At 53.1% G+C, this 57,671-nt stretch carries 53 protein-coding genes and 1 other annotated feature (2 of these 54 running past the window's edge); of the genes, 47 read left to right on the forward strand and 6 right to left on the reverse strand.

Going from position 1 to position 57,671, the window contains the following annotated elements; all coding sequences use genetic code 11:
• Both M2298_RS03085 and M2298_RS03090 read right to left on the reverse strand, forming a co-directional pair.
• Positions 1-820, reverse strand: partial view of a hypothetical protein gene (locus M2298_RS03085; RefSeq protein ID WP_173598632.1) — the 5' portion only. The gene continues 251 nt to the left of window position 1, outside the view; only the first 820 of its 1,071 coding nucleotides appear in the window; the start codon lies at positions 818-820; its stop codon lies off the left edge, out of view.
• The gene (locus M2298_RS03090; protein WP_122964273.1) at positions 804-1,337 is read right to left on the reverse strand and encodes an RNA polymerase sigma factor; all 534 of its coding nucleotides are present in this window, start codon (positions 1,335-1,337) and stop codon (positions 804-806) included. The genes M2298_RS03085 and M2298_RS03090 overlap by 17 nt, the downstream gene beginning before the upstream one ends.
• Before the next feature lie 249 nt (positions 1,338-1,586).
• Between M2298_RS03090 and M2298_RS03095 the strand changes: the two genes are divergently transcribed.
• Entirely contained in the window at positions 1,587-2,696 is a 1,110-nt protein-coding gene (locus M2298_RS03095) for a peptidylprolyl isomerase (protein WP_173597491.1), read from the forward strand.
• Between the two features lie 88 nt (positions 2,697-2,784).
• On the opposite strand, the gene M2298_RS03100 is transcribed toward M2298_RS03095, so the two are convergent.
• Positions 2,785-3,831 carry a superoxide dismutase gene (locus tag M2298_RS03100; RefSeq protein WP_280648214.1) on the reverse strand — a complete coding sequence of 349 codons (1,047 nt, stop codon included), beginning with the start codon at positions 3,829-3,831 and terminating at the stop codon, positions 2,785-2,787.
• 169 nt (positions 3,832-4,000) lie between these two features.
• On the opposite strand from M2298_RS03100, the gene racE reads away from it, so the two are divergent.
• On the forward strand, positions 4,001-4,813 hold the full coding sequence (gene racE / locus M2298_RS03105) for a glutamate racemase (protein WP_063231179.1): 813 nt from the start codon (positions 4,001-4,003) through the stop codon (positions 4,811-4,813).
• 103 nt (positions 4,814-4,916) lie between these two features.
• Positions 4,917-5,969 (forward strand): GerMN domain-containing protein, encoded by a 1,053-nt coding sequence (locus tag M2298_RS03110; protein ID WP_173598630.1) that lies wholly within the window; start codon positions 4,917-4,919, stop codon positions 5,967-5,969.
• Positions 5,970-6,038: 69 nt separating this feature from the next.
• Here the strand turns inward: M2298_RS03110 and M2298_RS03115 are convergent, their stop codons facing one another.
• A complete protein-coding gene (locus M2298_RS03115; protein ID WP_217022409.1) occupies positions 6,039-7,310 on the reverse strand; it encodes an MFS transporter in 1,272 nt (423 codons plus the stop codon).
• Positions 7,311-7,547: 237 nt separating this feature from the next.
• On the opposite strand from M2298_RS03115, the gene rph reads away from it, so the two are divergent.
• From rph to M2298_RS03165, 10 genes are all read left to right on the forward strand, one after another.
• Complete coding sequence (gene rph / locus M2298_RS03120; protein WP_063231181.1) at positions 7,548-8,309, forward strand: ribonuclease PH; 762 nt, start codon at positions 7,548-7,550, stop codon at positions 8,307-8,309.
• 1 nt (position 8,310) lies between these two features.
• Positions 8,311-8,895: an XTP/dITP diphosphatase gene (locus M2298_RS03125; RefSeq protein WP_173597505.1), complete on the forward strand. Its 585-nt coding sequence runs from the start codon at positions 8,311-8,313 to the stop codon at positions 8,893-8,895.
• Between the two features lie 46 nt (positions 8,896-8,941).
• A complete protein-coding gene (locus M2298_RS03130; RefSeq protein ID WP_122964267.1) occupies positions 8,942-9,466 on the forward strand; it encodes a metallophosphoesterase family protein in 525 nt (174 codons plus the stop codon).
• A gap of 142 nt (positions 9,467-9,608) precedes the next feature.
• Positions 9,609-10,901: a trigger factor gene (gene tig, locus M2298_RS03135; RefSeq protein ID WP_063231184.1), complete on the forward strand. Its 1,293-nt coding sequence runs from the start codon at positions 9,609-9,611 to the stop codon at positions 10,899-10,901.
• 168 nt (positions 10,902-11,069) lie between these two features.
• Entirely contained in the window at positions 11,070-11,651 is a 582-nt protein-coding gene (clpP, locus tag M2298_RS03140) for an ATP-dependent Clp endopeptidase proteolytic subunit ClpP (protein WP_122964266.1), read from the forward strand.
• 20 nt (positions 11,652-11,671) lie between these two features.
• Positions 11,672-12,937 (forward strand): ATP-dependent protease ATP-binding subunit ClpX, encoded by a 1,266-nt coding sequence (clpX, locus tag M2298_RS03145; protein WP_063231186.1) that lies wholly within the window; start codon positions 11,672-11,674, stop codon positions 12,935-12,937.
• Between the two features lie 175 nt (positions 12,938-13,112).
• Entirely contained in the window at positions 13,113-14,810 is a 1,698-nt protein-coding gene (gene lonB / locus M2298_RS03150) for an ATP-dependent protease LonB (RefSeq protein WP_122964265.1), read from the forward strand.
• A gap of 257 nt (positions 14,811-15,067) precedes the next feature.
• A complete protein-coding gene (gene lon, locus M2298_RS03155) occupies positions 15,068-17,410 on the forward strand; it encodes an endopeptidase La (protein ID WP_122964264.1) in 2,343 nt (780 codons plus the stop codon).
• Positions 17,407-18,063, forward strand: a complete 657-nt coding sequence (gene yihA, locus M2298_RS03160; protein WP_122964263.1) for a ribosome biogenesis GTP-binding protein YihA/YsxC — start codon at positions 17,407-17,409, stop codon at positions 18,061-18,063. The genes lon and yihA overlap by 4 nt, the downstream gene beginning before the upstream one ends.
• Before the next feature lie 54 nt (positions 18,064-18,117).
• Complete coding sequence (locus tag M2298_RS03165) at positions 18,118-19,470, forward strand: protein O-GlcNAcase (protein ID WP_173597486.1); 1,353 nt, start codon at positions 18,118-18,120, stop codon at positions 19,468-19,470.
• Between the two features lie 119 nt (positions 19,471-19,589).
• Here the strand turns inward: M2298_RS03165 and M2298_RS03170 are convergent, their stop codons facing one another.
• Positions 19,590-20,531, reverse strand: a complete 942-nt coding sequence (locus tag M2298_RS03170) for a DMT family transporter (protein ID WP_328139424.1) — start codon at positions 20,529-20,531, stop codon at positions 19,590-19,592.
• Between the two features lie 281 nt (positions 20,532-20,812).
• Here M2298_RS03170 and hemA point away from each other — a divergent pair, with 281 nt between their 5' ends.
• The 19 genes from hemA to M2298_RS03265 all read left to right on the forward strand — a co-directional run bounded on the left by hemA (position 20,813) and on the right by M2298_RS03265 (position 40,521).
• Positions 20,813-22,174: a glutamyl-tRNA reductase gene (hemA, locus tag M2298_RS03175; RefSeq protein ID WP_122964260.1), complete on the forward strand. Its 1,362-nt coding sequence runs from the start codon at positions 20,813-20,815 to the stop codon at positions 22,172-22,174.
• A 66-nt stretch (positions 22,175-22,240) separates the two neighbouring features.
• Positions 22,241-23,059 carry a cytochrome C assembly family protein gene (locus tag M2298_RS03180; protein WP_063230139.1) on the forward strand — a complete coding sequence of 273 codons (819 nt, stop codon included), beginning with the start codon at positions 22,241-22,243 and terminating at the stop codon, positions 23,057-23,059.
• A gap of 24 nt (positions 23,060-23,083) precedes the next feature.
• Positions 23,084-24,013: a hydroxymethylbilane synthase gene (hemC, locus tag M2298_RS03185; protein ID WP_122964259.1), complete on the forward strand. Its 930-nt coding sequence runs from the start codon at positions 23,084-23,086 to the stop codon at positions 24,011-24,013.
• Entirely contained in the window at positions 24,010-24,804 is a 795-nt protein-coding gene (locus M2298_RS03190) for a uroporphyrinogen-III synthase (RefSeq protein ID WP_122964258.1), read from the forward strand. The genes hemC and M2298_RS03190 overlap by 4 nt, the downstream gene beginning before the upstream one ends.
• A gap of 1 nt (position 24,805) precedes the next feature.
• The gene (gene hemB / locus M2298_RS03195) at positions 24,806-25,780 is read left to right on the forward strand and encodes a porphobilinogen synthase (RefSeq protein WP_063230142.1); all 975 of its coding nucleotides are present in this window, start codon (positions 24,806-24,808) and stop codon (positions 25,778-25,780) included.
• A 7-nt stretch (positions 25,781-25,787) separates the two neighbouring features.
• Entirely contained in the window at positions 25,788-27,083 is a 1,296-nt protein-coding gene (gene hemL / locus M2298_RS03200; protein WP_280648215.1) for a glutamate-1-semialdehyde 2,1-aminomutase, read from the forward strand.
• A 133-nt stretch (positions 27,084-27,216) separates the two neighbouring features.
• A complete protein-coding gene (locus M2298_RS03205; protein WP_173597482.1) occupies positions 27,217-27,693 on the forward strand; it encodes a GyrI-like domain-containing protein in 477 nt (158 codons plus the stop codon).
• Positions 27,694-27,809: 116 nt separating this feature from the next.
• Positions 27,810-28,619: a HipA family kinase gene (locus M2298_RS03210; RefSeq protein WP_280648216.1), complete on the forward strand. Its 810-nt coding sequence runs from the start codon at positions 27,810-27,812 to the stop codon at positions 28,617-28,619.
• A gap of 134 nt (positions 28,620-28,753) precedes the next feature.
• A complete protein-coding gene (locus M2298_RS03215) occupies positions 28,754-29,566 on the forward strand; it encodes an alpha/beta fold hydrolase (RefSeq protein WP_274875143.1) in 813 nt (270 codons plus the stop codon).
• 66 nt (positions 29,567-29,632) lie between these two features.
• Positions 29,633-31,507 carry a bifunctional metallophosphatase/5'-nucleotidase gene (locus tag M2298_RS03220; protein WP_122964253.1) on the forward strand — a complete coding sequence of 625 codons (1,875 nt, stop codon included), beginning with the start codon at positions 29,633-29,635 and terminating at the stop codon, positions 31,505-31,507.
• Positions 31,508-31,618: 111 nt separating this feature from the next.
• Entirely contained in the window at positions 31,619-31,948 is a 330-nt protein-coding gene (locus M2298_RS03225) for a PadR family transcriptional regulator (protein ID WP_122964252.1), read from the forward strand.
• Positions 31,935-32,486, forward strand: a complete 552-nt coding sequence (locus M2298_RS03230) for an HAAS signaling domain-containing protein (RefSeq protein ID WP_122964251.1) — start codon at positions 31,935-31,937, stop codon at positions 32,484-32,486. Before M2298_RS03225 ends, M2298_RS03230 begins: the two co-directional genes overlap by 14 nt.
• A gap of 1 nt (position 32,487) precedes the next feature.
• Positions 32,488-33,336 (forward strand): DUF4097 family beta strand repeat-containing protein, encoded by an 849-nt coding sequence (locus M2298_RS03235; RefSeq protein ID WP_122964250.1) that lies wholly within the window; start codon positions 32,488-32,490, stop codon positions 33,334-33,336.
• A gap of 138 nt (positions 33,337-33,474) precedes the next feature.
• A complete protein-coding gene (hemE, locus tag M2298_RS03240; RefSeq protein WP_122964249.1) occupies positions 33,475-34,512 on the forward strand; it encodes a uroporphyrinogen decarboxylase in 1,038 nt (345 codons plus the stop codon).
• Positions 34,513-34,528: 16 nt separating this feature from the next.
• Complete coding sequence (gene hemH, locus M2298_RS03245) at positions 34,529-35,461, forward strand: ferrochelatase (RefSeq protein WP_122964248.1); 933 nt, start codon at positions 34,529-34,531, stop codon at positions 35,459-35,461.
• Positions 35,462-35,473: 12 nt separating this feature from the next.
• Entirely contained in the window at positions 35,474-36,883 is a 1,410-nt protein-coding gene (hemY, locus tag M2298_RS03250; protein WP_280648217.1) for a protoporphyrinogen oxidase, read from the forward strand.
• A 176-nt stretch (positions 36,884-37,059) separates the two neighbouring features.
• The gene (locus M2298_RS03255) at positions 37,060-38,526 is read left to right on the forward strand and encodes a LysM peptidoglycan-binding domain-containing protein (RefSeq protein WP_280648218.1); all 1,467 of its coding nucleotides are present in this window, start codon (positions 37,060-37,062) and stop codon (positions 38,524-38,526) included.
• A 14-nt stretch (positions 38,527-38,540) separates the two neighbouring features.
• Entirely contained in the window at positions 38,541-39,539 is a 999-nt protein-coding gene (locus M2298_RS03260) for a phosphotransferase (protein ID WP_122964245.1), read from the forward strand.
• Positions 39,526-40,521: a protein kinase family protein gene (locus tag M2298_RS03265; protein WP_122964244.1), complete on the forward strand. Its 996-nt coding sequence runs from the start codon at positions 39,526-39,528 to the stop codon at positions 40,519-40,521. The genes M2298_RS03260 and M2298_RS03265 overlap by 14 nt, the downstream gene beginning before the upstream one ends.
• Positions 40,522-40,561: 40 nt before the next feature.
• Here the strand turns inward: M2298_RS03265 and M2298_RS03270 are convergent, their stop codons facing one another.
• Positions 40,562-40,747: a hypothetical protein gene (locus M2298_RS03270; RefSeq protein ID WP_063230156.1), complete on the reverse strand. Its 186-nt coding sequence runs from the start codon at positions 40,745-40,747 to the stop codon at positions 40,562-40,564.
• Between the two features lie 176 nt (positions 40,748-40,923).
• On the opposite strand from M2298_RS03270, the gene M2298_RS03275 reads away from it, so the two are divergent.
• The 15 genes from M2298_RS03275 to M2298_RS03345 all read left to right on the forward strand — a co-directional run.
• Entirely contained in the window at positions 40,924-42,738 is a 1,815-nt protein-coding gene (locus M2298_RS03275) for a PP2C family protein-serine/threonine phosphatase (RefSeq protein WP_280648219.1), read from the forward strand.
• Positions 42,739-42,753: 15 nt separating this feature from the next.
• Positions 42,754-43,998, forward strand: coding sequence for an ATP-binding protein (locus M2298_RS03280; protein WP_122964243.1), 1,245 nt, complete (start codon positions 42,754-42,756; stop codon positions 43,996-43,998).
• A 105-nt stretch (positions 43,999-44,103) separates the two neighbouring features.
• Entirely contained in the window at positions 44,104-44,454 is a 351-nt protein-coding gene (locus M2298_RS03285) for an STAS domain-containing protein (protein WP_063230159.1), read from the forward strand.
• Between the two features lie 33 nt (positions 44,455-44,487).
• Positions 44,488-44,734 (forward strand) — a binding site (T-box leader).
• 40 nt (positions 44,735-44,774) lie between these two features.
• Positions 44,775-47,447 (forward strand): valine--tRNA ligase, encoded by a 2,673-nt coding sequence (locus tag M2298_RS03290; protein ID WP_122964242.1) that lies wholly within the window; start codon positions 44,775-44,777, stop codon positions 47,445-47,447.
• A gap of 43 nt (positions 47,448-47,490) precedes the next feature.
• Positions 47,491-48,864 (forward strand): bifunctional folylpolyglutamate synthase/dihydrofolate synthase, encoded by a 1,374-nt coding sequence (locus tag M2298_RS03295; RefSeq protein ID WP_122964241.1) that lies wholly within the window; start codon positions 47,491-47,493, stop codon positions 48,862-48,864.
• Between the two features lies 1 nt (position 48,865).
• Positions 48,866-50,248 (forward strand): UDP-N-acetylmuramate--L-alanine ligase, encoded by a 1,383-nt coding sequence (murC, locus tag M2298_RS03300; protein WP_122964240.1) that lies wholly within the window; start codon positions 48,866-48,868, stop codon positions 50,246-50,248.
• Between the two features lie 135 nt (positions 50,249-50,383).
• Positions 50,384-51,385: a ketoacyl-ACP synthase III gene (locus tag M2298_RS03305; protein ID WP_122964239.1), complete on the forward strand. Its 1,002-nt coding sequence runs from the start codon at positions 50,384-50,386 to the stop codon at positions 51,383-51,385.
• 144 nt (positions 51,386-51,529) lie between these two features.
• Positions 51,530-52,828 (forward strand): hypothetical protein, encoded by a 1,299-nt coding sequence (locus tag M2298_RS03310; RefSeq protein ID WP_481752847.1) that lies wholly within the window; start codon positions 51,530-51,532, stop codon positions 52,826-52,828.
• Between the two features lie 281 nt (positions 52,829-53,109).
• The gene (locus M2298_RS03315; RefSeq protein WP_229049943.1) at positions 53,110-53,238 is read left to right on the forward strand and encodes a DUF4321 domain-containing protein; all 129 of its coding nucleotides are present in this window, start codon (positions 53,110-53,112) and stop codon (positions 53,236-53,238) included.
• Positions 53,239-53,246: 8 nt separating this feature from the next.
• Positions 53,247-53,837: a Maf family protein gene (locus M2298_RS03320; RefSeq protein ID WP_122964236.1), complete on the forward strand. Its 591-nt coding sequence runs from the start codon at positions 53,247-53,249 to the stop codon at positions 53,835-53,837.
• Between the two features lie 101 nt (positions 53,838-53,938).
• Complete coding sequence (gene radC / locus M2298_RS03325) at positions 53,939-54,637, forward strand: RadC family protein (RefSeq protein ID WP_122964235.1); 699 nt, start codon at positions 53,939-53,941, stop codon at positions 54,635-54,637.
• A gap of 47 nt (positions 54,638-54,684) precedes the next feature.
• On the forward strand, positions 54,685-55,728 hold the full coding sequence (locus tag M2298_RS03330) for a rod shape-determining protein (protein WP_063230168.1): 1,044 nt from the start codon (positions 54,685-54,687) through the stop codon (positions 55,726-55,728).
• A gap of 15 nt (positions 55,729-55,743) precedes the next feature.
• Positions 55,744-56,730, forward strand: coding sequence for a rod shape-determining protein MreC (gene mreC, locus M2298_RS03335; RefSeq protein ID WP_122964234.1), 987 nt, complete (start codon positions 55,744-55,746; stop codon positions 56,728-56,730).
• Positions 56,731-57,255, forward strand: a complete 525-nt coding sequence (gene mreD, locus M2298_RS03340) for a rod shape-determining protein MreD (protein WP_122964233.1) — start codon at positions 56,731-56,733, stop codon at positions 57,253-57,255.
• Between the two features lie 40 nt (positions 57,256-57,295).
• A protein-coding gene (locus M2298_RS03345) for a peptidoglycan D,D-transpeptidase FtsI family protein (protein WP_280648221.1) crosses the window boundary here: on the forward strand, positions 57,296-57,671 show its beginning. It continues 2,066 nt past the right edge of the window; only the first 376 of its 2,442 coding nucleotides appear in the window; it begins with the start codon at positions 57,296-57,298; its stop codon lies beyond the right edge, outside the window.

A 57,671-nucleotide genomic window follows, 5' to 3' on the forward strand; every position in this document is an offset into this window, starting at 1 on the left:
CTCCGACTGTCACCGCATAGTTCGCTTGTTTGTTGTCGAGCTGCCAAGTAGCTTCGCCCGTCTCTTTCCTTTTTTTGGCTTCGGTAAAGGCAAACTGTTTTTCGTGGGAGAGGCGCGTCAAGGCTGTTTGCGCGATGGAGATTGCCTTTTGATCCACGTCTTTTGGGTTGTAATTCAATGCGAAACCAGCGACTTTGTTTGTGGCAAAATCGACTTGGACGTGCTGATTGCCCGCAAGCTCGAAGGAAAAATAGTGTTCGCCCATGCCTTTAAAAAACCAGCTTTTCTGGAAGGCAACCTGCTGGGAAGCCTCCTTGAAGGCGTTCTGCGCCGTTTCTACATATTTTTGATAGGGCAGGATCAGTTCGTTTGTGGCAAATTCAGCGGCAACACTGCGAACTTCTGTCGTGCCAGGCTGGAACGTTACGATGGCTTGGTAATCTTTTGCCCGGACAATCGTGTATTCCGCGTCTTTTTCGATCTCGTCAAAAGGAAAGGTTTTCTGAATGCCGCTCGCTGCTTGTACGGCTTTTTGGGCAGCGGCAAAATACGTTTGCTCCTCAGGAGTCAAAGCTGCCTGACTCGTTGTTTCTGCCGGAACAGCAAATGGTTTCAGCCAGAAAAAGCCGAGCAACAAGCCGCAGGTGATCAGTCCATTGGCCATCCAGCCGTAATACGCTTTTCGTTTGTTCACTTTTTGCAGTTTGCCTCCTTCTTTTCGTACACCTTCCAAGATCGCCTGGCTGCGTTCCCGGGAAAGGCTTTGCTTCGGGAATTGGTTCAATTCCTCCAGGATGATCTGCTCATCTTGTGATGGCATCGTGCATCACCTCCGCAATCGAAACATGCATTTTGTTTTGAATCGCCTTCATCGCTCTGTGTAACGTGAGATTGACCTTGGCTTCCGTCCAGCCCAAAACCTCCGCCGTCTCCTTGCTCGATAATCCCTTGATTCCGCGCAGGATCAAAACGTCCCGATACGAACGCTTCAACTGATTGATCAGCTCGTACAGCATGCGCTTGTTTTCGCTTAACTCCAGTGACTCCTCGGGTGTTTTATCGCGCGAAACGAGATGCTGCAAAAACACATCCGGCAGCCAGTTGATCAGCTTGGCTCGGCGCTTTTCATCAATGGCTACGTTTCGCGCAATGGCAAACAGCCACGTTTTTGGATTCTCGATCTCTGTTTGCTGTGCTGCTCTCAGGGCACGAATAAAGGTCTCTTGAACCAGATCGTCGATATCTTTTCGCCCGGTGTAATAGACGAGAAACCGATAGACATCTTGGCTGTATAAATGAAACCATTGCTCGATTCGCGAGCCAGTATCTTGATTCAAAAGGGTTTCACCTCCTTGTCCCTGTAAAGACGAATAAAGGCTTGGCAATCTTTCACTTGTCCGAATAAAAATATGAACCTTTCAAAAGGAGCAGTCAAATGCTTCAGCCAGAAAAACTTGCTCCCGGCGAGAGCAAGAGTGGCGGATGAAAAGTGGAAATATTCCAAAAACAACTACCTTCCAGACAAGCTTTACGCTATACTACCTTCATGGAAATATTTTCAAAAGCACATTTAGGGGGCGAATCTATTGAAAAAGCTTGTTTCCTTCCTGGTAGTCGCAAGTATGGCTATCCCACTGTTCAGTCCGGTTGCTGTCCAACAAGCAGCTGCGAGCACCACTCATAATTATCGAACAGAAGTCCAGACACACCAATTTCGCCCGCATGGTGGAGACAAGCAGGAAGTGGCGGATTTCGCCCAGGCTTTGGTGAAGCATCGCACCAATCCGGCCGAGCTGGACAAGCTGTTGGCAAAAGACTCCCTGTATTACTATGCGATGCAGGAGTATGTAAAAACGTTGGCCCAGTTCCAGAAGATTGAAGTGGTGGAAGCGGTGCCGCAAAAGCTGTACACCGTGGAAAAAGAGGACGCTTACAACAGCTATCGTTCCATTGTGAAATTTAAATATATCGGGTACACAGCGGACAATAAGGCAATCGAAAAAACAGATTTGATCGGCCTCGTCAAACGCGGCAACAAAGACGGGGCCGTCTGGCAGGCGTGGGGCATGGTGTGGCAGGATACAGGCATCGACGTCTCCAACGTGAAGCTGTTTCAGCTTGAAAAGCCGCGCAAAGGGGAAGAAATCGTCGTCATGACTACCGATGCGGGAGTGATCAAGCTGAGGCTGTTCCCGGACAAAGCTCCGAAAGCGGTCGAGAACTTCAAGGGGCTTGCCAAAAAAGGCGTCTACAACAACATGATTTTCCACCGCGTCATAAACGACTTCATGATTCAGGCGGGAGAGCTTACTGGCCCGGATGGCAAGGAGCTGCCGAGCATTTACGGCAAAGATTTTGCAGATGAGTTCAACCGCGACTTGTTCAACTTCCGCGGGGCGCTGTCCATGGGCAACGCAGGACCGAACACGAACAGCACGCATTTTTATATCGTCCAAAGTCCGAATGTAGATCAGGAGTACCTCGATCTGTCCGCGCTCCCGCTGAATGCAGAAGCCAAGTACAAGGAAATTGGCGGGCGGGCGTACCTGGACAACCGCCATACCGTTTTTGGTCAAGTGTTTGAGGGGATGGAAGTCGTAGACAAGATTGCCGCCCAAAAAACCGATGAAAACGCCAAGCCGCTCACAAATCCGGTCAAGGTGAAAAAGATCGAGTTCGTCATTTACAATCCGTAACGAACAGGAAACAGGACCCAGAAGCCTTATACCCCCTTTCATCCCGACGTCTTGGGAGAACAGGGGGTTTTTTTGCGGGGAAAATGGCTCAAAACGGCTCCCAGCGCAGCTTGCGCGCTTGCTGAAAACGCTCCTGGACATAGGGCCAATGGACGATGTTCCACCAGTTTTCCACGTATTTGTCGCGCTGGTTTTGATAAGACAGGAAGTACGCGTGTTCCCAGACGTCCAGAACGAGGAGCGGAATCGCATCCCATTGGGCGAGATTTTGGTGTTTTTCCGCCGTCAGTATTTCCAGGTGGTGCGCCCGGGGAGACCAGACGAGGATCGCCCAGCCAGGGCCTTCCACTTTGACAGCGGCCTGGGAAAATTGCTGCTGGAATGCGCCAAAAGACCCGAAATACCGCTGGATCGCTTCGGCCAGCTCTCCCGTAGGAGCACCACCGCCCTCTGGACTCATGGACGGCCAGAAAATGGTATGCAAATAATGGCCAGCCCCATTGAAGGCAAGCTCGCGTTCCCAGTGGCGAACCAGATCGTAGTTGCCGCTTTGCCGGGCTTCGACCAGTTTTTTCTCCGCCGTGTTCAGGTCGTCGACATATTTTTGATGCAGCTTTTCGTGGTGAATGCGCATCGTATGTTCGTCAATGTATGGCTCAAGAGCGTTGTGCGCGTATGGCAGCGGGGGCAGAGTGTGGCGTCCGGCAGCGACAGGGCGGGTTGCGCGAACAGGTTCCCGGGCTGTTGGATACGACACGGGCGTGGGGGCGCCGACAGGATCGACCTCTGCGAGAGTTGCTGTGTGGACCAACTGAGTTTCGGGGAAATCTTCTTGAACGGGAACGACGGCGGTGGCGTCGTCTTGCTGCTCCTCTTCGGTCAGTTGCGCCAGTCGCAAAAAGTGGTGGAATTGCTCCTGAACTTGTTCGGCCCGCGCAATTAACGTCGGCAATGTCTCCTCGGCAGCCAACTTATCCAGGCGCGAAGCCTGTCTTCCTATTTTCGTAAAAGACTCTTCGAATTTGTGCAGATGCCGTTCCAGCTCGCGGTTTATTGGTTTTTGTTTTCGCAGATGGTCGATCCACTGACGGCCCCACTGACTCCAATCCAGCAGTTGCTTGGCTTGCTCCTCCACAAACATTCCTCCTCACATGGGCGCATCTCTCCCACAGATTATGAACGCAGCCCAGAGAAGGTGCGACATTCGCGGAGTACAAGAAAATTAAACTCAGCATATGGTAGTAGCACAAATGTTTGAGTGGTATGCTGTACTATATTCATTTCAACAGGGGAGACACATTTGCATGAGTAGAGATGGAGCGATTGCTGTCATTGATTCAGGAGTGGGAGGGTTGACTGTAGCCAAAGAGATCATGCGTCAACTGCCCGAAGAAAGGATCATATACGTAGGAGACAACGCGCGGTGCCCGTACGGCTCCAAGTCCCCGGAAGAGATTCGGACATACAGTTTTCAAATGATTGATTATGTAATGACCACACCGCTTAAAGCGCTGGTGATTGCTTGCAATACAGCAACTGCTGTCGTTTTGGAAGAAGCGATCTCTTATTTGCCGCTGCCGGTAATCGGGGTGATTGAGCCGGGAGCGCGTGCTGCCGTTTCAGTGACGAAAAATGGACGGGTCGGAGTGATCGGTACGGAGACGACGATTCGCACGAAGGCGTATGAGCGCGCTCTGCTGCGGGCGGAGCCGGATTTATACGTGGTGGGAAAGGCTTGTCCTGCGTTTGTGCCATTGGTGGAAAGCCATCAGGCAAGCTCGGAAGAAGCACGCCAAGTCGTCAAAGAATCACTGGCGTCGTTGCAGGGCGAGAATCTGGATACGTTGATTCTCGGCTGTACGCACTATCCGTTGCTTGCGCCCGTGATCCAGGAAGTCATGGGAGATGGCGTCCGGCTGATCAACTCAGCGGAGGAAACCGCCCGTGAGCTGTCGCTGCAAATCGTCTCCACGGAAGCTGGCAAGAAGCTGGAACAAGTACAGCATCTGTTTGTCACAAGCGGCGAGACAGAGCGTTTCCGGCTGATTGCGGAGGAATGGCTGGGCAGCAAGGTGGACGTCATTCACCACACGCTGGAAAAATCCGTGCAGCCTTAAAACGGCGGAAGGCCGTCCATTTTGCCAGACAAACTTTCAACGCATAAACCCAAGCCCTGCTCGTATACATGGTAGTACAAAGTGTCTGGAGGAGGCTGGGGAAATGAAGATGCGACACATAGGCAAAATGACGGCTGTCCTGGGGGTAAGCGCCGTGCTTTTGTCGGGCTGCGGTCTTTTTGGCCCGGAACAGGAAACGAGCAGTATCGACGCACCGCCACAGTCACAGGTGTCGGCCAATCAGCCAAATGGCACCGTGTCACCGGATGTCGCGGTGCAAGGAAACGAGCAGGCGGTTCAAGAGACAAACGAGAAGACCGTTTATTTGCTCGATGCAAACGGTTATGTCGTGCCCGTGTCCTTGACGATTCCCAAATCGGAGGGACCTGCCAAGCAAGTCTTGAACTACATGGTCAAAGGCGGCCCTGTGGAAAGCTTGCTGCAAGGAGGGTTCACGGCTGTGCTGCCAACCGGGACAGAAGTGAAAGGACTCGTAATCAAAGACGGCGTGGCGACGGTGGACTTTTCCAAAGAGTTCAAAGCGTATGAGGAAAAGGACGAGAAAAAAATTCTCGACGCTGTGACGCGGGCGCTGACGGAATTTCCCAATGTCAAAACGGTGCAAATCTGGGTGAACGGAACACCGTTGACCGAGATGCCGACAGCAAGTACGCCGATTACGCAGCTGGACCGCAATCATGGGGTGAATCTGGAGCTGGCAGACGGAGCCGTGCCGGGCAACACGTCAGCGGTCACCGTGTACTTCCAGGGACAACTGAATGACACCCGTACGTATTACGTTCCGGTCACGCGACTCGTTCCAGAGACAGCCGACATCGCCAAGGCGACAGTGGAAGAGCTGATCAAAGGGCCGAAGCAAGGCTCGCAGCTATTCAGCTCGCTGCTCAGAACGACCCGCGTACTGGACGTGAAGCAGGAAAAAGACTTGGTCACCGTCAATTTGAGCAGCGATATTCTCAAATACGACGATGGCAAGGAAGCCAGTCCCGAGGCGCTGCAATCCCTTGTGCTTTCCTTGACCGATTCGACCGGAGCCAAGCAGGTGCAGCTTCTCGTCGAGGGCAAACCGCTTGCCAGCGGAGATTTCACCAAGCCGGTATCCCGGCCGTTGCAGCTCAACCCGCTCGCTTTTTAAATCAACCAACGCAATGCCACGCCCGCCAGTTTTCGAGCGTGGTTTTTTCTTTTGCACGACAGTTCACGGCTATATGCTGCGGGATGGCGCTGGCTGGTCGTCAGCCGTTTCAGCCATCTCGGCCGTTCGTGCCGCTCGCCAGATCAGAAGGCCGAGACAAATCGAGCAAGTGGTGACGAACGCCCCAGCGGCAAAACCGACAATCCGCGGATCGGCAAAAGTCAAAATCCAGCCGCCAGCGAGCATGGACAGGCCGAGCAGGACGTTTGAGAGCGTGGCTTCCAGAGCGAAGACCCGGCCCAAATAATCAGGTTTGACGTACTTCATCAGCAAGGTGTTCAGGCTGGCATTCCCCATTCCGCCTGCTACAGTCGAGCAAGCGTAGCAGGCGGCTGTGACAAAAATCGACGGCGACACGCTCGTCAGCAGGACGAAAAATCCTTCGAAAGCGAAGCTGACCGAAGCGATCGCCCGCGTATGCCGCTGGAACTGCTGGGCTACGATCCCGCCAGCGATGAAACCTACCCCGATTGCCCCGTACAAAAGCCCGATGCCCCATTGCCCCGCAGCGAATACTTGATAGGCGTAGACGGAAATCAGCACATTGATCAAGCCGCCGCCAATCGGCCACAGCGCTGTCAGCAACAAAATCACGAGCACAACTGGAGTTGCTTTGATCTGTTGCCAAGCTTTTTTGTAGGAAGCGCTGTCTGTTGCCTGCGATTCCACTTGTCGCTGCTTGGCGGGTGCAGTCGTGCCGTCGGTCGTAGTAGCGACAGTCAACCGCTGCAAAAGGAGAGCGGAGACGAAAAACGACAGCGAATTGAACCAAAAAGCCACTTCGCTCCCCCAGAGCGCGACGAAAAATCCGCCGACAAGCGAGCCGATCGCCATCACAACTCCGAAGACGCTCTGATCGAGGGCGTTGGCGGAAGCAAGCCCGCTTTTGTCCACGATGTCGGGGAGAATAGCCAGGCGGGACGGATTGTAGAGCGAAGAAAACGCGACGAGCAAAAAAGTGCCCGCATACACGAGCCATACGTCGGCATCACTTGCTACGAGCAAAAAACAGAGCGCGATGAGTCCGCGAGCGAGATCGCAAACGATCATCACTGATTTGCGGGAAAAACGATCCGCCAAGTATCCGCCCAGCGGCCCGAACAGCAAGTGCGGCAACGTCCGCAGGGCAAGCGTAATTCCGACTGCCAGCGCTTCGCCTGTTATTTGCAAAAGCAGGCTGAGAACCGCGACGCTGTTGAACCAGTCGCCGATTCCGCTGAGCAGATTGGCCGAGACGAGTCGCCGCATGTTCGGATTTTTCAACAAGAAAAGAAAGTTCATTTTTCATCATCCTCTAATTAATTAAATGTCTAATTAGATGTCATTCTAATTTAAGGCATCTGTTTTTCGCAAGCGCTTTTTCTTGCTTCGCGGGGGAAGAAAGCATCCCGTCGCGCAAGTCATTGGAAAATTGCCAATTGAGGCAAATAGCCCAGAGCGGTTTGGGCAGTGGCAGATCGTTTCGTGCCTCTGGTATAATGAGCGGAGTGTAACAAAGCGATTTAGGAGGAACTTGGAATGAGAGTGGATGGCCGTGCCCATGACCAGTTGCGCCCAGTAACGATTACGCGCAATTACATTAAACACGCAGAAGGATCATGCCTGATCGAAGTCGGAGATACGAAGGTGATTTGTACGGCGACTCTGGAGGATCGGGTACCGCCTTTCATGCGTGGCGGCGGGAAGGGCTGGATCACAGCCGAGTATTCCATGCTTCCCCGAGCGACAGCGACCCGCAACGCGCGTGAGTCTTCCAAAGGAAAAGTCGGAGGACGGACGATGGAAATCCAGCGGCTGATCGGCCGTGCGCTTCGTTCGGTGGTGCATCTCGAAGCGATGGGAGAACGTACAATCTGGCTGGATTGCGACGTGATTCAGGCGGACGGAGGGACGCGCACAGCTTCCATTACGGGAGCGTACGTGGCGATGGTCGATGCCATGCATAAGCTGGTGGAGAACGGCGTATGGAAGCAACTGCCGCTCAACGATTTTCTGGCGGCGACATCCGTTGGCGTGATCGGCGAGGAGACCGTGCTCGATTTGAACTACAAGGAAGACTCGACTGCAACGGTTGACATGAACGTTGTCATGACAGGCAAAGGCAAATTCGTCGAGCTGCAAGGCACAGGCGAGGACGCACCGTTTTCCCCTGAGCAACTGCAAGAGATGATCGCCTTGGCGAAAATCGGGATCGGCAATCTGATTCAAAACCAGAAGCAGGCGCTCTCAGATGTTCCCCTGACATTTGCAGAATCGGTAGCGGAGGAAAGTCATGTCTGATCTGAAAAAAGTCGTGCTTGCGACGCGCAACCAAGGGAAAGTAAAAGAATTTAACCGACTGTTTGCCGAGTACGGCTGGGAAGGAATCAGCCTGGCCGAGTATGAAGGCGTTCCGGAAGTGGTGGAGGACGGAGAGACGTTTGAAGCCAATGCCCTGAAAAAGGCAATCGAAATTTCTACATACTTGAATCTGCCGGCTCTCGGTGACGATTCCGGACTGGAAGTAGACGCGCTGGATGGCCGTCCAGGCGTCTACTCCGCCAGATACGCCGGAGAGGAAGCGACTGACGAACAAAACTGGCGCAAGCTTTTGACCGAGCTTGACAGTGTGCCGATGGAGCAGCGCACGGCGCGTTTTCGCTGCACGCTGGCGCTGGTGATTCCAGGCGAAGAGCCGATCATCGCGACAGGCGCCTGCGAAGGCATGATCGCGCGCGAGCCAAAAGGCGCAAACGGTTTTGGCTACGATCCGGTCTTCTACATCCCTGAGCTGAACAAACAGATGGCAGAGCTTTTGCCGGAAGAAAAAAATCAGATCAGCCACCGGGCGAAAGCGATGCAGAAGCTTTTGGAGCTGCTGAAATAACGGGCCGTACAGCCTGACAGAAAGACAACACGGGAGAGTGAGTGCGATGGGAATCCTCGTCGTAAGTGACAGCCACGGCTTGGTCAGAGAAGTCGCTCAAGTGGTCAAGAGACACCCTGTCGACAAAATTTTGCACTGCGGCGATTTTTGTGTCGATCACAAACGTGAGCCGTTCGCCGGGATGACTTTGGTGAGAGGAAACTGCGATGCGACATCAGAGGTTCCGACCGAGCAACAGACCAAATGGCGCGATCTCCACATCCTGCAAACCCACGGACACCTGTTCGGAGTAAAAAGCTCGCTGCTTCGCCTGCACTACCGGGCAGAGGAAGTCGGTGCGAATGTAGTCGTTTTCGGTCATTCGCACGTCCCGGCCTGTGGCGTGGAACGGGATATTTTGTTTGTAAATCCTGGCAGCCTTCAGATGCCCCGCGGCTTCGCTGTGCCGACCTATGCGATCATCGAGGAGACAGGAGTCACCCCGCAAACGGTCCAGGTGGCAGTTGCGTTTTACGACTATCAGGGCAATCCGGTAAGGGAGCTGGGAGGAAGCTATTCGATTCGGCGCTGAAGCGAGTGGCTTCTTGTAAAATAAAAGATTTATGCTATACTAGAATGGTTATAATGGCTAGAATATTATCATCCGAGCCTGCGAAGATACCATGGCGCGGCTGGCGATGTTCTGTTGATTCGATTTAGGAGGGGAAGTTTACGTGGCAGCAAATTGGGAAAAGGTAGAGAATAACCAGGGAGTCCTGACGGTTGAAGTAGATGCTTCGCAAGTAGACGCAGCATTGGATCAAGCGTTTAAAAAAGTTGTGCAAAAGGTTCAAGTTCCAGGATTCCGCAAAGGAAAAGTACCTCGCAAAATGTTCGAATCCCGTTTTGGTGTAGAATCTCTGTACCAAGACGCACTCGATATTCTGCTTCCAACCGCTTACGGACAGGCTGTTCGTGAAGCTGGCATCGAGCCGGTAGATCGTCCAGAAGTAGACGTTGAGCAAATGGAAAAAGGGAAAAACCTGATCTTCAAAGCTACGGTAACTGTTAAGCCTGAAGTGAAACTCGGCGACTACAAAGGTCTGGCTATCGAAGAAAAAGACTTCGCAGTGACTGACGAGAGCGTGGATGCTGAACTGAAGCGCATGCAAGAGCGTCACGCTGAGCTGGTATCCGTAGAAGAAGGCGCTGCACAAGAAGGCGACATCGCGGTTATCGATTTCGAAGGCTTCCAAGACGGTGTTGCATTCGAAGGCGGAAAAGCAGAAGACTACTCTCTGGAACTGGGTTCCGGCACTTTCATCGCTGGTTTCGAAGAGCAACTCGTAGGTCTTGCAATCGGCGAAGAAAAAGAAATCAAGGTTACCTTCCCAGAAGAGTACCACTCTCCTAACCTCGCTGGTAAAGAAGCGGTATTCCAAGTGAAATTGAACAGCCTGAAGCGCAAAAACCTGCCAGTTCTGGACGACGAGTTCGCAAAAGACGTGAGCGAGTTCGACACACTGGAAGAGCTGAAAGCTGACACCAAGAAAAAGCTCGAAGAAAAATCCGCGCAAGAAAAAGAACAGTATGTTCGTGAACAACTGGTTCTGAAAGCTGCGGAAAACGCGGAAATCGATTTGCCAGCAGTAATGGTTGAGCATGAGCTGGACCAAATGGTGAACGAGTTTGGCCAACGCCTCCAATACCAAGGAATGACTCTGGAGCTGTACTACCAGTTCTCCGGTATGGATGAAAGCCAACTGCGCGACCAACTGCGTGCAGACGCTACTTCCCGCGTTCGCACATCCTTGACTTTGGAAGCAATCGGCAAAGCGGAAAAAATCGAAGTGACAGAAGAAGATGTAACAGAAGAGCTGAACAAGCTGGCTGGCGTATACGGCCGTCCTGCTGACGAGCTGCGCAAAATCTTCACTGCTCAAGACAACCTCTTGGCACTGTACCGCGACGTTCAAATTCGCAAAACGGTTGATTTCCTGGTTGCAGAAAGCAAAGTAAGCGCATAAGCTTAGGAAGACGCATGATTGGTTAGTGGTCAGGCTCTCTTGACCACTGGCTGTACCAACCACAAGGCACGATGCACTCGTGCCTTGTTTTTCCACCATCGACTTTTTGGTAAAATCCTTCTCACTTAAAGGGCCATCCCTTTTACCGCAAAGGAGGAAAGATACATAATGCTGATCCCTATGGTCATCGAGCAAACCAGCAGAGGCGAGCGTTCCTACGATATTTACTCGCGCCTCTTGAAAGACCGGATTATTCTGCTCGGCACCGAGATTGACGACGAGGTAGCCAATCTGGTGGTCGCGCAACTGCTCTTTTTGCAGGCAGAAGATCCGGACAAAGACATTTCGCTATACATAAACTCTCCAGGCGGTTCTGTTACAGCAGGTATGGCTATCTATGACACCATGCAGTACATCAAGCCGGATGTGTCCACGATTTGTGTGGGCATGGCTGCCAGCATGGGAGCATTTCTCCTGGCTGCTGGCGCAAAAGGCAAGCGCTTTGCTTTGCCAAACAGCGAAGTGATGATCCATCAGCCGCTCGGCGGCGTGCGCGGACAGGCAGAAGACATTCGCATTCATGCCGAATGGATTTTGAAAACGAAGCGCCAGCTGAACCAGATTTTGTCTGAGCGTACAGGCCAGCCGTACGAACGTGTTGAGCTTGATACGGATCGCGACAACTTCATGAGTGCAGAAGAAGCCAAGGCTTATGGATTGATTGACACGATTATCGAACGCAAAAACTGACCCGTTGTGAGGTGAAGCGCATGTTTAAGTTTAACGACGACAAAGGCCAACTGAAGTGCTCCTTCTGCGGCAAGTCCCAGGAACAGGTGCGCAAGCTGGTAGCCGGTCCTGGCGTTTACATTTGTGACGAGTGTATCGAACTGTGCAACGAAATTGTGCAGGAAGAGCTGGGCACGGAAGAAGAAATTGACATGAAGGAAATTCCAAAGCCTGTGGAAATCCGCAAAATCCTGGACGACTATGTCATCGGTCAGGACCTGGCGAAGAAATCTTTGTCGGTAGCGGTGTACAACCACTACAAGCGGATTAATTCCGGAGCGAAGATCGAAGATGTGGAGCTGCAAAAATCCAACATTTTGCTGATCGGACCTACAGGTAGCGGGAAAACGTTGCTCGCCCAAACGCTGGCGCGTATCTTGAACGTGCCGTTTGCGATCGCAGATGCCACCTCGCTGACTGAGGCTGGTTATGTGGGCGAAGACGTGGAAAACATTTTGCTCAAACTGATCCAGGCTGCTGACTACGATGTGGAAAAAGCCGAAAAAGGCATCATCTACATCGATGAGATCGATAAAGTTGCGCGCAAATCGGAAAACCCTTCGATCACACGCGATGTTTCCGGTGAAGGTGTGCAGCAGGCTCTCCTGAAAATTTTGGAGGGAACTGTTGCCAGCGTGCCACCGCAAGGCGGACGCAAGCATCCTCATCAAGAATTTATCCAGATCGACACGTCGAACATCCTGTTCATCTGTGGCGGTGCTTTCGATGGCGTAGAGCAAATCATCAAGCGCCGTTTGGGTAAAAAAGTGATTGGCTTCGGCGCTGATTTTGGCGATGGAGTCAAAGGCGATCTGAAAGCAGGCGAGTACCTGAAGTACATCCTGCCGGAAGACTTGCTGAAATTCGGTCTGATTCCAGAGTTCGTCGGCCGTTTGCCAGTTCTGGCGACATTGGAGCCATTGGACGAAGAAACATTGGTGCGCATCCTGACAGAACCGAAAAACTCCCTGGTGAAGCAGTATCAAAAACTGCTCAGCCTGGACGGTGTTGAACTGGAGTTCGACGCTGGCGCCCTCTTGCAAATTGCCAAAGAGGCAATCAAGCGCAATACAGGGGCTCGCGGACTGCGTGCGATCATCGAGCAAATCATGCTCGATATGATGTATGAGCTGCCTTCCCGTGAAGACGTGACCAAATGCGTCATCACAGAAGAAACGGTGCGCGATAAAGTGAAGCCGCGTCTCATGACCAAAGAAGGTCAAGAGCTGCACGGCGAAACGGCATAAAGACGCTTCAAGCAAAACCATCCCGTTTTTCGGGGTGGTTTTTTCCGTATTCATCCTGTGCGCTTTGCGGGTTTATGGTTTACGTATACGGATGCGGGGCAATACTACTTGATATCGCTGAAGAGATTTTACATATGCGTAAATAAGCTGCATGGACGCATGGGAGGGACTGCATATGGACTATACCACACTGGTCATTGCTGTCATTGAAGTGGTCGTTGGGATTGTCATCGGCACCTACTTCTGGAATTTGCTGCGAGCGCAGAGAAACACGAAAACTTCCACGGAAAAAGAATCGCGAAAAGATCTGGACTCGATTCGCAAAATGAGAATGATTGCATTGACGGAGCCTTTGTCGGAAAAAACACGTCCGGCTACTTTGGAAGAAATCGTCGGCCAAGAAGACGGACTGCGCGCTTTACGAGCCGCGCTGTGCGGGCCGAATCCGCAGCACGTCATCATTTACGGTCCGCCGGGAGTGGGCAAAACGGCTGCTGCCCGGGTCGTGCTGGAAGAAGCGAAGAAAAACCAACTGTCGCCTTTTAATGCAGACGCCAAGTTTATCGAGATTGACGCCACGATCGCCCGGTTTGACGAGCGCGGCATCGCCGACCCGCTCATCGGCTCTGTTCACGATCCGATTTACCAGGGGGCAGGTTCGCTCGGGCAGGCGGGTATCCCGCAACCGAAGCCGGGTGCTGTCACGAAAGCACATGGCGGGATGCTGTTCCTTGACGAGATCGGGGAGTTGCATCCTGTACAGATGAACAAACTGCTGAAAGTGCTCGAAGATCGCAAAGTCATGCTGGAAAGCGCTTATTACAGCGAGGAAAACAACCAGATTCCTTCGCATATTCATGATGTATTCAAGTATGGACTGCCAGCGGATTTCCGCTTGGTCGGGGCAACGACGCGGCTGCCGGATGAATTGCCAGCGGCTTTGCGCTCCCGTTGCCTGGAAATTTTCTTTCGCCCGTTGAAAGGGGCGGAAATCGGCAGCATCGTGCGCACAGCCGTTCCGAAAATGCATATGAACATTGATGAGGATGCGGTGTCCGTCATCGAGCGGTATGCCACCAACGGCCGCGAAGCAATCAATACATTGCAAATCGCCGCCGGAATTGCCTTGACAGAGGAACGCAAAAACATCATCGCGCAAGATGTGGAGTGGGTCGTGCACAGCAGCCAGAAGTCGCCGCGCCCTGAAAAACAGGTGCATGATACGCCACAAGTCGGTCTGGTGAACGGGCTTGCCGTTTACGGGCCGAACATGGGCAGCGTCATGGAGCTGGAAGTGACCGCTACGCCTGCTGCTGTGCCCGGACAAGGCCGGATGGCCATGACAGGGATGGCAGAGGAAGAGGAGATGGGCAGCCGCAGTCGCACCATCCGCAGGAAGTCGATGGCAAAAGGTTCGATTGAAAACGTCCTGACCGTCCTCAGCCGCATGGGTGTTCGCCCGTACGATTACGATCTGCACATCAATTTTCCGGGCGGTGTCCCGGTCGACGGGCCATCAGCGGGAATTACCATCGCGACCGCCATTTACTCCGCGATCACGGAAGTGCCGGTCGACAATTTGCTCGCCATGACTGGAGAGGTAAGCATTCACGGCAAAGTGAAGCCTGTCGGCGGAGTCGTCGCCAAAGTAGAGGCAGCCAAACAAGCGGGAGCCACACGCGTGTTGATCCCCGAGGAAAATTGGCAGAGCATTTTTGCCGACATGAAAGGCATTGAGGTCATTCCTGTCTCAACGGTGTCGCAAGTCATTGAACTGGCTGTTCCGCAAGTCGCTGTACAGGAGGAAGAAGCGCCCGGCTTTACGCTCCAGCTTCCGGCGGAGGATCTGGCTTCCTCGCCAATGACCCTGTAGCAGTCGCGTGCGCCCGCAGATTAGACATCGGATTGTGTTTGCGCTACAATGGTAAAAAGCTTCTGCTTGCAAAGAGCCCGGGGCCCTACCCGGCCTGTTACGGGCTCCCCAAATGGCGGGAAGATCAGTTTTTCTCGCGCTTGCTTTTGGGGTGATTCGGATATGCCGGGTGGGCAAAAAACGGCTTTGGGAGCCGTTTTTGTCTGTTATCAGGCTCTTGGTAAGAGGGATAGATCAACAAGGAGAGGTGCATCCGCTTGGGCGAACGTTCCGGTAAACGAGAATTACCGCTTCTCCCGTTGCGAGGATTGCTTGTGTATCCGACCATGGTACTCCACCTGGACGTTGGACGGGAAAAGTCCATCCGCGCGCTGGAGCAAGCCATGGTGGACGACAACAAGATTTTGCTTGCAACACAGGAAGAAGTCCACATAGAGGAGCCAGATGCAGAGCAAATCTACAGCATCGGTACCGTTGCGCGTGTCAAACAAATGCTGAAGCTGCCAAACGGCACAATCCGTGTATTGGTGGAAGGGCTGCAACGCGCGAAGATTGAGGAATATCTTCAACAGGAAGATTATTTCGTCGTGTCTATTACATACTTGCAAGAAGAAAAAACGGAGGAAAACGAAGTAGAAGCCTTGATGCGCTCGCTGTTAAACCATTTCGAGCAATACATCAAGCTTTCCAAAAAGGTTTCTCCCGAGACGCTGACATCCGTGACAGACATTGAAGAGCCAGGCCGACTGGCTGACGTGATTGCTTCCCATTTGCCGCTGAAAATGAAGGACAAACAGGAAATTTTGGAGACGGTCAACATCAAGGAGCGGCTCGAAATTTTGCTGGATATCCTGAACAACGAGCGCGAGGTTCTGGAGCTGGAGCGCAAGATCGGCAACCGGGTGAAAAAGCAGATGGAGCGCACGCAAAAGGAATACTACTTGCGTGAGCAAATGAAAGCGATCCAGAAAGAACTGGGCGACAAGGACGGCCGTCAGGGAGAAGTGGATGAGCTGCGCTCGCAGTTGGAGAAGTCCGACGCTCCCGAGCGAATCAAGACGAAAATCGAAAAAGAGCTGGAGCGCTTGGAAAAAATGCCGGCGACTTCCGCAGAAGGCTCTGTCATTCGCACGTATATCGACACCCTTTTGGCGCTGCCATGGACGAAAACGACCGAGGACAATCTGGATATCCATCACGCGCAGGAAGTTCTGGACGAGGATCACTACGGACTGGAAAAGCCGAAAGAACGCGTGCTGGAGTATTTGGCTGTGCAAAAGCTGGTCAATTCCATGCGCGGGCCGATTCTCTGTCTGGTTGGACCTCCGGGGGTAGGGAAAACTTCCCTCGCCCGTTCGATCGCACGCGCACTGGAGCGCAACTTCGTGCGGATTTCGCTCGGAGGCGTGCGCGATGAAGCGGAAATTCGCGGTCATCGCCGCACGTATGTAGGTGCTCTGCCAGGGCGGATCATCCAGGGAATGAAGCAGGCTGGCACGATCAATCCGGTCTTTTTGCTCGATGAGATCGACAAGCTGGCATCCGATTTCCGCGGAGATCCTGCTTCCGCGCTTCTCGAAGTGCTGGACCCGAACCAGAACGACAAGTTCAGCGACCACTATATTGAAGAGACGTACGATCTGACGAATGTCATGTTCATCACGACGGCGAACAGTCTCGATACGATTCCGCGTCCGCTTCTCGACCGGATGGAAGTCATCTCGATCTCCGGCTACACCGAGCTGGAAAAGCTCAACATCATGCGCGGGTACTTGCTGCCCAAACAGATGGAGGAGCACGGCCTTGGCAAGGATAAGCTGCAAGTGCACGAAGATGCCATGCTGAAGCTCATCCGCCTGTATACGCGTGAAGCAGGCGTGCGCAACTTGAACCGGGAATCCGCCAATGTATGCCGCAAAGCAGCGAAGCTGATCGTCAGCGGAGAAAAGAAGCGTGTCGTGGTCACGGCCAAAACATTGGAGACGCTGCTCGGAAAACCGCGCTTCCGCTACGGATTGGCAGAGCAAAAAGACCAGATCGGCTCCGTAACAGGTCTTGCCTGGACACAGGCAGGCGGGGATACGTTGAACGTAGAGGTCAGCATTTTGCCTGGAAAAGGCAAGCTCACCCTGACCGGAAAACTCGGCGATGTGATGAAGGAATCGGCGCAGGCTGCGTTTAGCTACATTCGCTCGCGCGCGGACCAGTGGGGAATTGATCCGGCCTTCCATGAGAAGAACGACATTCACATTCACGTTCCAGAAGGCGCGATTCCGAAAGACGGTCCATCCGCAGGGATTACGATGGCGACCGCGCTTGTCTCGGCTCTGACCCAGGTTCCTGTGAAAAAAGAAGTGGGCATGACCGGGGAAATCACGCTCCGCGGCAAAGTGCTGCCGATTGGCGGCCTGAAAGAAAAGTGCATGTCAGCCCATCGCGCTGGCTTGACGACGATTATTTTGCCAAAAGACAACGAGAAAGACATTGAAGATATTCCGGAGAGCGTGCGAAAAGAACTGACTTTTTATCCGGTCGAGCACCTGGATGAAGTATTGCGCCACGCTCTGACCAAACAGCCGACAGCAGGTGACAAAGCATGAAAGTAACATCATCCGAGTTCGTCATCAGCGCTGTCGGACCGAAACAATACCCGGAGGACGGCCTGCACGAGATTGCGCTGGTAGGCCGCTCCAACGTGGGCAAGTCTTCCTTGCTCAACAAAATGATGAACCGCAAAGGGCTTGCCCGCATCAGCTCGCGGCCCGGCAAGACCCAGACGCTGAACTACTTCCGCGTCAATCAGATGCTCTATTTCGTCGATTTCCCCGGCTACGGCTACGCCAAGGTCGCGAAGACGATCAAGGAACAATGGGGAAAAATGATCGAAGGCTACCTGAAAAACCGCGAGCAGCTGCGGTTTGTCATCCAGCTGGTTGACATTCGCCACGCACCGTCCAAGGACGACGTGGCGATGTACGACTGGTGCAAACAGATCGGCATTCCTACAGTGATCGTGGCGACCAAGGGCGACAAAATTGCCCGTGGACGCTGGCTGCAACATACAAAAATCATTCGTCAGACTTTGAACATGCGTGGCGGCGATACGATCATCGTGTTTTCTTCGGAAACAGGACAAGGCAAAGATGAGCTGTGGGGAGAAATCATGCGCCGTCTGCGCGAAAGCAACGAGTCTGCACAGGAAGCGGGAGCAGCAGCTTCGGTTCCGGCAGCGACCTCAAGCGAGTCAGAGTAAGGGAAGAGAAAAAGTCCAAGACCCAATCCGCAACTGGGAAGGGGAGGCATTCTTGTGAGCAAACTGGCTTGCTTTGCCGTACGCGGTGTGATCGAAGGCTTCTACGGAACGCCCTGGACGCATGCAGAGCGGCTGGACATGATTGATTTTTTGCATCGGCACGATTACAATGCCTATTTCTACTCGCCAAAAGACGATCTGTTTTTGCGGGAGCGCTGGATGGAGTCGCACCCGACAGAAGCGATGCGTCAGCTGGACGAACTGATTGACAGCACAAGGCAGCGCCAGATGCAGTTCGTCTACTGTTTAAGCCCCGGCCTTAGCATGGAATATGCGAATCCGGCCCATATCAAGCAGCTTGTTCAAAAATATCGGACGATGTACGACAGAGGCGTCCGGTATTTTTCCTTGTTGTTTGACGACATTCCCATGCACTTGCTGCATGAGCAAGACATTGCGCAGTTCGCTCACCTGGCAGACGCTCACGTGCAAACGGCCAGCCGGGTATGGGAGATGATGCAAGGATGGGGCGAGCCGGTCAGGCTGTTTGTGTGTCCAACCCAGTACAACGGGATTGGCAAAGAGCCGTATATCCAGCATCTCGGCCAGCATTTGTCCGAAGAGATGGATTTGTTCTGGACGGGACGCTTCGTTTGTTCTCCGTACTTGACAGATGGGGATGCTGTACGCTTTGCCGAGTACACGCGCCACAAGCCGTTTTACTGGGACAACTACCCGGTGAACGATCTGGCTATGGCAAACGAGCTGCACATTGGCCCTTTGCGCCATCGCGACCCCGACTTGTGGCAACACGCCTCGGGTTATGTGGCGAATGCGATGTCGCTGCCGGAGTGTTCCAAGATTCCGTTGATGACGACGGCTGCGTATTTGCGCGATCCGTACGGCTACGATCCGCACATCGCCTGGAAACAGGCGGTGGCAGAAGTAGCGGGTGATGCCGATGCCGATGCTTTTTTCGCGTTTGCCGATAATGTGCAAAGCTCGTTTTTGTGTGAAGTCGAGTCGCCGCGTCTGCTCGAAGCGTTTCTGTCCTTTCGCTTTCAGTTTTTGCAGGGGGATCGGAACAAAGCAGTCTCTGAGCTGAACTTGCTTTTCCGCGAGATGGAGCAGACCGCCCACCAGCTGCTGGGAGGAATGAGCAACTACAAGCTCGCGAAGGAAGCGCGGCCGTGGATTGAAAAATACCGCCATTGGGCAAAAGTGGGGCAATCGGCTGTCGCCTTGATCGACCACGGAACGAGCGGTCGAGTGCCGCATGCGGCTTTCCACCTGATGCGGCTGCGGCAGTGGCTCAAGCGGACGGAGCGATTGCCGCAAAAAGTGTGCGGGCAAGTCATGCAGCTGTTTGTCGATGCCATTTTGCAGGAAGTGAAAAAAAGCTCCTGACGCGCGATCCAGGCGTGTCGGAGCTTGTTGGCCGCAAGCGGTCAGAGCCAATTTCATGGAAAAAGGTTCCTTTTCCAGCGGGGAGAAGGAACCTTTTTTCTGTCATTTTTGCCACTCAGTCAGGCCGATTCGCGGCCTGCTTTTGTTTTGTCTTTTCGCTCGCGAGCTTGCTGGAGCCATTGGGCGATCGGCAGCTCTGCCAGGATCATTCCGGTAAAAATCATCAAGCAGCCAGTCAGCTGGCGTCCGTTCAATACTTCATGAATGAAGATGTACGAAGTAAGGGCGGCAAACACAGGCTCAAGGGCGAAAATGAGTGCCACTCGCGTCGAGCTGGTTTGCTTTTGCAAAGCCGTCTGGGCCAAAAAGGCAAGCGCGGTCGCAAAGATCGACGTGACGATCAGGCCCATTGCCACTTCGGGGATGAACAAGATCGCCGGATCAAACGCACGGCTCCAGTCTTCGAAGAAAAAAGCGTAGAGCCAACTCATGACCGCGACGGTGCCCAACTGAACGATGGCGAGCGGCAAGGCCGAGAAGCGGGGCGCGTACTTTCCGGTAAAAACGATCTGCATGGCGAAGCAAATCGCACAGCCGAACACGAGCGCATCACCCAGGTTGAACGAAAACTCCTGATTTTGGGTCAGCAAATACAAGCCTGCTGCTGCGAGAATCACGCCAATGACGGCGACAACCTTGATTCTGTCGCGCAAAAGCAAAAAAGAGAACAGCGGCACGAGCACGACAGACAAGCCTGTAATAAATCCGGCTTTGGAAGGCGTCGTGTAAAGCAGGCCGACTGTTTGCAGAGCGTAGCCAAGACAGAGCCAGAAGCCGAGAATGATGCCAGCGCGAATGATCGGACCGCGGAACTCGGTAAGCTGGCGACGATTGCGAATCAATAGAATGACGAGCAAAAACAGAGCGGCTACTGTGAAGCGCACAGCATTGAACGTGTTGGGGGGCAGTGAGGCGATCGCCTGCTGTACGATTAAAAATGTGGTTCCCCAGACCAAAGCGATAAGAAGCAGCGTTATGTCTGCCATCCATGGTTTTCTCAATGCTTCTTTTCTCTCCTCCCGGCTTGTTTACGAAATTTTATATTTATAGACGTATAGCCAGCATCATACGGTATCGGCAATGGGATTTCAAGCGGATTTATGCGCCATTTGTCGCTTTTTGCCGCGGTTTGCACCCTAGCGATTCGACTCTATGAGCGCCCAAAAGTGCGTTCAGTTAATAAACTTTTCACAATTACTCATGTCCGTTTACGGGCATAATGTTATAATAATAGTGCATTTTACATATGGCGTATGCAAGTATGTCATTCTGGGAGGACATTATGGATATTCTTTTGCTGGGCTTAAATTATAAAACGGCACCTGTCGAAGTTCGCGAAAAGTTTACATTCAGCGATGATGGGACTGTGCGCGCTCTTCATCTTCTCTCCCAGACGAAGAGTATTGCAGAATGTGTCATCTTGGGGACATGCAACCGTACGGAAATTTACGTCGTTTGCGATCAGGCGAATATCGGCCGGGACTATTCGCGTCGTTTTTTGGCGGAATGGTTCGGTGTGGAAAAAGAACGATTCAAGGATCACCTCTATATAAAAGAGAACGAACAGGCAATCGACCATCTGTTTAGAGTGTCTGCTGGTCTTGATTCGATGGTGATGGGAGAGACGCAAATTCTCGGTCAGGTGCGCGATGCCTTTTTGATGGCGCAAGAGCAGAAAACGACGGGAACCGTGTTCAACACGCTGTTCAAGCAAGCGATTACGTTCGCGAAGCGTGCCCATACGGAGACGGCTATCGGACAAAACGCCGTTTCGGTCAGCTATGCGGCGGTTGAACTGGGCAAAAAAATATTCGGCTCTTTCGCCGGGAAGTCCGTCCTGATTGTCGGAGCGGGCAAAATGAGCGAGCTGACTGCCAAACATTTGCACGCCAACGGTTCCGAACGCGTCACGGTAGCAAACCGCACCCTGGAGAGAGCGCAGCTTTTGGCGGAAAAATTCAAAGGGGATTCCTGTACGATGGAGCAGTTGCCTGAGGCGCTGCTCACCGCAGACATCGTCATCAGCTCGACGGGAGCGACCGGGTACGTCCTCGGCAAGCAAGATTTGGCGCCGATCATGAAGCAGCGGAAGCACCGCCCGCTGTTCATGGTGGATATTGCGGTTCCCCGTGACCTGAACCCTGATCTGCACGATCTGGATAACGTCTTTTTGTACGATATCGACGATCTGGAAGGCATCGTCGCAAGCAACGTCGCAGAGCGCTCGCGGGAAGCGGAGCGACTGGAGGCTATGATCGAAGAGGAAATCATGGCGTTTACCGCCTGGTACCAGACGCTCGGAGTAGCGCCGCTGATCGCTGCCCTGCGTGAAAAAACGCTCACCATTCAAGGCGAAGCGATGCGCAAGATTGAAAACAAGCTGCCAAACTTGACGGAGCGCGAGATGCACATCATCCGCAAGACGACAAAAGGGATCGTCAATCAGCTAATGCATGATCCGGTTGTCCGTCTGAAGGAGATGGCAGCTACCAAATCCGGAGAAGAAGTGCTGGACATTTTCACCAAGATGTTTGCTCTGGAAGAAATCCTGGAACGCAAAGAGCAGGAGGCGATCTGGGCAGACGATAAAACAAAACAACCAGCAGCTCGTGAAAAGGTATTGGCTTCCCGCCTGCCGGACTAACAACCTTCTTTGCAAAAACGATACTGCCATCGATAGAAACCGATAGGGAAAGAGGGGAGAGAGTGCATGGCCGAGGTGAGATGGATCTACGACCTGACGATCTTTCTCTACGCTGCAAGTGTTCTCTTCTATTTTAACGACTTCTTGCAAAGCAACCGGAAAGTCAATCGTTTGGCTTTCGGGTTGCTTATTGTCGTTTGGGCCTTGCAAACCGCTTTTTTTGTGTCGCAAACGGTGATGAAAGCTTATTTTCCTGTCATTACACTGTTTGAGACGCTGTTTTTTTACTCATGGGTGCTGGTAAGTCTGTCGCTTGCCATTCACTATTTTTTTCGCATTGATTTACTGGTTTTTTTTACAAATATCATCGGATTTGTCGTCCTGGTCATGTCGATGTTTTTGCCAGAGACGCCCATCGTCGCTGTATCCAGTGTGCTGACCTCTGAGCTTCTGTTGACACATGTGACGCTGGCGATGTTCAGCTACGGAGCTTTCTCTCTGTCGATGATCTTTTCAGCGATGTACCTGTTGCAGCATAAGATGCTCAAGGAGCGCCGCTGGACTCCGCTTTTGCGCAGATTGCCCAGTCTCGATCAATTGGAGGGCTACGCTTACCGGATGAATATGCTCGGTGTGCCGATGCTGCTGCTCTCGATTGTGCTGGGGATCATTTGGGGAAAAATGGTACTGCCGGAGAAATTTTTGCTGGATTCCAAAGTCGTTCTCTCTTTGCTCGTCTTGGCCAGCTATTCGTTCTGGCTGTACAAGCGATTTCGCGATACGATGCAAATGCGCAGGATGGCGCAATGGAACGTCTTGGCGTTTTTGCTTTTGCTCATCAATTTCTTAGGAATCACGACATCTACATTTCACAGCTGGTGGTAGCGGCTGTTCATCAAGGAGGCTGTCATGGGAAAATGGAAAGTGGGTACGCGGCGCAGCAAGCTGGCGCTCACCCAGACGAAGTGGGTTGTAGCGAAACTGCAGGAAATTGCGCCGGAAGCTGATTTTGAACTGCATGAGATTGTGACAAAAGGCGACCGGATTCTCGATGTTACTCTGTCCAAGGTGGGCGGAAAAGGCTTGTTCGTCAAAGAAATCGAACAGTCTTTGTACGACAAGGAAACGGATTTGGCGGTGCACAGCTTGAAGGACATGCCAGCCGAATTGCCGGAAGGACTCGTGATCGGGGCGATTCCGAAGCGCGTTGACCCGCGGGACGTCCTGCTTTCCCTGGATGGAAAAACGCTTGATGAGCTGCGGGAGGGGGCGCTGGTCGGAACCAGCAGTCTGCGCCGCAGTGCGCAAATTCTCGCGCATCGCCCGGACATTCAGATCGAGTCGCTGCGTGGAAACATTGATACGCGCATCCGCAAGCTGGAAGAAGGCAACTTTGATGCGATCATTTTGGCGGCAGCGGGTCTGGAGCGCGTCCAGTATGCGGGAAACATTTCGCAATATTTGCCCGTGGAAATCAGCCTGCCCGCTGTCGGACAGGGTGCGCTTGCCATCGAATGCCGCGCAGATGATGAAGAGACGCTGGCCCTGTTGAAACAGCTTGATGATGAGCCTACGCGTCTGGCTGTTACAGCCGAGCGCAGCTTCCTGCACAAGCTGCAAGGCGGCTGTCAAGTTCCGATCGGGGCGTATGCGACCGTGGATGAGGCGAAGCAGATCACTTTGACAGGCATGGTTGGCTCGCCGGATGGAAAACAGCTGTTCAAAAACACGGCGACAGGCACGGATGCGCTGGCGCTCGGCGTTCAGGTGGCGGAAGCGCTGCTCGCGCAAGGAGCGGGCGAGGTGCTCGCACAAGTTTTGCGGGAGAACCAGGAATGACAGCCGTCGGATCGCGCGGGCCGCTGACAGGCAAGCAGATCATGGTGACGCGCGCCAAAAGCCAGGTTCAGGAACTGGTGGACAAAATCGAACATTTGGGCGGAGAGGCTTATGCCTTTCCGCTTCTGAAAATGATCCCGCCTGCGGACAATGCGAGGCTGGATGAAGCCATCGCCGAGTTGTCCAGCTATGAGTGGGTCATTTTTACGAGTGTCAATGGCGTGCGTTTTTTTCTGGATCGGATGCAGCAGCTGGAAGTCGGTCTTCAAGCATTCGCAGGGAGGATTGCCGCAGTCGGTCCCAAGACGGCTCAGGCTCTGACCAGCCACGGTCTTGAGGTTGCCGTGATTCCTTCCGACTACGTAGCCGAGGGATTGCTCGCCAGTTTGCACGAACAGCTGCGTCCTGGCCAGCGTGTTTTGCTGCCGCGAGCGGACATTGCCCGCAAAGCGCTGCCAGCCGAATTGCAAGAACGAGGGCTTGCGGTGACAGAGGTGGACGTTTATCATACGGTCATCGACGCATCGCTTGCGCCGGAAGCGGCAAAAGAGTTGCAGCAAGGCCGCATTGATGTCATCTTGTTTACCAGCTCGTCTACCGTGACTCACTTCATCCAGGCGATGTCGCCTTATGCGACCCCAGGCTGGCTCGATCAGGTGCGGATCGCCTGCATCGGTCCGATCACAGCTGATACAGCCAGACAGAACGGGCTTGTTGTCGACGTGGTCGCGAGCGAGTACACGGTGGATGGACTGTTAGAAGCTTTACTAGAGAATCTGGGAGGGAATTGACATGGCACTTACATTTGACCGTCATCGCCGTCTGCGCCAAAGCGCGGCTATGCGCAATCTGGTACGAGAAAATCACATTCACCTGGAAGATCTGATTTATCCTCTGTTTGTCGTGGAAGGAACCGGCATCAAAAATGAAATTGCTTCGATGCCAGGCGTGTACCAGTTCTCTCTGGATGTTTTGGCGGAAGAAATGAAAGAGATTGTGGCGCTGGGAATCCAGTCCGTGCTGATGTTCGGGGTGCCGGAGCACAAAGACGCTTGCGGGACAGAGGCGTACAACGACGATGCGGTTACGCAGCAAGCCATCCGTCAGATCAAGGAAGCCCACCCGGAAATGATCGTGATTGCCGATACGTGCCTGTGTGAGTACACGGACCACGGTCATTGCGGCGTCATTCACAATGGCGAAGTCGTCAACGACGAGACGCTTGAACTTTTGGCAAAAACAGCGGTCTCCCAGGCAAAAGCGGGCGCTGACATCATCGCTCCGTCCAACATGATGGACGGATTTGTCGTTGCGATCCGCGAAGCTTTGGATGAAGCAGGCTTTTCCCATATTCCGATCATGTCCTACGCAGTGAAATACGCTTCCGCCTTCTACGGCCCATTCCGCGATGCCGCTGGTTCGACACCGCAATTCGGCGATCGCAAAAGCTACCAGATGGACGCGGCAAACGCACGGGAAGGACTGCGAGAAGCGGCTTCTGATGTAAAAGAAGGGGCAGACTTTTTGATCGTGAAGCCAGGTCTGGCTTTCATGGACATGGTGCTGCGCCTGCGCGAGAACTTCAACCTGCCGATCGTCGCCTACAACGTGAGTGCCGAATACTCCATGGTCAAAGCGGCAGCCCTCAACGGCTGGATTGATGAAGAGCGCATCGTAATGGAGGCGCTGCTTGGCTTCAAACGGGCTGGCGCAGACTTGATTATTACGTATCATGCCAAAGATGTAGCAAAATGGCTGGCGAGGTGAGCAAAAGATGATGAGAGAAAAATCGACTCAGTTGTTTGCAGAAGCACAGCATTACATACCTGGTGGAGTGAACAGCCCGGTGCGGGCGTTCAAGAGTGTGGGCGGCAATCCTGTCTACATTGAAAAAGGGGAAGGCTCCCGCATTTTTGATGTGGACGGCAACAGCTACATCGACTATATCGGCTCGTGGGGACCGCTGATTCTCGGTCATGCGCATCCGCGCGTGCTGGCGGCGATTACGGAAGTCGCTGCGCTCGGAACCAGCTTCGGTGCTCCGACAGAGCGCGAAACCGAGATGGCGAAGCTCGTATGTGAGCTGGTTCCATCCGTGGAAGTTGTGCGCATGGTCAACTCGGGCACAGAAGCGACGATGAGCGCTCTGCGTCTCGCCCGCGGCTACACGAAGCGCAACAAAATCATGAAGTTCGAAGGCTGTTACCACGGCCATGCCGACAGTCTGCTGATCAAAGCCGGTTCTGGCGTAGCGACGCTCGGTTTGCCGGATAGTCCGGGCGTGCCAGAAGGAACCGCTGTGAATACAATCACAGTGCCATACAACGATTTGGACAGCGTCAAGCTCGCTTTCGAGCATTTTGGCGACGATCTGGCTGCGGTCATTGTCGAGCCAATCGGAGGCAACATGGGCGTAGTGCCGCCACAGCCCGGTTTTTTGGAGGGGCTGCGTGAAATCACCAAGCAATACGGCGCGTTGCTCATTTTCGATGAAGTCATGACAGGCTTCCGTGTAGCGCTTGGCGGCGCTCAACAACTGTACGGCATCACGCCTGACCTGACCACGATGGGCAAAGTCATCGGCGGCGGTCTTCCGGTGGGAGCGTACGGCGGCAAACGGGAAATCATGCAGCAGATTGCCCCGGCAGGACCGATCTATCAGGCGGGAACGCTGTCCGGCAACCCGCTGGCGATGGCGGCAGGCTTGACTACCTTGCAAGAGCTGAGCAAGCCAGGTGCTTACGAGTATTTGGAAAAGCTGTCTGTGCGACTGGGTGAGGGACTGGCAGAAAATGCTCGCAAGCTGGGTATCCCGCACACGCTCAACCGGGTTGGCTCCATGGTATGCCTGTTCTTTACCGATACGCCAGTCATCAACTACGAGACGGCGAAAACAGCTGATTTGGACCGCTTCTCGGCTTACTTCAGCTATTTGCTGGAAGAAGGCGTCATGATCCCGCCGTCCCAGTTTGAAGGGATGTTCGTTTCCTTGGCACATACGGAAGAGGACATTGAACGGACGATTGAAGCGAGCTACCGCGCTATGAAAAAGGCGCTGGAAGCTGAATAAACAAGAGAGCGACACCTTCTGTAACTGCGCAGGAGGTGTTTTTTAGTTTTTTTGTAAAGATCGGCTGGAAGAAGCAGGATATTGCCATAACGGATGAGAATACGAGGGGAGCAAAAAAGAGCGAGGTGGAGTCATGGAAGGAACAATTGTACAGGTGCCAGAAAAACACGTGGTAGGACTCAGCTTTTCCGGCTCGTTTTCCATGTTGATCGAGCACATGCCCAAGCTGTGGGAAACGTTTTTGCAGCGACAAAAGGAGATTCCGCTTATGGTGCAGCCCAACGTGCGCTATGACATCAGTGACGAGAACCAGACGTACCAAATGTATACCGAGTATATCGTGGTAGAGGTAGAAGGCTTTGAAAAAATTCCTCCTGGCATGGTCGGGTTCACGCTGCCAGCCAGAACGTACGCCCGCTTCACCCATGCAGGACCGATGGAGACGGTGCAGGACACGTACCGTCAGTTGTTTGGCTGGCTTGACGCACACGGCCACCAGGTCGATCCGCAAGCTTTGCGCATGGAACGGTACGACCAGCGCTTCATTCCTTCCGTGCATCCCCGGCAAAGAGCGGAGAATACGTACGAAATTTTCATTCCGCTCCGCTAAGCGACAAGGGAACAACACCTCTTTTTGCTTTTTGGCGAGGTGATGTTCCTTTTGATTTCACCATTCTGCACCCAAATTCGTATACTGTTAAAAAACAGGGAAGAGGTGTACAGGTGGTGAGATTGAGATGGCGTTATCGGAAGCGCCTGCGTAAACGGTACGGCCGACTGATCTGGAAGGTCAAAAGCCGCAAAGGACGCAAGGGATACTTCAAATCGACGGTATATCGGCATCATCGCAAAAATTACCGCATTCTCGTAGCAAACGAGTACATCGCCGCGCATTTGGCGAAAAGCCTCGGGGTGCCTGTCGCAAAAGTGATGCAAGCCCATGTGCGCGGGCCAAACGGCCGGATCAAGCGTGGAATTATTTCCATCAAGGGCAAAGGCAGCAAGGTGATCCACTGGAAAAAAGTCAAAAAGCAATGGCTGAAAAAACCGCACAAGCACATCAAAGGGGCCAAAAAGCTGGCGCGGCTCGTCGCTTTTGACGCCTGGATTCTCAACCCGGATCGCTCCAACCGCAACCTGATTCTGCACAAGAAAAAGTCGTGGAAGAAGTACAAATGGTACGGAATCGATCATGGGATTTCCTTGTTTGGTAATCCTACTAAATGGAATCTGCGCCGCGCCAGGAAAAAGTTTTCCTGCAAAAAAGCCTACAAGTTTTGCCTGCATTCCGGCGAAAAGAAAAAACAGCGCATTCCCAAAGGGCTGAAGCGCTTTACCCGCGACAACCGCAAGCAACTGGAAAAAATGGTCAAGAAAATCCAGTCCTTGCCCAAAGGAAAGCTCAAAAAAGCGATTCGCCGAGTACCGAAGGGCTTGTTGACCCGGGCAGAAAAACGGTTTATCGAAAAAGTGCTGCTGTGCCGTCGCAAGCATTTGAAAAAGGCATTGAAGCGGATTTCCAAGCATTTCGGGTAGCGTTGGAGTGCTTGACCCATCTAGTAAATGAAGTTGAACAGATGGCCTGGAGGAGGCTGTTTTTTCAAGCGTTGCAGTCAGCGCTGGCAACTGGCACGCGGGCAGGCTGAACCAATCACCAAGGAGCGATGCACATGCGAAAAGAAATTCAACTGACAAACGGAGTCAAGCTCGCCTATGTAGAGGAGGGCATAGGGGAAGCGGTCGTTCTCTTGCACGGCTTCTGCGGCAGCTCGCGCTACTGGGACAAGCTGATCCCGTTGTTGTCCCGCACTCACCGTGTATTGGCTGTTGATTTGCGGGGACACGGCCACAGCGCTGCTCCGGACGAGCCTTATTCCATGGAACGGTTTGCCGAGGACATCGCGCTTTGGGCGGAAGCAGCAGGGCTTGCGAAATTCCATCTGTTCGGCCATTCGCTCGGCGGCTATGTGACACTCGCTTTTGCTGAAAAGCACGCGGACAAGCTGGCAAGCTTCGGGCTGATTCACTCCACGCCGTTCCCGGATGACGAAGCGGCCAAGGCGAATCGCAACAAAGGAGCCGACAGCATTCGCGAAAACGGGATGGAGCCGTTTATCAAAGCGCTTGTGCCCAAGCTGTTTGCACCTGATCACGTCGCTTCACTCACGCAAGAGGTCCAAACCGCAAAAGACATCGGGTTCGCCACCAGTCCGGTTGGCGCGATTCAAACGCTTTATGCGATGCGAGATCGCCCGGACCGCAATCGCGTTTTGCAAGAGACAGCGCTGCCTGTGCTTTTGGTTGCAGGGGCAAAAGACCAGATCATTCCGGTAGAAAAAACGTTCACTGTGGAACGAAGTCATGTGGTTCATAGGTTGTTGCCTGATGCCGGACACATGGGGATGCTGGAAGCGCCGGAGCAACTGTCAGAAGCCATAGCCGATTTTGTCGGAAAAAACAGCAAATCTGCACCATCAGCCTAGCAAATTTTGCTATAATGGAAGCGTTATCCTATCTTTTTGCATACATAGATGAGAGGGGAATTTCCTATGAAAAAAGCACGTCGCATTACCATGATGGCGTTTGCATCGGTTGTCTTCGCATCGTTGCTGTCGTCCTCCGCACTCGCAGCTCCACTGCATCCTGTCAAACACGTGGACTGGATGGTGAAAAAAGCGATCGTAACAGCAGGGCAAAACGGCGACCTGGCTCTGGATCGTACCGTAACGCTCGCTGAGGCAACCGTTGTATTCTCCAAACTCAAAGGCGCTCAAATCGGTGCGGCAGCAAAAGGCGCGCACTGGGCAACTCCTTACCTGGACTGGGCAAAAGGCCAAGGGGCAGTATCCCAGGACGACTTCAAAAATCCGACTCAAGTGGTCACTTCTGCAAAACTGACGCAAATGGCTGAAAAGCTGGGCTACAAAGTCACTTTCGGAAACAAGGCGAACGTGACGCGCGGAGAGTTTTTCCAGGCGTTGGGTGACGCTGCGACGACACACGTAACCATCGCTCACACAAACGATACGCACGGACACATTCAGGAAGACAAAAGCCAAAAAGAATTTGGCTTCGCTAAAATCGCTACCTTGCTGAAAGAATGGCGTGCGGAAAACAACAACTTCCTTTTGCTGGATGCAGGTGATACGTTCCAAGGAACCGTATTCGTCAACCAGTTCAAGGGCGAATCCGTCGTTCCAATCCTGAACAGCCTCGACTACAATGTGATGGCAGCGGGCAACCACGAGTTTGACTTCGGCTACGAGCAATTGCTGAAACTGCGCGACATGCTGGAACATCCGGTCATTTCCGCGAACGTGTTCAAAGCGGATGGCAAAGAGCTGTTGCTGCCAACCTTCAAGGCTGAAATCGGCGGCAAAAAATTCGCGTTTGTCGGCTTTGTGGCTGAAGATACTCCTGTTTTGACTCACCCTGACAACGTGAAGGGTCTGACCTTCAAGAACCCGGTTGAAGTGGCAAAAGCAGTTGTGCCGCAACTGAAAAAAGAAGTCGATCACGTCATCGTCGTCTCCCATATCGGGGTAGATGTGGACCGCGAAATCGCGAAAAACGTTCCTGGCATCGACCTGATCGTCGGCGGCCACTCCCATACGCCACTGAAAGAGCCTGAGCTGGTCAACGGCACATACATCGTTCAGGACTGGGAATACGGCAAGTCTTTGGGACGCGCTGACCTGTACTACCTGGGCAAAGAGCTGGTTGCATTCAGCGGCGGCTTGAAAGAATACGATGAAACTGTCGTTGCCGATCCGGAAGTTGACAAAATGGTTCAGGAAATTGTGAAGAAAATTGATTCCGTCATGAATGTGGTCATTGCAAAATCCGAGGTTCCACTGGACGGCGACCGCACGCTCGTACGCGCGAAGGAAACCAACGTAGGTAACCTGATTACCGATATCATGCTGGAGCGCACGAAGTCGATCAAAGGACATGAAGCGGATGTAGCGCTGGCAAACGGCGGCGGTATCCGTACACAGCTTCCGGCTGGAGACATTACAAAGAAAAACCTGTACACGCTGCTCCCGTTTGAAAACAACACACTGTCTGTTGTGGAAGTGACGGGAGAAGAGCTGAAGCAGGCGCTGGAAAACGGCGTGAGCCAAGTGGGCACAGGAGCAGGACGCTTCCCGCAAATCAGCGGCATGAGCTTTACTTACAACCCGACAAAACCGGTTGGCGAGCGCGTCCTGGAAGTGAAGGTAGGCGACAAGCCGCTTGACCTGACCAAAACTTACAAAGTAGCGACCATCGACTTCCTGGCAGCTGGCGGCGATGGCTACGAGTCCTTTAAAAAGCCGTTCTTCAACACAGGCTTGTCCATGTACAGCATCGTGGAAGAAGGATTGATGAAGCGCAAAGTGGTCAATCCGAAAGTAGAAGGACGTATTGTCGAAGTAAAATAAAGGTTGTGACGGATCAGACAGGGAAGATGTTCACTTCCCTGTCTTTTCTATCATAAAGTACCTTGCAATATACAGTAGCAATTTGGTAAGCTTTGACATGGGTGATGGACAATGAACGTACAGTTTAAAAAAGGTGTCCTGGAGCTGTGTGTTCTCGTGTTGACCGCCAAACGCGACAGATACGGATATGAACTGGTCGCGAGCATCTCCGAGAAGTTTCATATTGCGGAAGGGACCGTCTACCCTTTGCTGCGCCGATTGACCCTGGAAGGCTTTTTTGAAACCTATCTGACAGAATCGCAAGAAGGGCCGCCACGAAAATATTATCGGCTGACCGAGCAGGGAAGACGCTACATGAATGATCTCGTGCTGGAGTGGCGCATATTCAACCGCGGGGTCAACGAAATGATAGAGGAGGGACTGGGGTATGACAAGACGTGAGTTTATGGATGAGCTGGGCGCGTTGCTTGGCGATTTGCCTGACAAAGAGCGTCTGGACATCCTGGCTGATTATACCGAACATTTTTTGATCGGGATCAAGCAAGGAAAAAGTGAGCATGAAATTGCGGAAAGCCTGGGCAGCCCAAAAACGATTGCCAGAGAGCTTTTGGCCGGCTACCGGATTGATCAGGCGCAGTCCAACGCATCGGTAAGCAATATGTCCAGAGCCATTCTCGCCACGATCAGTCTGGGCTTTTTCAATCTGCTGTTTGTCCTCGGGCCGTTTTTTGGCTTGATCGGCGTGCTGATCGCCTGCTATGCCGTCTCCTTCTCGCTTCTGGTGGCACCGTTTGGCATTTTGATGGAATACGGGTATCCCGAACCGTCGCAGGAACGGCTCTTGCTCTTGTTTGGCAGCCTTGTATCGGTCGGACTGGGAGGAATGCTCACGGTAGGCTTGCTGCGCTTCACCAAGTGGATTTACAGCATGTTCCTAAAGTATCTGCAATTTAACGTGCAGATGATCAGGGGGAAATAAGATGAAAAATTGGGGAAAAAAGCTGTTCGGCATCAGCTTTCTGCTGTTTATCATCGGGGTGTGCGGGCTTGTTTGGCTGTTTTCCAAGCAAGAATATTTCGCCTTCTCGCTAAAAAAAGTCGAGCAGCAGCAAACGATTGAGCAAGATTTCAAGGCAGTGGATGTGAGCACAGGAACCGCAGATTTGGTCATTACGCCGGCAAAAGTAGAGAAAGCGACTGTGCGGCTCGTCGGAGAAGTTGCCGAGATGCAAAAAGATCGCCTGCAATTTACGAGCGAAGTAAGGCCGGACGGGACGCTTGTGGTGTACGTTCAGGAAAAGCTGCGCGTGAGCCTTTTCTATATAGGCAACGACGACTTGAAGCTGGAAGTGACGTTGCCGGAAAAGCAGTATGAGAGCATTCGCTTGAAAACCGACACAGGCAATATCACCAGCGGGGCGTTGACTGCGAGAAAAGCCGACATCGCGTCTCACACGGGTGATTTGGAGTTGAACGGCTTCGCGGGTGAGCGGCTGGACATACAGACCGACACGGGGGATATGCAGCTTGCCGGAATCCGCGCCGCTGTAACGATCGACACGGCCACAGGAGACATCGACAAGCTGATTTTGCCTGAGTTGACGCAAAATACGACAATCCGGACCGATACGGGCGATGTGCGGATGGAAGTGGAAAAGCAGCCGGAAAAGGCGCAACTGGAACTTTCCACAGATACGGGAACGATCGAGGCTGGCTGGCAAGGGATGTCCTACGAGGAAAAAGACAGGTATTACATGAAAGGAACGCTCGGAACAGCGGGGCCGAAGGTGTATGTCAAGACTTCTACGGGAGATATCCGCATTCAATAGAAGAAGTTTGGCAACAATGGTGGATAGGATTGGAAAGCGCGAAACGAAAAGATTTTGACACAAAAGAGTCATTACTTGTCGAATGCCCAGTGGTATCATATTGATGGGACAGATTATTGTGCAAAGAGAGGATTATTCATGACTTCAAAACCATTTAACGATACGTTTTTGAAAGCATGCCGCGGGGAGGCGACAGAGCATGTCCCTGTCTGGTACATGCGCCAGGCGGGACGATACCAGCCCGAATACCGCGCAATTCGCGCGAAGTATACCTTTTTTGAGATGAATTACATACCGGAAGTGTGCGCAGAAGTGACACGCCTGCCTGTAGACCAGTTGGGCGTAGATGCCGCCATTTTGTTCGCGGACATCATGACCCCGCTAAAACCGATTGGTGTCGACGTGAACATCGAGTCGGGAATTGGCCCGGTGATTGCCAATCCGATTGAGTCATTGGCGGATGTGCAGCGCCTGCTCGACCTGGAGCCGGAAACGCACGTGCCGTATATTTTGGAATCGATCAAGCTGTTGCGCGAGCAGTTGTCTGTTCCGCTGATCGGTTTTGCGGGAGCGCCGTTCACCCTTGCCAGCTACATGATCGAGGGCGGCCCTTCCAAGCATTACCACAAGACCAAAGCTTTCATGTACACGGAACCAGCAGCTTGGCAGGCGCTGATGGAGAAGCTCGGCGACTTGACGATCACGTACCTGAAGGCGCAAATCAAGGCCGGGGCGCAAGCGGTTCAAGTGTTTGACTCATGGGTAGGCGCGTTGAACGACGAAGATTATCGCGAGTACATAACGCCTGTCATGACCCGGATTTTTCAAGCGCTGAAAGAAACAGGAGTGCCGACCATCTACTTCGGAATCGGTGCGGGTCATCTTTTGCTGGATTGGAACCGCTTGCCTGTGGATGTCGTCGGTCTGGACTGGCGCACTTCCATCACGACAGCGCGCAATATGGGTGTGACCAAAACGCTCCAGGGCAACCTCGACCCGACGCTGCTGCTTGCTCCTTGGGAGAAGCTCGAAGCAAAAGCGAAAGAGATTCTCGACGAAGGTACAAAACAGCCAGGTTTCATTTTCAATCTGGGGCACGGTGTATTCCCTGACGCCAAGGTAGAAACGCTGCAAAAATTGACCGCGTTCATTCATAGCTACAAACGGGACGTGTGACCAGGAGGGGTTGGAAATGTCGAAGCCAAAAACAGGGCTTTTGCTGATGGCGTATGGAACGCCGCGCAGCCCTGAGCAAATCGAACCATACTACACGCACATTCGCCGCGGCCGCAAACCGCCGCAAGAACTGCTTGACGACTTGAGAGCCCGCTATGAGGCGGTAGATGGGCTGAACCGTTTTGCGGATATTACGGACGAGCAGGTGCGAGCGCTGACTGCGGAACTGAACAAGCGTTATCCCGATCGGGAGTTTGTCGGATACTTGGGGTTGAAGCATATTGCCCCGTTCATCGAGGATGCTGTCGAGCAGATGAAGCGAGACGGTATTGAAGAGGCGGTAAGTCTGGTTCTCGCTCCGCATTACTCCAGCTACAGCGTAAAAGAGTACAACGGCAGAGCGCAGGAGCATTCCGAATCGATCCAAGGCCCGAAAATCGAGAGCATCGAGAGCTGGTATTTGGAACCGGGCTTCATTGAATACTGGGCGAAAGCGATTGCGGGTACGTTTGCCTCGATGCCGGAAGAAGAACGCGGACAAGCCGTCGTCATCTTCTCTGCCCACAGTCTCCCTGAAAAAATCTTGAAGTCTGGCGATCCTTATCCGCAGCAACTGGAGGATACAGCCAAGCTGATTGCCGAGCAGGCCGGAATTTCCCGCTATGCTATCGGCTGGCAGAGTGCGGGCAACACGCCAGAGCCGTGGCTTGGGCCAGACGTTCAAGATTTGACGAGAGACTTGTACAAAGAGCACGGCTACCAGTCGTTCGTCTATTGTCCGGTCGGGTTCGTAGCCGAGCACCTCGAAGTGTTGTTTGACAATGATATGGAATGCAAGGCAGTAACGGAAGAGCTGGGTGTTCACTACCATCGCCCTCCGATGCCTAACGCCAGACCTGCGTTTATTTCCTGTCTGGCTGATGCGATCGGGAAAAAGCTGGCGAACTAGGGGATTGATCACATGAGCGAGAAATCTTATCATGTAACGATTGTTGGCGGCGGCATCACCGGATTGACCGCTGCTTTTTACTTGCAAAAAGAGATCGAAGCAAAAGGGCTGCCGATTTCCTATCAGCTGCTCGAACAGCAGGATCACCTGGGCGGAAAGATCAAGACGTGGCGGCACGAAGGCTTTGTCATCGAGCTGGGACCGGATTCGTTTTTGGAGCGGAAAACGAGCGCAGGCGAGCTGGCAGCCGATTTGGGGCTTGCGCATGAACTGGTGCGCAACAGCACCGGACAGGCTTACATTTGGCACAAAAATCGCTTGCAGCCGATTCCGGAAGGCGCCGTGATGGGGGTGCCGACCAAGCTGATGCCGTTTGTGACGACAGACCTGATCTCGTGGCCAGGCAAAATCCGCGCAGCAGCCGACTTGATTTTGCCTGCCTCCAAAGGCGATGCGGATATTTCCGTAGGCGAATTTTTCCGGCGCAGGCTGGGGGATGAAGTGATCGACAACCTCATTTCTCCGCTTCTGTCAGGCGTCTACTCCGGGGATCTCGACCACCTCAGCTTGCTGGCGAGCTTTCCGCAGTTCGCGCAAATGGAAAAGCAGCACCGCAGCCTGATTCTCGCGATGAAGCATTCGCGCCCGCAGTCGAAAGCACCTGGCAAGCCAAAAGGCATTTTCCTGACGCTTGCGAACGGATTGCAATCGTTGGTGGAAGGCATTGAAAAAAGCTTGCCTAGTGAAGTGTTGCTGAAAGGCACAGGGGTCACCAAGCTGGAAAAACGGCCAGACGGCAAGTATGCGCTCGCTTTGACAAACGGTCAGCTGCTTGAGACGGACGCCGTTTTGTTCACCGTACCCCACGCTGTCTCGGAGCCTTTGCTGCGGCCTTTTGCCAATGTTGCGGCACTGGAGAACGCCAAGCCGCACATGGTAGCGACGATTGCCATGGCTTTTCCGGAGAGCGGGATCGAGCTGGGGATGGAAGGGACAGGCTTCATCGTGCCGCGCCACTCCGGTGCGACGATTACGGCGTGTACGTGGGCGCATCGGAAATGGCCGCACATGGTGCCGAACAACAAGGCGCTCTTGAGAAGCTTCGTCGGGCGAGCGACAGAGCAAGCCTTTATGCAGATGACCGACGAAGAGATTCTGGAAGTTGTGCTGCGCGATTTGCGCAAGATCATGACCATCCGTCAAGAGCCGGAGTTTTACAGTGTCACCCGTCTGCAAAACGCGATTCCATATGTAGTCGGACATCAGGCGTGGGTGCGGGACGTGAAACAAAAGCTGAAAGCCAGCCTGCCGGGGGTCATGGTGGCAGGGGCATCCTACGACGGTGTAGGTGTGCCGGATTGTATTGCCCAAGGAAAAAAAGCCATATTGGAATGGATCGCATCTGTGCAACCGGGGAGCTAACCCCGGTTTTTCCTTTTTTCGGTGCTAAACGGCTCGTCCTGTCCATATAGTATAGGGAAATGTCCTGCACTCGGTCGATCGGATGCCTGTACAACTCGTATCGACCTTGGCGCATCAAAGGCATCGCCCAAAAAAAAGCTTGGCGGAGCCCAAGTTTTCGAAAAGGAGGAGCACGAATGGCGTTACAGGATGGGCTGCTTTCGTTTGCCATCAAGGAGACCATTTTCCTCTCATCCGATAGAGCCGGAATCGGCGAATTGCAAGAGCTGGAACTGGTGCCTGATGTCGAGGTTCTGGAAAACGATTCGTATGTCTCGATCACGGGTTGCTTGCAATTGGTAGGAAAATACGAGCCGATCAGGGAGGCCGCAGAAGCGAACAGCGGCGGAACGGAAACTCTGGTTGAGGCAGTAACTTTTCCGCCGTTTCGTCAGGAAGCGTCGGAAGAGGTGCAGTACGGCTGGGAGGAGCAAATCGGCCATCGCATCCCGTTGAACATTACGATTCCGTTGGACCGGATTGCGGAAATTGGCGACATTTACGCGATTGTAGACAGCTTTGATTACAAGCTGGAATCTCCGCATCAAATGCTGATTGATGCAGATTTGAAAATCATGGGGATTCTTTTGGGCGAACAACAGGCTGCCCAGCCAGCGTCAGCCGATCAGGAACCGGCTGCAGAGGAAGCGAGAGCCTGGGAATACGCCCATGCGACGGACGAATCGTATCAGGAGTACGCTTCACCTGCCTCTCTGGACGAAATCGAGGAAAAGCTGAGTGCGCTCGAAGCAGAACTGGAACGGCAGGCATTGCCAGCTTCTTATGACTCGACTGAATCGCCGTCCGTTTTCGACGCTCCCGCGATTGCCTACAGCGATCCTGAGGATATCCCGTCGCAATACGGGGAAGTGCAGGAACATTATGGCGAGGTGCAGGAGGTGGCGCAAAGTGAGCCGCAAAAAGCGTGGATGGCCGATCCTGCCGCTTACGAAACGCACGGTCAGGCTGAGGCTCAGTACGACTCCCCTGCGTACGATGCGCTTGCCTATCAGGATGTTCAGGCCCGCGAGCAGGAGAGAAAACAGCATGACGCGGATGAACCTGTGCTTGCCATCCACGAACAGAACGAGATTGATTACGCTCCGGTAGCGAGTGAGCCTGACGAGTCTGCCTACGATGCGAATGCCGTACAAGAAGTGCATGCCGACCTCGAGGAAGAGGAAGCAGAGCCAGTAATTGCGCAGCCAGAAGTGGTGGAAGAGACAGAGCTGAAAGTAGCCATTTCCGGCAAGGCTTCCCGCGAAGAGAAGGCCAATGTCAACATCACCACCATCTTTTCGCAAGCCAGTCGCGCCAAACAGGAAGCGCAAGCCAGCGAAGCGGAGTCCTCGTCCAGCACCTCCCGCCACGGCTCTTCAGTGGGGGCGAGTCCCGGGACGATGGAGGCGATGCATAATCTCACCTCGTTCGTGCGGCGCAAGGAAGAGAGCACAAGTCAGTTGAAGATGTGCATCATTCAGCATGACGAGACGCTGGAGCATATTTCCCAGCGCTATTCGTTGCCAGTGTCCAAAATCGTGGAAGTGAACAGGCTCGCTTCCGAACAGGTTGTCGCGGGACAAATTTTGTACATCCCGCAATAAAGGAGTGGGGGACCGTGGATAAGATCGATCTCTCCGAAGTTTGCCAGCATTATCGGGCGCGCGTGATTCGAATCACGCCGCTCGATGACTGCTATTTACTGGAGACTAACCGGGGCCCCAAGGAACTCCACGTCTGGCCGCGTGTGGATGTGATGCGCTGGTCGTTTGCCTGGCGCGAGCGATTGGCTCGTCAGGGGTTTCGCGTAGTGGAAAGGTTCATACGTACGCGAGAGACCAAGCCGTTTCTGGTTGTAGGCAAGCGTGGCGTCACCATGACCGACCACGCCCGGCACATCGAAGCGTGCGAGCCTGGGACGGAATGGGCTTACAGGTGTGGCCGAGTCATTGGCATGATGCACTTGTCTCAGCAGGAAAGTCCCATCTTGTCGGGGATCGATTACTTGAAGCAAGAGCAAATCGGTGCAGATGCCAAATGGACGAAGGCCAAGGCGTTCGCAGAAGCGTTTCGGAACAAGCACGGACGCGAGCCGGGAGAAAAAAGATGGGTAGCAGAGTTGATGCAGCCGATGCTTCAGCGAATGGAGCGCTCTTCGGCCATGCTCACTCATCCGAGTATTACGCCGGAAACCGTCAGTGTGTCGCATCGGGAGCTGCTGCGGGACAATTGGGGCATGGTGAAAGGCGAGCTGTACCTGAGGGGCTTTTTCCGGCCAGCCTTGTCCGTTCAGCAAAGAGACGTGGCGAGTTTTCTGCGGGATCATTACTTGACGCATAAAGATCTGGGGCAAATTGACGCTTTTCTCGACGGATACGAGGAGGTCAAGCCGCTCACCTACGGAGATTACACCGTCATGCTCGCTTTTATGGCTCGTCCTCGCGAAGTGTACAAAAGCATGGAAGCCTACACCAGACGGATTGCGAACAGGGAAGAAGCATCGGTAAAAGCGATCGAGCAGGCGCTGCGCATTCAAGAGTCGGTAGACCAGTTGCTTCAGCACATTGCGTACCGGGCTGAGCAGACGAGGAGGGAGGGAGTAGATGAGCCGATATGACGATGTTTATCCGTTGTTTCAAGAGTACGATATGTACGCGCAGAGCATCGATCTTCTAAAAGAACCAAACGTATTCAAGGCGACGACTCCCTACGGCTCTTACGTCTGCAAGCGGGCGAACGTGTCTGCCAAGCGGCTCGTTTTCGTAAGCGACATGCTGCGCCAGCTGCAGCAGCGAGGCTGGGATGGAGCGGTTCCTTTTACGTATACGAAATTCGATGACCCGTTTATTGTGCTGGGGGATGCGGTGTACTATGTGACGCCCTGGCAGCCGGGGAGCGAGGAGTGGACAGAGCAGCCGCTGGCGTGGGCAACTCCAGCCATCGAGCGGCTGGCCGAGCTTCATCATCTGACGCAAAACTATCGCTTCGACGATCCGCGACAGGTAGAGCCGCTGATCGACTCGCTGCTGAATCGCTGGCAGTATTGGCAAGGCCAGATGGAAAAGGCGGCGGAAGTGGCGGGAGGGCGGCAGTATCCTTCTCCGTTCGACCTCGTCTTTTTGGCAAACAAAGCGTTTGTGACAGAGATGAGCCAGACAGCCACCGACCTTTTGACCGACTGGAAAGAACGGCATGAGACACATGCGCATTTTCGCCTGTCGCTGATTCACGGCTATCCGCACCCCGCGCATATCGTGCCGGATCGCTCGGGGAAGGGAAAGCTGCTCAATTTTGATCGAGCCAGCTTTGACACGCCTGTGCGCGACCTCACCCTGTTTTACCGGACGTATTTCCAACTGGCGGGGGATGAAGCAGGCGCCTCCCAGCTGTACCATCGCTACGCAGCCATTTTTCCCTTGCGACCGGAAGAAATCGAGCTGTTGGCAGCGTTCCTGTCGTACCCGGAACGAATCATGAGGGACATCGACGTCTATTACCACAATCGCAAAGATTGGAGTGAGCTGTACGCGGTGAAGCGCCTGGAAAAAGATATGGACCGTCTGATGCGGTTGCATCGTTGGGTCCAGCAAGCTTTTTGACGAGCAACGTCTCACAAAGGTGGGGCGTTGCTTTTTGCATTTACAGCCACTCCAGCACGATCGCCACGTACAAAAGGGCGAGCAGGCCGAGAAGGATCACGTCAAACGAGGTGGGAAACAGGACGGTGCGGATGAACTGAAAAATCATCAAGGGAATCAACACTTGCTTGCATCCATATTTGATTCGCAGGTAGGTAGGGTTGTACTTCCAGCGAAAATTCATCATCGTTATCACCTCATTTCAGCATATGCGAGGTGGGCTGGGTCAGTGCCTAGATTTCCGCAGCGAAAAAACGAGATTTCTTTCTTGTTTACGTATATTTGAACATATGGGTTTGAGAATGGGAGGAAACGGGAACGTATAGGGCAGGAAGGCTAGGACGAACGTGTAAAGGTGAGCGAATGATCTGGAAAATAGCACTCTACTTGTCAGGGATAGGTATAGGTGTGTATTTGATTTTCTTATCGTGCGGCTTGCAGCGGCAACCGCATAGATGGTTTGACATTTCTTTTTTGCAAGGGATCGGACTGATTGCCTGGGGACTTGGCAGTTTGCTCGTTCTTGCTTTCGCCTGGATCGGTCACGGGCTAGGGGTGCCGTTTTGTTCAGGGACTTATCTGGCGGGCATCGTTTCCTTGCTCTTTTTGCTTTTGACGCACAGACCGCTGCGCGCGAAAACGCAAATCAAGGGTGCCCAGCTTTTAATGGACTGGCAAATGAGCACAAGGCAGCACACAGGCATCGTGCAGGTGATTCTTCTGGTCATCACCGCTTCCTTGCTTGCGCTGCCGGAAATGCCGTTTTATGCTAAAGTAGGGTTGGCTATAGCTGTTGGCTATACGAGCGTTCGGACATACTTAAACAATAGGGACAACCAGCATCTCATGTCGGAGACGCTATCGTCGGTCAGCTCTCTGGAATCGAGGCTTACCCAGCAACTCGCCCATACGAAGTGGATGAACAATCAGCTGTCTCTCGTTGAGGAACTCAAGCAAAATTACGAGGAATTGCTGATTGCGAGCAACAAAATCAGCGTGAGCGACGTCCATTACGATAGCATTCACCGCATAACGACTGAGCTTGTAGATGTCTGGTTTCATCAAATCAAAACACTTGCTTACATTGGCATCAGTTGGGAGTCCGAGCACGGGGATGTTTATTTTCACATGGAGCGGGGCAGACGCGACGACCGTGGCGCTGCGCACTTCGTCGAGGAGCGGATTGTCGTCTCGGAGCAGTGGGACACCGCCAAGACACCCCGCTATGTCAGGCTGTTGGCTCAGACTGTATGCAACGAGTACGATATGGAAACAAAAGAGCTGGAGCAATCGTTTTTCCAACTGCTGCTCGTGACCGTGCGGGGATTGATCTTGCGCTGCCTGCATGAGCACCAGTCGTCAGAGCTGAAAGAGCTTGAGCTGGAGATGGGCTTGGCTCGCAGAATCCAGTCCATGCTGATTCCGAAAGAGGAATGGCGGGTGGACGGATTGCGCGCCAGAACCGTTTTTGTTCCGGTCACTTACGTAGGCGGAGATTACATTGATTTTGTCCCGATTGATGAACGCTACACTTGTTTTATTGTAGCGGACGTATCCGGGCACGGTCTGCCTGCGAGCATTTGGGCGACAGGCATTCGCATTGCCGTAAGGGCGGTGCTGCAAAACAATGCGTCGCCGGACGACATTTTGCAGCGGTTGAATCAGCTGCTGTATACTGATTTGGCCAAAACGCGCTCGTACATTACCATGCTGGTCGCCGTCTACGACTCTGTCCAGCACAAAATTTTGCTTGCCAGGGCAGGCCATCCGCAGCCGCTCTATTTGTCGGCGACGAAAAAAGCGGTTCTGCGCTGCAACGGGGGCGTAGGACTAGGGCTTTTGGCGGATAGCACCTATCAGCTTGAGGAAGTACCCTTGAAAGAAGAGGGTATACTACTACTATACACAGATGGATTATTGGATACGGGAAGAAAAGATGTGCTGCGAAGCTCTCACGGTTTGCTCGAAGAACTTGCTGTTCTTTTGGACGAGCACGAGCCGGGCAGTGAAGAGACGATTGAGCGTGTGGAATCGTACCTGTGGGCGATGATGCGCCAAGGCCAGCAAACCGATGACATATCCGTTTTGATTTTGCAGTTTCAGTCCGGCTCTTCTGCCGGACATAGAGGAAAGGAAACTCCTGTACTGTTGGGAGTACCCGAGCTGAAGCGCCCGTGAATAGGAGGATGAACGGTGATTCTGTGTGAACAGTGTCCGGACAATCCCTCTTGTCGCAACTGTCTTCTGGAGCTCCGTTCTGGCGGGTCCGCTCAAAAAGTGCTGCCGCCGCGCAAGGTAAAAGTGACGGAGCTTGCGACAATGGAAACAAGTCAAGCGCAATTGATAGCAGTCAGCCGGACAGCTATCGGCCTGCTTAGTCCGTCCAAACAATTGCATGGACGCATGGAGGTCGAGCTCGCTTTCGATTTTCGCATTATCGGCAGCGGGCTACAGGGAATCAACGGTGTTCCTTACTATGTCGTTGATATCGAGAAGGTTTTGCGCAAAGAAGAAGTTCTGGAGCGATTGCTTCTGGAAGAATTTCACACCTGGCATTTGCGTGGCGAATTGGACCCTACAGACGTATTAACTAATTGGAAAGATCGCGACGACGAGCGAGGACGGCTGATTAAACAGGAGCTGCAAAAGCTGTCGATCCTGCGGCAAATCGAATCGATCTTCCTCTACCTTTTTGATGACGGAAACATCCGCCCGCTTGGATCGAGTCGGGCAGATCCGGATGTCGAGACACAGATGCAGCGTCTGATCAACGAAGCGGCTGTTCGTGGTGCAGGCGAATCGCTGCGGGAGCAGATCGTCAGCGGCGACGGGAAAAAAGTATTCGAGATGTATGTTTCCGATCTCCCGGACCGTACCTGTGGGATTGCCCTGATCGATGTCACGGCAGCTATCGCGGAAGAACGGATGAGAAAGCGGCGCGAATGGGAGATTTACCGCGATATTTTAGGGGTGGTTACCGCCGGAAAGCTGCTGCTGCTAAGCGACGAAGAGCTGTTTTTTTTGCTGCGGGAGGGCCGGAAATCGCTGGCGATGGACATCAAGGAGCCAGGCGATCTGGCTTTGCTCAGGCGAGCGTTCAAGCGTGCTCTTGAGCCGTTGGGGCTTGTTGCCAACCGATTGCTGCAATTTTTGGTGGCGGTTAACGAAGCGGCTTCGAATACACTCAAGCATGGAAGCGGTGGAACGATTACTTTGTACATAGCAAACGATCTGGGGCTTTGCCGGGTTGTCATTCACGACCAGGGGCAGGGGATTTTGCTGGAGGACTTGCCGCGAGCGACGCTGCAGCAAGGATTTTCGACGCGAAATTCCCTCGGTGCGGGCTTTCATGTCATGCTGCAATACTGCGATCGCATTTATTTGAGCAGCACAGCACAAGGGACCAAGCTTATTTTGGAGAGTGCGTTGCCAAGCTGATGAACATTGGGGAAAATACCAAATGTTTGCAAGTGGAGTGAACCGGGTAACATGAGAGAGAGAAAAGAATCAGGTGTACCGATACCTATTGAGAGGAGTTTGAGCATGGACTACCGAGCAACAGAGACGAACGGACAGGCGACGCTGTTTTTCGCTGGAGAGCTGGACATGGCGGTGGGAGATCGAGTGGGTGAACTGCTCCAGCAATACGGAGGGCGAAACCATTCCGTGACTGTCGATTTTCATGGTGTATCCTTTGTAGATTCTTCCGGTATTGGCAGTCTGTATTTCACAACGAAAGAATTGCTTGCCTCTGGCAAACAGGTAGAGATTGTCAATGTCCGGGAAGAAATTTTGGACATTTTAAGTGTACTGGGCTTTACCGAGGCGCTGGGCATTACGGTCGGAAAAGTAGGCGAAACCGGGTTTGACGCCAAACAGCGTGATTGTATATAATAAGCAAAGGCAATGATCCCACAACTACATATCGTATCAATGATGATCGGGAAGAGTAGGTCAGGAGCCCTTTTACAGAGAGGAGAATCAGTTGCTGGAAGATTCTCTAAGGAGACAATGGACTGAAGGTCGCCCGGGAGTTGTTTTTGGTGAACACGATGTGTCTAGCCGAAAGCGGTTCGCAGCCGTTATCTTGTTTGAGGGAACTTGCGATGGGCAGTTTTGCCTGTCGTCTGTTAACAAAGGTGGTACCGCGAAATGAAATCCTTTCGTCCTTTGGATGAAGGGTTTTTTTATTTTTTCTAGAGGAGGACCTAACTATGTCAAATCAGCCAACAACCGACATCGACCAATTGCTGCCGAAGAACTACGATCCGAAGGCAGCAGAGAGCAAATGGTATCCGTACTGGATCGAAAAGCAGTTTTTCAAGGCGGAACGCGACCCGGCGAAGCGTCCGTTCACGATCGTCATCCCGCCTCCGAACGTAACAGGCAAGCTGCATTTGGGCCACGCGCTTGATACGACGCTTCAAGATATCATCACGCGCGCCAAACGGATGCAAGGGTACAGCACGCTGTTTTTGCCAGGGATGGACCACGCAGGGATCGCCACACAAGCCCGTGTAGAAGCGACTTTGCGCGAAGAAGGAATCTCCCGCCACGACCTCGGCCGTGACAAGTTCATCGAAAAAGTATGGGAATGGAAGCATATTTACGCTTCGCACATTCGCGAACAGTGGGAAAAGCTCGGTCTTGCCCTGGATTACTCCCGCGAGCGTTTCACGATGGATGAAGGCTTGTCCAAAGCGGTGCGCGAAGTATTCGTCCGCCTGTACGAAAAAGGGCTGATCTACCGCGGCAACCGCATCATCAACTGGGACCCGGCTGCCCGTACGGCTCTGTCCGATATCGAAGTTATTTACAAAGAAGTAAAAGGCGCGCTTCACCACATGCGTTATCCGCTGGCTGACGGTACTGGCTACATCGAAGTAGCGACCACTCGTCCGGAAACGATGCTCGGTGATACGGCAGTCGCTGTCCATCCGGAAGACGAGCGCTACAAGCATTTGATCGGAAAAATGGTCATTTTGCCGATTGTCGGCCGGGAAATCCCGATCGTAGCAGACACGTATGTCGATCCCGAGTTCGGTTCCGGCGCGGTAAAAATCACGCCTGCGCACGATCCGAACGACTTTGAACTGGGACTTCGCCATCAGTTGCCGCAAATCGTCGTCATGGACGAAACCGGAACGATGAACGAACAGGCAGGCATTTACAAAGGTCTGGACCGTTTTGCGTGCCGCAAGCAAATCATTAAAGATTTGACAGAGCAAGGCGTAATGTTCAAGGTAGAGGAGCACATTCACCAGGTAGGTCACAGTGAGCGCAGCGATGCTGTCGTGGAACCGTACCTGTCTACCCAGTGGTTTGTAAAAATGCAGCCATTGGCTGACCTGGCGCTTGCCAACTCCAACAGCGAAGAAAGCGTCAAGTTCGTTCCGGAGCGCTTCAAAACGAACTACTTGCGCTGGATCGAAAACATCCGCGACTGGTGCATTTCCCGCCAGCTCTGGTGGGGTCACCGCATTCCTGCCTGGTATTGCGCAGATTGCGGAGAAACCGTCGTATCTCGTGACGATGTAAGCGAATGTCCGAGCTGCCACAGCCACAAGCTGGAGCAAGACAACGACGTTCTCGATACGTGGTTCTCGTCAGGTCTGTGGCCGTTCTCCACGCTCGGCTGGCCGGAAGAATCCGAGGACATGAAGTATTTCTACCCGACCAATGTACTGGTTACCGGATATGACATCATTTTCTTCTGGGTAGCGCGCATGATGTTCTCCGGTCTTGAATTTACCGGAAAAAGTCCGTTTGAATCTGTGCTGATTCACGGCATTATCCGCGACTCCGAAGGCCGCAAAATGTCCAAGTCGCTCGGAAACGGTGTCGATCCGATGGAAGTGATCGAAAAATACGGCGCGGACGCTCTGCGTTTCACACTGGCAACAGGAAACTCGCCAGGGAACGACCAGCGCTTTTACTGGGAAAAGGTGGAGGCAAACCGCAACTTCGCGAACAAGATTTGGAACGCCTCGCGTTTTGCCCTGATGAACTTGACCGGATTCACTTACGACGATATTGATCTCAGCGGCGAGCTGTCGACGCCAGACAAGTGGATTCTCTCCCGTCTGCAAGCGACGATTACTGATGTGACGCGCCTGTCCGACGCATTTGAGTTTGGCGAAGCGGGCCGCGTGCTGTACAACTTCATCTGGGATGACCTGTGCGACTGGTACATCGAGATGGCGAAGCTGCCGCTCTACGGAAACGACGAAGCAGCGAAGAAAACGACCCAATCGGTACTCGTTACCGTGCTGGATCAAACACTCAAACTGCTGCACCCGTTCATGCCATTCATCACTGAGGAAATTTGGCAGGCGTTGCCGCACCAAGGCGAGAGCATTACCGTAGCTCCTTGGCCTGCGGTCAATGAGCAGTGGATTTTCGCTGAGGCAGAGGGCGAAATGAACTTGCTGATGGAAATTATCCGCAGCGTGCGCAACATCCGTGCGGAAGTAAACGTGCCGATGTCCAAGAAAATCGAGCTGATGATCAAGCCGAGCGATGCGATCTCGGCAGAGCGTCTGGCTCGCGGCGAGGAGTATATCGCGCGTTTCTGCAACCCGGAGACATTGACGATCAGTCAGGACCTGGCGACGCCGGAGAAGGCAATGTCTGCGGTTGTGACAGGAGCAGAGCTGTTCTTGCCGCTGGCTGGGCTGATTGACATCGAGCAGGAGCTGAAGCGTCTCGACAAAGAGGTGGCTACCTTGAACGGTGAAGTGGAGCGAATCGAGAAAAAGCTGAACAACGCTGGCTTCATGGCGAAAGCGCCGGAAAAAGTAGTGGAAGAGGAAAAGGCGAAGATGGCCGACTACATGGAGAAGCGCGATAAGGTCATTGCGCGACTTGCCGAACTGAAAGGCGAATGATCCGCCGTACCAACGCATATTTTTGAGAATGGAGCATTGTAGTATGCATGCAGAAGCATCATTTGTTGAATACAAAGAAGCGCTCGACTGGCTGCATGGACTGCTTCGCTTCGGCCAGCGGCCGGGGCTTGAGAGAATGCAGTGGGTACTTGAGCAACTGGGTCATCCGGAACGGAGAATCCCGTTTATTCATGTGGCAGGCACCAACGGAAAAGGCTCGACATGCGCATTCCTGACGCAAATGCTGATGGAGGCGGGTTACAGTGTCGGGACGTTCACTTCGCCGTATTTGCTAGATTTCCGCGAGCGCATTCGCTACAACGGGAGCATGATCAGCGAGGCTGATCTGCTCTCGCTGGTGAATGAAGTGAAAGTCTTGAGCGAGCGCTGCGAGCAGGAGACGGACTTTGGCTCGCCTACCGAATTTGAAGTCATTACGCTGATCGCCATTCTCTATTTTTCGAGAGTGGCGAGACCAGCTGTCGTCGTATGGGAAACAGGGCTTGGCGGTCGGCTCGATTCGACCAATGTCGTCCTGCCGCTCGTTTCTGTCATCACGAATATCGGCATGGATCATACACAAGTTTTGGGCGATACGCTGCAGGACATCGCCCGTGAAAAAGCTGGCATCATCAAGCCGGGCGTGCCTGTTATCACTGGCGAGACACGAGAGGAAATTCTCGCTGTGTTCAAGGAGCGGGCTCGCGAGACGCGAAGCACGCTGTACAGCCTGCACGAGCATTTTTTTGCCGAACAGGTAGAAGAAGAGCTGGGACAGCAGCGTTTCCGCTACGGCAGCATCCATCGGCGCGATGAATCTATCTATCGTTTGACGATGAACGGCATTCACCAGACGACGAATGCAGCGATTGCTCTGATGACCATTGATGTCTTGCGCAACTATTTTTCGTTCTTGCTGGAAGAAGAAGAAATATCGCGTGGCTTGCAACAAACACGCTGGCCTGGTCGTCTAGAAGTCGTCTCGCCAAGACCGCTTGTGATTTTGGACGGGGCGCACAATCAGGAGGGAATGGAAGCGCTGGCCAAAAGTCTGGAGCGGCTTTTGCCGAACGATGCGGGTCTGCACCTGCTCTTTTCCGGCTTGGCTGATAAACCGCTATCCGAGATGGCGAAAGCACTCGCTCCCCTCAAGGAGCGAATCCAATCCTTATACGTAACGGAATTTGACTTTCCGCGTGCAGCAGATGCAAGCACGCTGCGCGAGGCGTTTTTGCAAGGCGGATGGGCAGAGGAAAACCTCGAAGCCGTCCCGGACTGGCAAACGTTTCTCCTTTCTTGGATGCGGGAGAAGCAATCAGCGAAAGCGGATGACTGGCTGGTCGTCTGCGGTTCGCTCTACTTCATCGCCCAAGTGCGCGCATTCTTTCCCACTACAGTAGAAGAGGCAGGTGAATAGGGTGGATCAGGCTAGGCACGTCCACTTTGTGGGCATCGGCGGATATGGCATGAGTGCCATTGCCCGCGTCTTGATCGACCTTGGATACAAGGTAACCGGCTCCGATGTCGCCATGAACGATTTGGCGAAGAAGCTGGAAGCGAGAGGGGCGGTCGTTCATATTGGCCACAATGCTGCCCATGTAGAGGGAGCAGACAGTATTGTTTACTCTACCAGCATATCCCCGGATAATCCGGAGGTAGTCGCTGCGGAAGCGCTGGGGATTCCGGTCATGCACCGCTCCCAAATGCTTGCCCAGATTTTAAATGAACGAACAGGCGTAGCTGTTGCAGGCGCGCACGGGAAAACGACTACGACGTCCATGATTTCGCATGTACTGGAAGAGTGCGGCGTCGATCCGACCTTTATTATCGGCGGCGAGCTGATGAACGCAGGCACGAACGCCAAGGCTGGCACGAGTGATTTTGTCATTGCGGAAGCGGATGAAAGCGACGGTTCTTTTCTGGAATACCGACCGATGTACGAGATTGTGACCAGCATCGAACCGGATCACCTTGAGCACTTCGGTGGCGATTTCAACAACTTGAAAAAGGCGTACGTCCAGTTTTTGAGCCATCTCAAGCCGGGCGGCAAAGCCATTTTGTGCATCGACGACGCGCATGTGCGCGAGGTGCTGCCTTCCGTTGCAGGTACAGTGGTAACGTATGCAATTGATCCGTCGTTTGCAACGCAAGCCGAGTTTCGTGCCGAGGCAATCGAGTGCGGAGATCGCTGCAGCACATGCCAGGTGTACCACCAGGAAAAGCTGCTCGGCACGCTCTCGCTTACCGTACCGGGCAAACACAATATCGCCAATGCGCTCGCTGCCATCATCGTCTGCCTGGACGCCGGGCTTTCGTTTGAGCAGATCGCAGGAGCTTTGACATCTTTTCGCGGGGCGAAGCGGCGGTTCCAGATCATCGGGGAAGCGCGCGACATTTTGGTAGTCGATGACTATGCGCACCATCCGACAGAGATCATCGCGACACTGAATGGGGCGAAAGCATCCGGCCGTCGGGTCATTGCGGTGTTCCAGCCGCAGCGCTACACGAGAACGTATTTCCTCATGGATGAGTTCAGTCGCGCTTTTGCCCAGGCTGATGAAGTAATTGTCACAGACATCTACTCTCCGGCCGGAGAAGCCAAAATCGAAGGGGTAACTTCCGAGGTGCTCGTCCAAAAAATCAGGACCAACAGCCATCCGCGCGCGCAATATATTCCGACCAAGGAACAGATGCAGGAAAAACTGTTCAAGGAATTGCAAGCAGGTGACCTGGTGCTGACCATGGGAGCGGGAGATATTTGGAAGTCTGCCTACTGGTTGGCGGAAAAGCTGGAAAAATAAGAAGCATACGCAGTGAAAGACCTGGTTTCGCAAAGAGCCAGGTCTTTTTTTTGTGGACAAAAACATAAAAATTAGTACCAGATAATAATATCTAGTGTTATGATGTGATTATAATAAACCGAGGTGATGATCGATATGATGAACACAAGTGTTGTACCATCCCGTCTCACAGCGATTGGAACTTATGTGCCAAGCCGTGTGCTTCGCAATGCCGATCTGGAAAAAATGGTCGAGACTTCGGACGAGTGGATTTTGCAGCGCACCGGAATACATGAGCGGCGAATGGCGGCAGACGATGAATTTACGAGCGACTTGGCGATCGCCGCTGTGCAAAATATGGCGGACACCTATCAAAAAGAGCTGACGGACGTCGATCTGATTCTGGTTGCGACCAGCACCCCGGACTATCCGTTCCCCAGCGTCGCGAGCCAAATCCAGGCTCATTTTGGCATCGCCCAGGCGGGGGCCATGGATCTTGCCGCTACGTGCGCAGGCTTTACTTATGCACTGCACACAGCGAATGCCATGATCAGCTCCGGACTGCATCGCAAAGTGCTGGTAGTAGCTGCCGAAACATTGACCAAAGTGACGGATTACACTGACCGGACGACTTGCATCCTGTTTGGCGACGGTGCAGGCGCTGTCCTCGTGGAGGCGGACGAGGAGGCTCCCGGTTTCCATGCAGCTTATTTAGGCTCCAAAGGAGATGGCGGAATCCACGTGTACCGCTCCGGGCTGTCGACAAACATGGATGGCAAACAACTGACGGGCGGGGGCTGCATCGTCCAAAACGGCAGGGAAGTGTACAAGTGGGCAGTCACGACAGTGCCAGTCGGCATGCAAGTCGTCGTTGACCGCGCGGGAATCACGCTGGACGAGGTGGACTGGTTCATTCCGCACAGCGCCAATCTGCGCATGATCGAATCGATTTGCGAGCGCAGCGGCTTTTCGATCGAGAAAACGTTGTACAGTCTGTCCTATTACGGCAATACATCGGCGGCTACCATTCCGCTGGCGCTCGGGCTTGGCATTCAGGAGGGCAAGGTAAAAGCGGGAGACAAAATTTTGCTGTACGGATTTGGCGGAGGGCTTGTCCACGCCGGGCTGTTGCTGACCTGGGACCCGAAAAAGGCGTAACTGCCGAGCAGCTTTTCCGCTTTTTGGAAAGAGCTAGATTTTAAACTGCTAGAGAATTTGCTAGATTTGCTAGATCATAGTCATAACCCGTCCCGCCCAGACGTAAGCTAGTACAAAGAGCCTGCAAGCTGGGAGGGCATGAGCGTGAACGGAGAAAAGAAAAATCATGTAACCGTCAAGATGAATGGAAGGTTTTGGGACGAAAAACGCGAGACACAAAAGCAGGAAGCAAGCGCAAAACGTACGCCAAAAGACGACACGCCGCGCGTGAAAATTCAGGGTCCAACCGTGATTCCACCACAGAAAAAGGAAAACGACGCCTGGGAACGAATGATGCAGCTCAGAGGCGCAGCCCAGCGGGAGACGAGCAGGGATGTGACGCCAATTGCAGTCGAGTCATCGGAAGAGATCCCGTGGCAGGAAGAGGTTACAGAAACAACAGAAACATACGGCAGCTACAGTCACACGCCTGCCAAACGGCTCCTGTCGTTCTGGCCCAAGGCACCGATCTGGCGCACGGCTTTGACGACGGGCGGGGCTGTCGCAATCGGACTTCTTTTCGGATTTTTGGTGCTGAACATTTTTTCGCAGGAACAATTTTCGCAATCGTATGGAAGCGTGTTGAGCGATACTGTGCAAACGTTGACGGCCCAAGACACCGAAAGCGATTCGAGCGGGGAGCAGAAGCCGCCTGCCGCGTCTGCTTCGTCTGAGGAGGCAGGTGCAGGTACAGGTGCAAAAACGTCTGGCGAGAATGCGCCTGCTGGCGAACAGCGCGATGTTTCGTTACAGGTGCCGCAAATCAGCATGTTCGTCGCACAGGCAGGTGTCTTCCAACCGGACGCCTCCAAGCAATCCGCAGTAGAGCCGCTGGCCAAGGCGGGGATTCCGCACCTGCTGTACAAAGATACAGACGGAGGCAAACAGTATATGTTCGCTGCTGCTGCCCCCACCAGAGACGCCGTACTGGGCTTTGCCAGCAGTTTGAAAAACAAAGGAATGGATGTATACGTCAAAGAATTTGCGTTTCCCGCTTTTCAGGGAGCAGTTCCGGTGAGCAAATCTGCTGCTGATGCAGAAGGACAGAAGGTACAGGCGTTTTTTGACAACGGCGTGAAGCTTGCCAAGACGCTTTCGGCGCAATCGGGAATGATCATTACGTCGGGACAGCTGTCTGCCACTCCGCAGGAAACAGCCGATCTGAAAGAGTGGCATCGCCAATTTTTGGAGGACAGCCGACTGATTCAGGTGCAGACTGCGTGGAAGCCGCTTTTTGAAGGAATGGTAAACGGGATCAATCAGGCACTGGCAGCCCGCGACAAGATGGCGGAAGCGAGTGCGGGAAAAAAAGGAGAAAGCGCCGAATCGTATGCGTGGCAAGTGCAAGCGGGCGTGCTCGGTTATTTGGAAAACTACGCGAGCTGGGTACAATTGGCGCGTTGAGAGAAACGATGAGGTGGCGATCAGGCTTTCGCAAGATTTCTTGCAGGAGGCCTTTTCTTTTTATACAGTAACTACCAAGAGCAATCAGGGATTGTTTCACCCCTTCCCATTTGCTAAACTTATGGTTGGCAAAAAGAGAATCCCTTCTAAAAAGGGAGTTGGGAAAAGGAATGGGGAAAGAAACGCTTACACTCGTGTTTCTACTGGTAAGTGGTCTACTGTTTGGCAGCATCGTCGGGGAAATTCTCGGTCCCTGGGTGCCTTTTTTGACCAAAAGCAAGATGATCACATGGTCACCTGCGGCAGATTTAGAAATTTTGAAGTACGACCTGAACTTTCAGGTAAAACTAAATCTAGCCAGTATCGGGGGACTTGCCCTCGCGTTTTGGATACATCGACGGATAAAGTAGGTTGAAAAATGACGACGAAAAAACAGGATACTCTCATTCTTGCTTCATCATCGCCTCGCCGCAGAGAGCTGTTGCAGGCGTTGGGGATTCCGTTTACGGTAATGACGAGCGATGTCGACGAGACGACTGCGCCAGGCTTGTCGCCAAAAGAAGTAGTGGAAGAACTGTCTCTGCGCAAGGCAAATGCAGTGGCCGATCGCTTGACAGAAGGCGTCGTTCTCGGGTCCGACACGATTGTCGTTCTGGATGGACAAATACTGGGCAAGCCAGAAGACGAAGCGGACGCGTTTCGCATGCTGTCCATGCTTCAGGGGCGAGAACATACCGTTTACAGCGGAGTGGCCCTGATTGACGCAGCGATTGGACGCTCTGAGGTGGCGCATAGCCATACCCAAGTGAAGATTCGCCCGTTGAGCGAAGCAGAGATCAAGTCGTACATTGCAACGAAGGAGCCGATGGACAAGGCAGGCTCCTATGCGATTCAAGGAATCGGAGCCACGATTGTGGAGGGGATCACCGGAGATTACTTTACGGTAGTCGGATTGCCGCTGTGCTTGACCTCCAATCTGCTTGCGCGTTTCGGGATGTCCATTTTGTAAAGTTGTTTCGCTTTATTGAAAAGTGACAACGGCCAACCGCCCCATGACCTTCATCAGAGTCAGCCGTTGACGAATTTGAAAGAGGCTGGAGGCGGCGAAAAATGGCAGCAAATACCTGTAACAAAACAGACGTCAAAAACGTCCCTTACTATGACCGTCCACGTGAACGACTGCTTCGCGAAGGAGCGGTCCATCTGTCTGATACAGAACTTCTTGCCATTTTGCTGAGGACAGGCAGCGAGCGGGAGACAGCCTATCAGTTGGCGCAGCGCTTGTTAGCCAAATTTGGTGACTTGCGTGGATTGGCGCAAGCCTCTCACGCTGAGCTGAGAGAACTGAAGGGGATCGGCCAGGTAAAAGCGGTTGAACTGCATGCCGCTTTTGAACTCGGACGCCGCTTGGTGGGCATACCGCGGATAAGCCGTGCCTCCATCCGTTTGCCGCGCGATGTAGCTGACCTGATGTCGCCTGAGCTTGCTCATCTGACACAGGAGCACTTTGTCTGCCTCTTTCTAAATACGAAGAACCACGTGATTGGCAAGCAGACTATTTTTGTAGGCAGTCTGGACGCTTCCATCGTACACCCTAGAGAAGTCTTTAAAGAAGCGATCCGTCGTAGCAGCGCATCGGTGATTTGCCTACATAACCATCCGAGTGGAGATCCGACACCTAGCAGGGAAGATATCGCGATTACGCACACATTGCGTGAAGCGGGCGAACTGGTAGGGATTTCATTGTTGGATCATGTGATTATCGGGGATGGCAGGTACGTCAGCTTAAAAGAGCAAGGGTACTTGTAGGAGTTAATAATGCTTGTCATTTGTATATTATTGGAAGGAGTTTTTTTATGTTTGGTGGATTTACACGTGACTTGGGGATTGACCTCGGCACTGCCAATACACTTGTTTTCGTCAAGGGAAAAGGAATTGTCGTGCGTGAACCTTCTGTAGTAGCGATTCGCACGAACAACAATTCTATTGAAGCGGTGGGAAATGCGGCCAAAAGCATGATCGGCCGTACACCTGGAAACATCGTGGCTGTTCGTCCGATGAAGGACGGAGTGATCGCAGATTTTGACACGACAGCAACGATGATGCGTTATTTCATTAATCAGGCTCAAAAAAACCAGGGCCTGTTCAGTCGTCGCCCGAATGTAATGGTTTGTGTGCCTTCTGGCATTACCGCTGTAGAGAAGCGCGCCGTTGAGGATGCGACGAAGCAGGCTGGTGCGCGCGAGGCTTACACGATTGAAGAACCGTTCGCAGCGGCTATCGGAGCCGATCTGCCTGTTTGGGAGCCTACCGGAAGCATGGTTGTCGACATCGGGGGGGGTACGACAGAAGTAGCGATCATTTCTTTGGGCGGGATTGTTACTTCCCGTTCCATCCGCGTGGCTGGAGATGAGATGGACGAGGCGATCATCCAGTACATCAAGCGTCGCTACAACCTGATGATCGGGGAGCGCACAGCAGAGACCTTGAAGCTGGAGATTGGCTCCGCCATCGCACCGGAAGAACCGGAGAACGTCGATATTCGCGGTCGCGACCTCGTAACAGGCTTGCCTAAGACGCTCTCTGTCAGCAGCACGGAAATTGCCGAAGCCCTGGCAGAGACAGTCGCAGCGATTATCGAAGCCGTGAAGGTGACTTTGGAGAAGAGCCCGCCGGAACTTGCGGCAGATATTATGGATCGCGGGATCGTGTTGACAGGTGGTGGCGCGCTTCTGCGCAACATGGATCGTCTGCTCAGCAAGGAAACAGGTATGCCCGTGCACGTTGCGGAAAATGCGCTGGATTGCGTAGCGATCGGAACAGGTCGGGCATTGGAAAATATCCACCTGTTCAAATCGAAACAAGGCATCACCTCTTCCCGACAAAAACGGGGTAAATAAACGGAGGTTTCGGGCATGTCGTTTTTCGGGAATAAGCGGCTAATTATTGTACTTGTAGGCTTGGTCCTCTTAATCTCCGTCGTTGGCTTCACTTCTCGTGAACGGGATAACCTGACATGGCCAGAAATGTTTTTCAAAGATACGTTCAGCGTGGTGCAGGGCTTGTTTTATCGCCCTGCCCAAGCTGTTTCTGGCTTTTTTCAGGAAATTGAAGAAGCGTACAGTGTATATGAGGAAAATAAGGCATTGAAGGCGGGACTGGATCAATACGCCCGTTTGACAGCAGAGTTGCACGACCTCAAAGCGCAAAATGAACGTCTGCGCAAAGACCTGGAAGCGAAAAATACGCTGAAATCTTCGTATAATCTCCGGTTTGCGGAAGTCGTGGCTCGCAATCCCGATACGTGGAACAACGTGATTACGATCGATCTGGGACTGAAGAGCGGCATTAAAAAAGATATGGCGGTCATTACGGCAAAAGGGATGATCGGGCGTGTACAAAGTGTTGCCAACTTTTCCGCTACGGTTGAACTGTTGACAAGCTATGAGCGGCGCGATCACATTTCAGCGGATATTCAAGCCACGCAGGTTGTGGACGGCAAAACGATTTATGAGCCTATCAGCGGCGTCATCGAGGAATACGACCCGCAGGAGCGCTTGCTCGTCATGCGCAAAATTCCTTGGGGCAAAAAAATCGAACCGAAGCAACAAGTCATCACCTCCGGGCGCGGGGGAGTCGTTCCGCGGAATTTGCCGCTTGGCTATATTGTTCGGATCGTCCCGGATGACTACGGGCTGACTCAAACGGCTTACATACAGCCAAGCGCAGATTTTTCGCAATTGAGCGAAGTGATGGTGGTAGAGCGTGACTTTACCATTTCTCCAAACGGAGAGCTGATTCCGAAGCAGCCAACTGGAGAGGCGCCTGCGACAGGAGGAAAAACGGCAACGCCCAATTCGACGGGAACACCTTCCACTGGAACTGGCGGAGGTGGACAGTAGATGGCGAGGTTTTTATTGACACTGGGTGTCGTGGTCTTGTTTGTTCTGGAAGGGACAGTCATGCAGGTCCTCTCACCTGATCTATGGGGACTGTCATGGATGACAGTCCCTCGCTTCGCGCTCGTATGCTGTATTTTCATTTCCATGTATCTCGGCAGACGGGAAGGGCTGTACTACGGGTTGGCATTCGGATTTTTGCAGGATGTTTTGTTTGGACAAGTCATCGGCATTTATACGATGTCGATGATGGTTGCCAGCTATTTTGCCGGCTTGATTGTCTTGCTGTTCCAAAGGGGCATCGGAATGGTGTTCGTGACAAGCTTTTTGATTTTGTTTGGACACGAGTGGCTCTTGTACTCTCTGTACCGTCTGTTCTCGGTCGCTCCTTACGATGTGCAGTGGATTCTCACTCATCAAATTTTGCCAAGTGTATTGTTGAATCTCGTTTTTGGCCTGATTGTGTACGTGCCGATCAAGAACGGATGCAACAAGGTACTCGCCAAAAAGGAAATGCACATGGACTGAAATGGAGACGGGGAATTTCCCGGAAAGGAGAGGATCACTCGTGGAAGAAACCAAAGAACCCAAATCGCACATACCCGTGCGTCTTAATATTTTGTTTCTGATCGTCTTCCTGTTTTTTGCTGCGATCATTTTGCGGCTCGCTTTCGTCCAACTGGTTGAAGGGGAGCAGTATCGGCATGAACTGGAAAAATTCAGTATCCGCGAGTTGCCAATCCCTGCTCCGCGCGGACGAATCATGGACAAAAACGGCGAGGTGCTCGTATCCAACAAGCCTGTTTACACTGTTCAATACGTCGAAGAGCAAGGACAAGACATCGATGAAGAAAAAGTCGCTGACCGACTCGCGAAAATCCTGATTCCTGATATCGGAAAAACGGGAACGGACAAAGAGTTGCTCAAAAAGACGATCGACTTGG

This window comes from Brevibacillus sp. 1238 (assembly GCF_029892995.1).
GTDB classification, from domain to species: Bacteria; Bacillota; Bacilli; order Brevibacillales; family Brevibacillaceae; genus Brevibacillus; species Brevibacillus parabrevis.

Coding starts and splice junctions, on each gene's coding strand:
- racE (WP_063231179.1), top strand. CDS start 4,001: ATGAGTAGAGATGGAGCGATTGCTGTCATTGATTCAGGAGTGGGAGGG.
- M2298_RS03110 (WP_173598630.1), top strand. CDS start 4,917: ATGAAGATGCGACACATAGGCAAAATGACGGCTGTCCTGGGGGTAAGC.
- M2298_RS03115 (WP_217022409.1), bottom strand. CDS start 7,310: ATGAACTTTCTTTTCTTGTTGAAAAATCCGAACATGCGGCGACTCGTC.
- rph (WP_063231181.1), top strand. CDS start 7,548: ATGAGAGTGGATGGCCGTGCCCATGACCAGTTGCGCCCAGTAACGATT.
- M2298_RS03130 (WP_122964267.1), top strand. CDS start 8,942: ATGGGAATCCTCGTCGTAAGTGACAGCCACGGCTTGGTCAGAGAAGTC.
- clpP (WP_122964266.1), top strand. CDS start 11,070: ATGCTGATCCCTATGGTCATCGAGCAAACCAGCAGAGGCGAGCGTTCC.
- clpX (WP_063231186.1), top strand. CDS start 11,672: ATGTTTAAGTTTAACGACGACAAAGGCCAACTGAAGTGCTCCTTCTGC.
- lonB (WP_122964265.1), top strand. CDS start 13,113: ATGGACTATACCACACTGGTCATTGCTGTCATTGAAGTGGTCGTTGGG.
- yihA (WP_122964263.1), top strand. CDS start 17,407: ATGAAAGTAACATCATCCGAGTTCGTCATCAGCGCTGTCGGACCGAAA.
- hemA (WP_122964260.1), top strand. CDS start 20,813: ATGGATATTCTTTTGCTGGGCTTAAATTATAAAACGGCACCTGTCGAA.
- M2298_RS03180 (WP_063230139.1), top strand. CDS start 22,241: ATGGCCGAGGTGAGATGGATCTACGACCTGACGATCTTTCTCTACGCT.
- hemC (WP_122964259.1), top strand. CDS start 23,084: ATGGGAAAATGGAAAGTGGGTACGCGGCGCAGCAAGCTGGCGCTCACC.
- M2298_RS03190 (WP_122964258.1), top strand. CDS start 24,010: ATGACAGCCGTCGGATCGCGCGGGCCGCTGACAGGCAAGCAGATCATG.
- hemB (WP_063230142.1), top strand. CDS start 24,806: ATGGCACTTACATTTGACCGTCATCGCCGTCTGCGCCAAAGCGCGGCT.
- hemL (WP_280648215.1), top strand. CDS start 25,788: ATGATGAGAGAAAAATCGACTCAGTTGTTTGCAGAAGCACAGCATTAC.
- M2298_RS03205 (WP_173597482.1), top strand. CDS start 27,217: ATGGAAGGAACAATTGTACAGGTGCCAGAAAAACACGTGGTAGGACTC.
- M2298_RS03215 (WP_274875143.1), top strand. CDS start 28,754: ATGCGAAAAGAAATTCAACTGACAAACGGAGTCAAGCTCGCCTATGTA.
- M2298_RS03220 (WP_122964253.1), top strand. CDS start 29,633: ATGAAAAAAGCACGTCGCATTACCATGATGGCGTTTGCATCGGTTGTC.
- M2298_RS03225 (WP_122964252.1), top strand. CDS start 31,619: ATGAACGTACAGTTTAAAAAAGGTGTCCTGGAGCTGTGTGTTCTCGTG.
- M2298_RS03230 (WP_122964251.1), top strand. CDS start 31,935: ATGACAAGACGTGAGTTTATGGATGAGCTGGGCGCGTTGCTTGGCGAT.
- M2298_RS03235 (WP_122964250.1), top strand. CDS start 32,488: ATGAAAAATTGGGGAAAAAAGCTGTTCGGCATCAGCTTTCTGCTGTTT.
- hemE (WP_122964249.1), top strand. CDS start 33,475: ATGACTTCAAAACCATTTAACGATACGTTTTTGAAAGCATGCCGCGGG.
- hemH (WP_122964248.1), top strand. CDS start 34,529: ATGTCGAAGCCAAAAACAGGGCTTTTGCTGATGGCGTATGGAACGCCG.
- hemY (WP_280648217.1), top strand. CDS start 35,474: ATGAGCGAGAAATCTTATCATGTAACGATTGTTGGCGGCGGCATCACC.
- M2298_RS03255 (WP_280648218.1), top strand. CDS start 37,060: ATGGCGTTACAGGATGGGCTGCTTTCGTTTGCCATCAAGGAGACCATT.
- M2298_RS03265 (WP_122964244.1), top strand. CDS start 39,526: ATGAGCCGATATGACGATGTTTATCCGTTGTTTCAAGAGTACGATATG.
- M2298_RS03270 (WP_063230156.1), bottom strand. CDS start 40,747: ATGATGAATTTTCGCTGGAAGTACAACCCTACCTACCTGCGAATCAAA.
- M2298_RS03275 (WP_280648219.1), top strand. CDS start 40,924: ATGATCTGGAAAATAGCACTCTACTTGTCAGGGATAGGTATAGGTGTG.
- M2298_RS03285 (WP_063230159.1), top strand. CDS start 44,104: ATGGACTACCGAGCAACAGAGACGAACGGACAGGCGACGCTGTTTTTC.
- M2298_RS03290 (WP_122964242.1), top strand. CDS start 44,775: ATGTCAAATCAGCCAACAACCGACATCGACCAATTGCTGCCGAAGAAC.
- M2298_RS03295 (WP_122964241.1), top strand. CDS start 47,491: ATGCATGCAGAAGCATCATTTGTTGAATACAAAGAAGCGCTCGACTGG.
- M2298_RS03305 (WP_122964239.1), top strand. CDS start 50,384: ATGATGAACACAAGTGTTGTACCATCCCGTCTCACAGCGATTGGAACT.
- M2298_RS03315 (WP_229049943.1), top strand. CDS start 53,110: ATGATCACATGGTCACCTGCGGCAGATTTAGAAATTTTGAAGTACGAC.
- M2298_RS03320 (WP_122964236.1), top strand. CDS start 53,247: ATGACGACGAAAAAACAGGATACTCTCATTCTTGCTTCATCATCGCCT.
- radC (WP_122964235.1), top strand. CDS start 53,939: ATGGCAGCAAATACCTGTAACAAAACAGACGTCAAAAACGTCCCTTAC.
- M2298_RS03330 (WP_063230168.1), top strand. CDS start 54,685: ATGTTTGGTGGATTTACACGTGACTTGGGGATTGACCTCGGCACTGCC.
- mreC (WP_122964234.1), top strand. CDS start 55,744: ATGTCGTTTTTCGGGAATAAGCGGCTAATTATTGTACTTGTAGGCTTG.
- mreD (WP_122964233.1), top strand. CDS start 56,731: ATGGCGAGGTTTTTATTGACACTGGGTGTCGTGGTCTTGTTTGTTCTG.